Here is a 41,873-nt window from a genome sequence, read left to right on the forward strand (position 1 = left end):
CGCCCGATTTTGTCGGGTTTCACTCCGTTCTACCTGCAGGAAATACCCAATCAAAAACACCTACAAAAAGTCAAAATAATGTTGACAAACTACTAGTCGTTACCACATTTCAAGCCATTGTGTAACGGGTGTCACGGGCTGCGTTTCGCTACGGATAACCCACTTGAAATCGGGGTCCTGCCAGTAAATTGTGCCCGGATGATCCCCGTCACGGAGATAACGGATGTCAATCGCCCAACGGACGATTTCGCTTGTGGTATGCGGCAGAGATCGGTGGAGCGTCAGATTGTGGAACACTAAGGCATCTCCTAATTCCATTGGGCATGTCACGACACGAGAATTCTCGATAAGCTCATCCATCACCTCGAGAAACTTCCCTTCCCGTTCTTCTGTGTGATGGTTTACCACACCTAACCGATGCGAACCTGCAACCACTTGCAAACAACCGTTGCTCTCATCTACTGGCACCAACGGTATCCATGCAGTCGGAATGAGCGAAGTTTCACTCACAGTGCCGAAATAGCCACTGTCTTGATGCCACGGGACAACAGTCAATTGCTGACCGGGTAGTTTCGGACGGGCATTGAAGACGGGATGTCCGATCACATCCGTGCCTGTGAGTTGACCGATAGCGTCCACGAGACGCGGGGCGTGGTGCAGCTCGAAAACCTCCGGTGTCGCAACTTGGTTACGCCACGAGCGACCGAAGCGACTGGCGTGTTCACCAGCGACTTGCGTAAATCGCGTTTCAAACGGGAGGTCTGATCCTTCATCTTCAATAATCCCGTCCGCTTTCAATTCACGAATTATGCCGTCTACCACGCCAGCAAAACTGTCCCGCACACCATTGATGGCAGATTCTGGGACAACGTCTTTTAGGAGTAAATATCCGTCGTTTTCCCACTGATCCATCTGTTCAGATGATAGCGGGGTCGGCTGTTTTTGATTGATATTCATTTTTTTCACGTTAATTTATCTATTCTAAAGTTCGGGCAATTTTGAGAATTAAAATGACATAGCAGAAAAAAGATCGTAGAAATCATAGCACACCTGACGAAAAAAGTCAAATAAGGGAACTATAGTAGATTAGGTTGAATGTGTGAAATCCAACACGTAACTGACAACTATGGTAAACTTCAGAATTAATTGTACACTCTGCACCGGCGAGATGAGAAACCTCGCCTACCAAGGGAGGGGAGAATGTCTGCTTATTTTCCTGATTTACCATAAAAATTGACATTTCGTCTGGAAAATGCTACGCTACACACCAAAGGAGGACGCAGAATGGCAACTTTAACGCAAACCGAGAACCAAATCAGACCGCTGTATATTGACGGATACACCCACCAACTGAGTTACGCCCCCGGTGAAGAAATCGCTTTCCACATCTCAACGAGTGCGGAGAACTATTCACTTGAGATCGCTCGTATCGGTGCAACACGCGAAGTCGTCTGGCGTCAAGCAGAACTCCCCGGTAAAGCACAGCCAATCCCCGCAGATGCGTCATCGCAGGGATGTGGGTGGTCGCCCATTTTTACGCTCGAAGTGCCTGACACGTGGCAAAGTGGATATTACGAAGGCATCCTCCGTGCGACTGATGGCGGTGGCGCACAGGTCTATAGAAATCATCGCACGGCTGAAAGCACACTCTTCTTTATTGTCCGTCCTGCGAAACCCGGAGCGAATACGCCTATCCTGCTTCAACTCTCTACGAACACTTATAACGCCTACAACAACTGGGCTGGCTTTAGTCTTTACGGGTTTCACGGGGCGAGCAAGATACAGGGGAATCGCGTCTCGTTCGATCGACCCACCCGCGGGATCTTCAGTAACTGGGAAGCGGCTTTTATCGTCTGGGCGGAACAGAACGGGTATACGTTTGATTACGCTGCGAATTCCGATCTGGAATTCCACCCTGAAATGTTGGAGCATTACAGACTTGTGTTGAGTGTCGGACACGATGAATACTGGTCTGCACCGATGCGTGATAACCTTGAGGCATTTATTGCGAATGGCGGGAATGCCGCGTTTTTCAGTGGGAATTCTGTCTGTTGGCAGGTCCGCTCCGAGGATAACGGCAGAGCCCTCGTCTGCTGGAAGCAAACCTACAACCAAGACCCGGTTTATAAGACCGATGACCACAGTAATCTCAGCACGCTCTGGAGTCACTATCTGGTAGGTCGTCCTGAGAACGAGTTGACCGGCGTTGGCTTTCTGCAAGGCGGTTATCACCTGAGTCACGGACAGTTTATGGACGGTCCGGGGGAATACACCGTCCATCGTCCAGAGCATTGGATATTTGAGGGGACAAATCTTTCGCGAGATGATACTTTCGGTGGCGAAAACACGATTGTCGGCTACGAATGCGATGGATGCGAGTGGAGCCTTATAGACGGTTTACCAGTCCCGACCTATCAAGACGGCACGCCTGAAGGTTTCACGATCCTCGCGACGGCTCCTGTCCGTTGGCATCCAGACGATTGTGAGTGGTATGAACGCTGGGAAAGAGGAAGAACCGGTGCTGCGACGATGGGCATCTATACAAAAGGCGGGACTGTCTTTACTGCCGCCACAACTGACTGGTCGCACGGATTGGCGGGTGGCGATGCGATGGTTGAACGCATTACACACAATATCCTTCAACGGCTTGCAGAATAAGCACGCATGTTATTGTTGCGGTTATATCTCTTTGCGCTGAAATGAGACGTGCGCCGCTGCAAATAACACTGTAAAAAAGAGCAATAACAGCATCATGTCCAGAATCGCACCCTTGAAGGCATCCTCTAAACGCACCCGGTCCTGAAATTTAGGAATGCTTTCAAAGGGAACAGGCTTATCGGACATGCCTTCTCTAACAAAGAGGACGTGTAGGCTGTCTGGATCCGATCGGTCAGCTGAGATAAGGAAATCGTTGAATTCATCGGCATAACGCTCGGCATTTTTCAAGAAATTCAGATGTCTTTGGAACCCGGTTCCAGCGAGAGATTCAATTGCGTACTGGGCAATCGCAGTCGGTGAGATTCGATTGAATTCTCTTGCAATCTGAATTTGGTTTATTTGTGCATTTAGGTACGCTTTATTTAACTTTGTCCCTTCTCTCGCCTCCTCACTTAGAAACTCTGCCCAGAGCAATGTTGCTGGTGTCGGTGGATGGACGCGAGTTGGGGCTTCGGCATCTAACCCACGCGCTTTGTAGCGTCCTAAGAGTCCATCATGTATGAAATACGCTGGACTGGGGTCGCCGCGGACCGACGGCCGGTTCAATCCACCCATGATTGTGCCAAGCATTGATGGGACGAGGATAACCCAAATCACCCATACAAGCAACAGAATTACGAGGCTTGTTGAGGCGTTGTTAACGAGCGTGGATATGAAGATCCCTAAGGCAATAAAGACAGAGATATATACCAAACCTACAACGAAAATACTGCCGATTCTGCTCCATTCTTGGACACTGAGTTGAAGCACTCCAGAGAGATATAGTAGTAGGACATTAACCAAGACACCACTTGTAAACACGGTACCGAGACTGATAAAACTGCTTAAGAATTTACCGGTGAGTACTGTCCGACGCGCAACAGAATTGGATAACGTCAATCGAAGCGTTCCATGCGCCACTTCACCCGAAATCGCGTCGAATGTAAAAACAAGCGCGAGGAAACTGAGGACATTGGAAATGATGAGGATCCAGTCGATTTTTAAAAACGTTGGGAAAATGTCTGTCGCCTTCATTGGTGGAAACCCACCATATTTCAATCTCCATATACCAGAGACGCTATAAGATTTTCCATCAATAACAGGATTTCTTCCCCATCCTGCGCGCTTCCCTGATGCAAGCCTTGGCAGATTATTTTCGCTACCGTGTGCACAGAAAGAGAGCGGTGAAGGTTTCTTGTGAAGTTCGCCGGGACCATCTACAACGAGTTTATAGAGATTGCCGCTATTCTGTTCCAGTTTTGCCAAGTACACTGAAACCTCACGTCCATACTCTGCTTGTTGAGTTTTAGAATCGTCAATGTGGCCCAAGGCGTTGACAATCATCAGAAAGACAGTGAGGAACATCGCGAATGCGAAGCGGAGACTGCTCATCTGTTCAAATAATTCCCGTTTCACAATATGCCAGAGCATCTTATATCTCCTGCCTGCTGAAAACAGTGAAGGCTATCATAAATAGCAACGGGTTAAGGATGAAAAGCATTAGCAAATCGGGTAAGGCACGGTTGGCATTGCCCAAAGCATTCGGTGGACGATAAGAAAACCTTGGTACATCATCCCAACTGGCATTGCCTTTGTCGCTGGCAAACCACAACCGTGAACTGAACGCCTTTTTTCCGTAAAAATAGTCTAACACCGCTTGACGGTACTGTCTGGCTTGCTTGAAGAAATCCTCCGCCCGGAACAATCCGGTACCTGCCCAAGCCTCTGTTGTGAGTTGATACAGTCCGGTAGGTGAAAACCTCAGAGTATTCCGTGCTACGGCGTATTTTCGGAGGTAAGTCTCGGCAAACGCGTGCTTTCTCACCGACCAGATTTTTTCTCCTGTACGAATACGGAGCGGCACTAAAAACTGGTAATAGGCTTTAGCAGCAGAGATTGCCGGTTCAAACTCTGGTGCAATGTAGGAGCAGTCTCTGGAACGGTTAGTCCGGCCATGCGACCCGGTGGCCGGGACCTTTTCAAGCGGGTCGCGCTGTTGCTCTACCTCCCGATAGAATTGTTCCCAAATTTGGTCAATTTCGCGATTCGTCTGCTCCAGTTTTTCTTCTATATCAACGAAGCGATTTACCATGAAGAGGCTTACATTCGGGTAAATGAACGTAAAGGCTATCCACACGAAGATTGAAAGGATCAGCGATGTCGCTATATGACGTGTCACGCTTGAGATGAGTAAGCCGATCAAGTAGAAAGTTGAGACATAGACAAGGGAAGCCACAAAGATGCCGCCGATTCGGATAAAGTCATCAAACTTGTAATGCGTAACCCCAGATAGGAGTTGGAATACCAGGGCAAATAAGAAACTGAGAAGAAACGGCAGGAGAAGACACACCATCGCTCCCATATATTTTGAGAAAAGAATTAAACCACGACTTACTGAATTTGCGAGCATAAGACGCAAGGTGCCAGCCTCACGCTCGCCTGCTATTGCATCGTAGGCGAAAACGAGTGCGAGTAGACTCAAAAGAATCTGGAAGATGGAGACAATATCCAGTTCTGCAAGAAGGCGTTGAAATGGGTTATCATAATCCGAGTCGCGATGGGATTTCCAGAGGTATGGCACCTCACCACGGAGAATCCGAACGGAACTTGCTGCGCGCTTTTCAAGTCCTTGGTTGAAAATACTCAACGGATTGGGAGGTTTATCCAATTCTGGTCTAAAGTACGAATAAGTTTTGGCACTGAAGTTACTCTGATGGTGTTTTATGACATCCGCGTTATAGCGAGCCAATCGCCGAGCGTAATCGTTTGTTAAGACGATGGTACTCGCCAGTACCAACAAAAGGCATGCGATAACCGCCACACAGAAGCGAAATGTCATAAGATTGGTCAAAATTTCGCGTCGAGTCAGCGTCCAAAGCATTATGAGGTGTAGCCTCCTTTGATACAATTTCCACTTATACATCTGTTTGGATGCACTTTTCAAGCGTTTATCAGCATTATAGCATACTGCTACAACTCGCCTCAATTAGGATTACTTAGCCTTTCATGCTTCAAGTCTGTTTATAGCAGGGAAACCATTTATTGCCACGTCAACACACATTGAGAACGTGCGATGAATCGCACTACTACAAACATGCACACTCGTAGTTGGGAAATATTTTTTCGCGCATTTACCTAAGCAATCTAATAAATTTTTTAATCCGAATGTCGGTAGTCTCAATTGAAATGTGTTGCCAATTCTATGATGACGTGCTATTCTATTTAGTATGGAAACGCAAGCGCGAACCTCCTCAGTGATACAGGACCCCGGTGCAGTCCTCCTAATCTCCTGCTACGAACTCGGACACCGACCGATCGGGCTCTCTCGTCCGCTTCGTGCCCTTGAATCGGCAGGATTCGCTCCAGAGGTAATTGATATTGCTGTCGAACCACTGGATATCGAAAAGGTCGAGCGCGCACGTTTCATCGGTATCTCCGTCCCGATGCATACTGCCTTGCGATTAGGGGTTCATCTCTTGCACCGGATACGAGAAATCAATTCGGATGCCTCTATTTGCATGTACGGACTCTACGCAACGCTTAACGCCGATTATCTGCTTTCACACGGTGTCGATTTTTGCATCGCGGGTACAGATCCAACGCAACTCATCGCGCTGGTGGAATCTCTGGCGAAAGAAGAACAGTCTGAGGAGCCGGCATTCGATTTCCTTGCGGAATTACAACCGCTGGAAACATACGCGCATTTTGAGGACGAAGATGAGATCCGAACTGTCGGTTATACCGAGACGACACACGGGTGTAAGCACCTCTGTACGCATTGCCCGATTCCGCCAGTCTACAACGGCAAGTTTCTCGCTGTGCGACGCGACATTGTACTCGCTGAAATACAGGAACAGGTCGTGGAAGGTGCGACACACATCACCTTTGGCGACCCAGATTTTCTCAACGGTCCAACGCACGGACTCCGCATTCTCCGCGCGATGCACGAGGCTTTTCCAAGCCTCACCTTCGACTTTACAACCAAGATCGAGCACATTCTGAAAAACAGAGAACACTTTTCAGAATTCGCGCACCTTGGATGCCGGTTCGTCATCTCCGCGGTTGAAACGCTAAACGAACAGGTGCTGACGATCTTAGAGAAGCATCACACGCACCCGGATGTAGCGGAAGCGGTTGACATCGTTCACGGAGCAGGCATCGCGTTGCGTCCGACATGGGTGCCGTTCACGCCGTGGACGACCTTAGATGATTACCTCGAAATCTTTGAGTTTATTGATACACATGGTCTTGTGTATCACGTAGATCCGGTGCAGTTCGCCGTTCGATTGTTAATCCCGCCCGGTTCATACCTGCTCAAGCGTTCCGAAACGAAAGAACTTTCACTCACACTTGACGAAGCCGCCTTTAGTTATACGTGGGCACACCCCGATGCTCGAATGGACGAACTTCATAAAACGGTTAATGCCCTCGTTGAAAGCGACGCGCGAGCCGGTGTTGACGCGCTGAAGACCTTTTATCGGATATGGACACTCGCCGCCGATATGCAAGGGCAGTCTCCACCAACACAGAGAAAAGAAGCGCATTTACCCGCGCCACGTCTCACCGAAGCATGGTTCTGCTGAGCAGAACCTACCGATGGGCAGTTTGCCCCAATGCATGTTTAGAAATGGATGTCCCAGTTATCTATTAGCCAAAATGCGTAAGTCCAACCAACGGGCGGACTGGCTATACGGCGAACGACCTTCATACTAAACACCACTCAACCGAACCGCAAGGAAAATTAAAAATATGTCAGAACAAATTCAACAATTGCTTAATTTGGAAACAGTCCCTGTTGCCGTAACATTTCACGATGCCCAACCAGATGGCGTTTCCCGTGTGGAAAAGGTTGAAGCCTCCGGTTGCACCTATTGGCGACGCGCAGCAGAAGGCAAAACTTTCTATACGGAAGCCTCCGACCATTACAACTGTCCGATCGGGTGCTATACACACAACGTTGAGTTACCCCCTAAGCAAATGGAGGAACTCGAAAACACGCTCGGACTGATGGGCGAACTCGGCTACATCGCTATGGAAGAAGTCCCCGGTATCCCAAAACGGGAAACGCCTTTCAAAAGTGCGGTCTATGCCCCGCTATCAGATGCGACTGACACGCCTGATGTCGTCATCATCTCTGGCACGCCAAGACAGATGATGCTTTTGGCGGAAGCCGCAACCGCTGCGGGTATTGGTACAGAAGATAGCATCATGGGACGCCCGACGTGTGCAGCGGTTCCTGCTGTCATACAAGGCGGACGGAGTGTAAGTAGTTTGGGGTGTATCGGCAACCGCGTCTACACTGCTCTCTCTGACGACGACTTCTATTTCGCCTTTCCCGGCAAACACATCGACGCGCTCATTGAAAAGTTGGAAACGATTGTGAACGCGAATCAAGCGTTAGAGGAATATCATCAGCAACGCCAATCAGATTTTTAAACTTACCTTGCGGATTTTTAAACTTACCTTGCGGAGGAACAACGTGGGTTAAGACTATTGAGTGCGTTTCTTAAACCCGCCCTCCACTACGTTACGGGCTACGGTTTCGTTGCTAATTTAATGTGGAGATTTGAACGTTATGCAAAAGGTTGCTGTTATTACGGGTGCAGCGAGCGGTATCGGGAGAGGATTGGCGGAACGGTTCGCGGCAGAGGGTATGAAAGTCGCCCTCGCCGACATTGATGAGGAATCGTTAGCCAAGCTTGAAGCGGACTTAAAGGCTAAAAGTGCGACAGTTTTCACCGTTAGAACGGATGTCTCAAACGCGACAGAGGTCGAAAATCTTGTCACACGAACGCTGGATGCTTTCGGCGCGGTGCATATCCTCTGCAACAACGCGGGTGTCGTCTGCAGCCGTCCCGTCTGGGAGCATACCCTCGCCGACTGGGAGTGGGTGTTAGGCGTTAACCTGTGGGGCGTGATCCACGGCATCCGAGCGTTTGTCCCGCGTATGCTCGCACAAGGGGATGAATGTCATATTGTTAACACTGCTTCTATCTTGGGTTTAGTGGGAGGCAGTGGCGAAGGTATCTACAAGGTGAGCAAACACGGTGTCGTCGTGCTTTCCGAAACCCTCGCTGATGAACTGGCACAGAAAGGGTCTAATATTCAGGTACATGTGCTGTGTCCTGGATGGGTTCGCACGGGGATTCTGGACGCCGCCCGAAACCGTCCAGACGCATTGCGAAATCCAGCAGAGAAGAAGCAATCACAGGAAACCGTTATTGGAGGTTCACGGGACACCCGTGCCGAGATGGAGGCGGGATTGTCACCTTCGGAGGTGGCAGCGCATGTCTATAACGCTATCCAGAACGGCACCTTCTACATCCACACACATCCTGAGCACAAGGCATGGATTCGCGAGCGTATGGAGCGTATTCTCGAATAGGGCACCTTTTCTACACCCCATTTCATCAAGTCAAATCAAGGACGCTTCGTGCAACTTCGCCTCTTGCCAAAGCCTCGAATGCATCGTTGATCCCTTCCAAGGGATAGGTGCGCGTGACGAGTTCGTCGAGTTTAAGCTGTCCTGCTTTATAGAGCGAAACCAACCGCGGGAAATCCACATGCGGGCGCGCAGTTCCATACATCGAACCGATAACCATCTTCTCTGGCATTAGCATCCGTGCATCGAATTCGACAGGTGTGTTCTCCGGGGCATGTCCGACAAACACCGTCACGCCTCTACTCCGGGTACAGAGGATCGCCTGTCGGAACGTTTTACCTATCAACCCGATTGCCTCAAAAGCATAGTGGACACCGCGTCCATCGGTAATTTCCTTAATCCGTTCCACAGGATCTACCTCGGAAGCGTTAACCGTGTGCGTCGCGCCAAACTGCTTACCGAGTTCAAGTTTGTTGTCGAGCACATCAACAGCGATAATCGGTTCACCACCAGAGATCGCGGCACCTTGTATACAATTGAGTCCGACGCCTCCACATCCAAAGACGGCTACTGAACTGCCGGGTGCCACCTCTGCTGTATTGATAGCCGCGCCGACCCCTGTCATCACGCCACACCCGATGAGCGCGGCTTGCGCAAACGGCATCTCCTTATCAATAGGAACAACCGCGTCCTGTGGGACGAGCGTCTCAGTGCCGAATGTTCCTAATCCGGACATCTGGTCAATCTCTCGTCCACTCGATTTTATAGCAGGTTTACCTGACCCGTCGGCGGGAAGCGCGCACAAATTCGGATACCCTTTCTGACACATTTCGCAGTATCCACAGTTCCGTTTCCACGAAAGGATAACATGGTCGCCGACTTGAACTTGTGTCACGTCGCTTCCGATATCTTCCACGACACCAGCACCCTCATGCCCAAGGATAACAGGTAACCTGACGAAGGGCCAATCGCCCTTAACGACGTGCCAATCGGAATGACAAACGCCACTGGCGACCAATCGCACTCGGACCTGATTCGCATTTGGTCGCGGTAAATCGAACTCTTCAATCTTTAAGTGTGTGTCCGTTTCATACAATACTGCGGCTTTCATGGGACTCCTCCGAACTTGGGATGGCGAGATCCAGCATTCTCTGAACCGATTAAGACTTTAGTAGTTGTCATGGTTATTATTATATCACTTTTGGGAAAAGAGACAAGGTAGGATTTTCAGTGCCATTCAGTGATTGGTTAGCAGTTATATGATGTTCTTGGCATCATCAGAATCCTCTTTAACCGATGACTGATCACTGACAACCGATAACTTTTAGATTGACATCTGCCTCTTAAAACACTATAATAAATTGAAATGGACTTCTATGGGAAGCCTGCAAGCTGCCCTTAAAAACACAATAGAGGAGGATTGATGTGTTTTGTTTTAATTTACCCCGCAAACTTATATTAAAGAGCCGAGGCATCGTGCTGGTCGGCATCTGCGTTTTCGTCACGCTTTCGTGTGGGAGCGGGGTAATTCAGAATTTTGAGGGCATCCGGCTCCAATCAGATCCACGTGTTGATAGGATTGATCTACGGATTTATCTGGTGGATAGAAACGGCATACCCCTGATATGGAATCAGAGTATTCTCAGTCCGAATGTCGGCGTGAGCACCGTTTCTGAGGCGGATTTCACCACCAATGTCAAGGTTTACTCTATGCGCAACGGGAAGCAACATAAGAAAGTCTATGACGGACGACTCATCGATCTCCGTTGGTCGCAAGAACTCAATAGATTGGATCGACTCATGACTGCGGAAATCCCGCGCGCCTTCATTGACGAAGATCCGGAACGCGACACGCATTTGGGTGTTATCACCGTTGAACTCCAAACTGAGAAACAGGGTCCCTTCTCGGACACCTTAGAGAGAACCGCCATTTATAAGTATTAAGATGGTTGTCAGATATCGGTTATCAATTATCGGTCACAAGAGGGTTTTGTTAGACCAAAACCTCTCAACTGAAAACTGACCACTGAAGACTGATAACTATAAAACTGACAACGACAAAAAATATGCCTATTCACACACAAGATTACCGACATTGGGAAGGCACACTGAACCCTCGCCCTTATACACGGTGGTGGATCATTGCAAAAGCAGAGTTAAAACTGCTGGCACAACGCAAAATTGTCCGATTAATTGTTGCCGTTCCTCCCTTAATCTACATCTTGGTTCACGCAACCCTTATTTTCATCCTTAATCAGGTGCCGGGAGTGGCGTTTCCGTTTAGCATTGACAACGAGTTTTTTCAGAAATTTCTATTCCGAAACCCCGGTACAGGTCCCCCTTCCTCATTTTTCATCGCGCTGATTGCTATTTTCGGAGGTTCTGGATTAATCGCCACCGATCTGAAGAACAACGCGCTCTCCCTTTATCTCTCCAAACCGATTTCATGGATAGACTACTTGATCGGAAAATTTGCTGTCATCGGTATCTTGCTCGGTTGCCTGACGTTGGTTCCCGGACTCCTGTTGTTTCTTGAACACGTACTGCTGACCGATACACCCTTTTTCAAAGAAAACTACTGGCTCCCGCTTTCGATCATTGCCTACTCGGTCCTTATTACGCTCTCTTCCAGCCTATTGATGTTATTGTTCTCATCGCTCACCTCAAACCCGCGCTATGCCATCATCGGTTTTTGCGCCGTGTGGTTCGGCTCACACGTTATCTACGAAATACTCAAAGCGATTACCCGCACCAGCAAAACAGCGTTAGTCTCTATTTGGGCACAGTACGACATCCTCGGCACAGTCCTATTTGCCAGTTCACACGACTATGCCGTGCATTGGGCGTGGGCACTCCTCGTCCAAATTGCCTTGATAGCCCTCTGCCTCTTCGGACTCCATCGTCGGATTCGCGCAGTCGAAATCGTCAAGTAACTATTGCGTCGCGGATGGGAGATCGTTCCTACTGGTTAGCGTAGCCTTGCGCCATTCGCATCCCACATCTCAGATTCAGAATAGACCTGTGGAGGCATTATTGAGGTCAATGTCGGTGTCCAGTCTGCACGGAATTGTTGTACTAACCGCACGGCGTTCTGGTAGGCAATTCGTTCCTTTGTTTCATCGTCAAGCTGAGCGGATTCAATCTGCGCCTGCACCAGCCGGAAATCGTAATACGGCAGATCACTCCCGAACATAATCCTGTCGTTACCGAGATGATTGACGAGATGTACGAGGTCCCAACTCGCATCCGCCCCCTCCGGTTTCTGTGCCACATCAAACCAAACATTTTCATATTTCCCGCAGTGCGTAATCGCATCAAGATGCCCGGCTTTGTTCATCGAAACATGCCCGATAATAAACGTTATCGACGGAAATCGTTGTGCGTAAGCGGCAATATTCTGGGTGGAGCCTGCCTGATGTAGTAGACACAACCCGTTGTGCATCGCTACGACCTCTAAGAATGTGTACAACTCACCGCCGAGCGAATGTCCAGAGAGTCCAGGATGGCACATAAATCCGACCAAATCGTCTTCCTGCATGGCTCTGTCTAATTCATCAGCACCTGCTTGTTCGTGTCGGACCTCCGCGATCCCAAGCCCCATCGGAAAGCGTTCTGGATAGAGCTTGCATGCGTTGGCAACCGTCTCGTGCTGTGCGCGCGTGTCCAAAACACCACGTGCCTGTGGACTCCCACCGGTCGGACACGGAATCGCACCGATAACATCTGCCGAAGCCATCCGTGCGAGACATCGTCCGACACTCTGCCCCACAGTCGGTGCACGTGATACCGTCATACCAATGTGGCAATGGACATCGAAATAGGGACGCATTTTTTAATTATTCCTTGCGGTTCGGTGAGGCAAGTTTAGTAATTGCGTGCTTTTCCGTAGAGCCGGCCTCCATTTCACTACGGGCTTACGCGTTCTGGCTAATATTCTTTTTATACTAAAGTTTAGAATTAATTAGACACTCTAAAGAGGCGAGGATACAATCCTCGCCAGCGGCGGAGAGCGGTGTTCGCTGCGCAACCGTCTACATATTTTTCGACTTTACTATAGTCTCCGCGGGCATAATTCCGCTATCAGAATTCCGGCACAGGCGTGTAAGTGTTAAAGCCATCGGTCCTATCTTCGCCCTGCAGCAGATAAATATGGTGCTTGCGACGCCACTCTGCACCAGGGTAGCGGACACTCGCAGGCATGTAGCGCATTGTGTAACCGCAGCGCCGTTTCTGCGAGACGTTCGGACTGGAGTTATGGATTGTCCAAGCATCGTGAAAATGGCACTCGCCTACCTCCAGTTCCAAATTAACCACTTTTGATGTATCTAAATCTGCCTCCACAACTTCGCTTCCGAAGAGATTATTTGTGCGATCCACCTCTTCATAGCGTCGATCACGCGTTTTGTGGCTGCCAGCGATAACACGCATACAGCCGTTTTCGACCTTCGATTCATCCACTGCCAGCCACATTGTAATAACGTCCATCGGTTCAAGAGATTTTCCCCAATAGACCCCATCTTGATGCCACGGGACCGCCATGCCATCGTGTTCGCGCTTGCTAATAAAGTGGCTCGACCAGAGCACAATATCCGGTCCGATAAACCGTTCTATAACCTTCAACACCTGTGGATGTGTTAGATATTTAAACAAAAAAGGGTGCTCAAAATGCGGGACATCCATCTGTTCAGGACGCCTACCTTCCGGTAGATTCTCAATCATCTCGTCCACATAGTCTCGGAGTGTATCCAACTCCGATTCCGTGAAGATCCGTCCAAACGTGAGATACCCGTTTTCTTTGTAAAATTCGACCTGCTCATCCGAGACAGCCGTTTCCAATTGCCAGTCCATGTCCTCCTCCTTTCAGTGCTTTTATTATACCCGTGCCTCACAGAAAGATCAAGTTAGAAAAAGTAGGGATTCGGTTTTTAAATTTACCTTCCGGAAGAACAATGTAAATGTAGACTCTGACACACATTGCTTAAATCCGCCTGCGTAGCCCTGGCCATAGTGATAATCTGAACTTGACAATTCGCGGTGCTTGTGATAAATTATCAACTCGGTTGGGAAGTCTGCCCACTTTTAAGAGAAGATAGTCTTAATCCAATTTTTCACAATTGTAGTCCGTAATGAAATGAAGGACGGATAAGTGAAAGGCACGCAACAGCCCAAACATCCTTCATTCCTCCGCAAGGTAAAATTAAAATATGAAAATTGTAGTTGCACCCGATTCATTTAAAGGGAGTGTCAGCGCGCTCGAAGCTGCAAATGCGATGGAGCAGGGACTCCGCCGAGTGTTTCCTGACGCCGCCATTGAGAAAATACCGATGGCGGATGGTGGTGAAGGAACAGTGCAATCGCTCGTTGATGCCACCGGCGGACACCTTCAAACACACCGTGTGCTTGCCCCCCTCGAAAACGAGGTTGAGGCACAATTCGGTATCCTCTCCGACAGGGAGACCGCTGTTATTGAGATGGCATCCGCCTCCGGTCTCACACTCGTCGAACCGCACGAACGGAACCCACTTCGGACCACCACTTATGGGACGGGACAACTGATTCACGCCGCTCTGGAAGCGGGGTGCAGACGCTTAATCATTGGTATCGGTGGGAGTGCGACGAACGATGGCGGTGCCGGAATGGCGGAGGCACTCGGTATCCGATTGCTGGATCCGAACGGCAAACAGATTCAGCGTGGCGGTGGGAACCTTCGACAATTAGCGTCAATAGATGTAACCGGCTTACATCCGGCTATCGCCGAAACCGAAACCGTTGTCGCCTGTGATGTTAACAACCCTTTGACGGGACCAGACGGGGCATCACACGTCTATGGACCACAGAAGGGGGCAACCCCTGAAATGATTGAAACGTTAGATGGGTATCTCGCGCATTTTGACGATATCTTGACGCAGACCCTCGGAAAATCCTTTAATGATATTCCCGGGTCGGGCGCTGCTGGTGGATTAGGCGCAGGCTTGATGGCATTCCTTGATGCCGAATTGCGCCTCGGTGTCGATATTATGATTGATGCTGTTAACCTCAAAGAACGGGTAAAAGGTGCTACCGTCGTTTTCACCGGTGAGGGACAACTGGACTTTCAGACGGCGTTTGGGAAAACGCCTGTCGGCGTTGCGAAAGTCGCGAAAGCGCATGGCATTCCAGTCATAGCGATTGCTGGTGGTATCGCTGAGGGAGCTGAAGCCGTTTACGATGCCGGTATTGATGCAATGTTGGGCATCGCACAAGAGCCAATGTCCCTTGAAAATGCCGTTACAGACGCGCAGCGGTTGATCGCTGACACAGCGGAGCAAGCTGCACGATTGGTGGTTATTGGTCAGCGTGAATTCCATAGGCGGGTTAGGACTCAGGTAAAAGAAAAATAGGAAAGGCGGAAGGACGGAAGGAGGATAGAAGGGAGAAGGAACGGAAGGAGGGTAGAACGGAACGGTAGAAGAACGGAGAATGAACGGAAGGATGGAAGAGCGGAAGAATGGGGAATCCAACCTTCCAGTTTCTTTCCAATCTTCCAGTCTTCCTATCAACATTCGGTTTTACAACGGCAATACTGGGACATCTTTCATGAAATCATTCGTCTCAGTTTGCCACATTTTCATATCCGCAGCGAGCGATCGAATACGGTCATCATGTTCAGGCAGATCGGCAAGGTTTGTCGTCTCCCAAGGATCCTGCTCTAAATCGAAAAGTTGGATGCAATTCGTGCCAGCACCCGTCTCTTCAGAGACATAGTAACGAATCAATTTCCAACGTCCATCACTGATTGTGCGGTGAATATCTCTATACGCCGCGAAGACTGTAGCCCGCACCCGTTCTACATGACCCTTCATCAATGGCACTAAACTGCACCCTTCAGTCGTATCTGGACAGGCAACATCGGTGAGATCGCAGACAGTGGGAAACACATCATATAGATAGGTTAGCGCATCAACCGTTTCTCCTTCAGGGATCCCCGGTCCAGCAAATATGGAAGGCACGTGGATGCTATGGTTATAGAGATTCTGTTTCCCCAACAGCCCGTGTTGCCCGACGGCGAGTCCGTGATCAGCAGTGTAGATGATGATTGTGTTGTCAAGGTGTCCGGTTGCTTCCAATGTGCTTAGCACGCGTCCCATTTCGGCATCCATGTGCGTAATCATCCCGTAATAGTCGGCGATGTGTTGTTGAACGACTTCTGGCGTGCGGGGGAAGGGTGCCAACACTTCGTCCCGAATGCGCATTTCACCGTTGTCGAACGGATGTTCAGGGAGGAAATTTTCGGGGACAGGTATATCCTCTGGTGGATACATCGTCGCGTATTCTCCCGGTGCTGTTCTCGGGTCGTGCGGTGAAGTAAAGGAGAGATAAAGAAAAAATGGATCCGTTTCATCGTAACTTTCTATAAATTGCACAGCGGCATCTGTAAACAGTTCCGTAGAAAACTTTTCTCCTATGTACTTGGCATCATCAGGGTATTTTCCTGTTGGATCGAAATCGAAGACGGGTACTTTATATTGATCGCTCATTCCACCAAAGAAAATCTTGGCACCGGCATCGAAACTGTCGGTAAACGTTTGGCGGTCATTGTGCCATTTGCCAGAAAAAAATGTGTGATACCCTGACTCGCGCATTACCTGTGGCCACACTGCCAAGTCTCGGTTAATCTGGTTTCCACCGCTACGGAAAAGATTCGCACTCGTGAGGACAGCGGCTCGGCTTGGCACACAGACGGCTCCGACAAGCGATCCCATAATGTGAGTTTGTCGGAAATTTGTTCCGCGTGCTATGAGTGAATCCATCGTTGGTGTATGGACGGTTGGGTCGCCCATGCCACGAATGGCGTCCCATCGATGGTCGTCGGCGATCATAAAAAGAACGTTGGGTCGTGACATATTTTTAATTTTCCTTTTTTAAATTTACCTTGCGGGAGAACGACGGGCGTTCAATCCTTGACGGACGTTCCTTAAACCCGCGCTCCACTTCGTTACGCGCTACGGTTTTTGATGCTACAAAGAATGGGAAAAAAACTGTACATATCCTTATTTCAGTCGCGACTTAACCAGAAACCTGCTCGTAATGTAATGGAGAGCAGTCCAGGAGGCCATAATTAAAAAGATGAAAATTGCTAAGATTGAACAATTCTACCCACGTCGCCGGATGCGTCTCGTGAAAATAACAACGGATACCGGTATCGTCGGATGGGGAGAAACCACGCTTGAAGGTAAACCCAAGAGTACTTGGGCGGCTGTCGAAGAACTCTCCGATTATTTTATCGGCAAAGATCCGCTCCGTATTGAACACCACTGGCAACATGTCTACCGCTCTGCCTTTTTCCGAGGCGGAAATATTCTGATGTCCGCTTTGTCCGGTATTGATCAGGCGTTGTGGGACATCGCCGGTAAATATCACGGGTTACCTGCCTATCAACTCTTAGGCGGTGCGGTGCGCGATCGCATCCGCGTTTATGCCCACTGGGGCATCGGAAGTTTGACAGATGAAGGAAAAGCAGCTGCCAAAGAACGCCTTGAATTCTTACAGCAAAAAGGTGGTTACACAGCGTTTAAAAGCGGTCCTGGCGGCAAATGGCGTGGACATGAACCCCCTGCGGTGATTGATGAATTTGTGGAGCGTGCCTACCTCATGCGTGAATGGGTGGGACCCGATGTCGAACTCGCCTTCGACTTTCACGGTAAGATGACCCCCGCCCTTGCAATCGAGATCTGTCACGAACTTAAAGGGATGCGCCCCATGTTCGTCGAGGAACCCATCCCACAAGAGAATGTCGACGCGCTCAAACAGGTGTCCGACCATGTTCCGTTCCCAATTGCGACTGGGGAACGTCTGCTCACACGCTGGGGCTTCCGAGAAGTATTTGAGAAACAGGCGGTCGCTTACTTACAACCCGATACCTCACACGCTGGCGGTATTACTGAACTGAAAAAGATTGCGAACATGGCGGAGGTCTACTACATGCACATCGCCCCGCATTGCGCGATTGGACCCGTCGCTTTTTCCGCTTCTCTTCACGTTGATGCCGTTGTCCCGAACTTCCTTATTCAGGAACAGATCGATGACGGTCTCGGAGCAGGACTGTTGACTGAAGAGTGGCACGTCACAGACGGCCATATTGCGTTGCCGACAAAGCCGGGACTCGGTTTTGAGATTGATGAAAAGGAAGCGGAACGGATACTTGATACCTATCCAGAAGAACTCGGTGGCGAATTTTATTATGATACCGATGGCAGCGTTGCAGATTGGTAGAGATTGGTTATCAGTTGTCAGGAGGCGAGGTTTGCCTACCTCGCCTTCAAACAAGCGTAGCACGCTCGCCATTCAATCTAACGATCTAACCTTTAAACTACGGGTTTCCGGTTTGCAACGTAAGGCGGTTCAAGCATCAACTTCTGGTCCTCGTCTGACATGAGATTGCGAAGCTCATCGTCGTATCTGCCTTGCCCCCACGAGGCATGCCCGGGTGAGTATTTGAAAAGAATGGAGCGTCGTTCGTGTGTGGCAGTCCAAGGGAGGGTGCCGTGCGTCAACGCTTCTGTGAAGATGACGACATCCCCTGCCTTCTGATGCACGGGTGCCATACACGTTTTGTTGTCCTTCACGGGTCGGAACTCCGCCGGACACGGATAGTTGCTCTTATGGCTACCGGGGATACAACAGAAGCCCCCGTGTCCCGGAAGCATATCCGTTAAAGCCCATGACACAACGGTTAACCCGTTGTACATCCGATCGTTTCGGAAGACGTAATACTGCGCTGGGTCATAAGGTGTCCCGCCCCCATGAAGTGTTCCACCCGGATTCCCCTCTATCATTAAGATACCGTAAACATGATCAAGCCGGAATTTAGGACCGACGATCTCTGCTAAAAACGGCAGGATACGGGGATGATTCAGGAGTTTGCGGAACGCATCGTTCTCCCAGTTCAAGAATCCCCCGAATCTCTGTGAATGGACATCATCATCCACCGGACCTGGGTAATCTTGTGCATCGATAAGGGCATTGAGTTCTGCAAGATCGTCTGTTCCTAAAACGCTTTCGATGTTCACATACCCCCAAAGGTCGAACAGATATTTTTCTTCAGGGCTCATTTTTTTAATTTTCCTTGCGGTTCGGTCAGGTGCGTTATTGATGTGCCGAGCGCGAGGTGGGTTCCAGTCGCGTGACAACGATCTGCTCTCTGTCAATGAGTTCACCGACGCGCGATGAAATTTCATTCACCCACCGGTCGTCTTCATAAACCGCTGCGTAAAGCTGTTCTCGTTGTGCTTCACTCTCAAAACGGCGAATCCAGACGTAGAGATCGTCCTCTTCTTCACCGATGAAACTACCAATCACAACCATTCCTTTAGAAATCTGGAACGGAAGGACTGTTTCTTCCATGTATTTCACCCAATTCTCGCGTTGACCAGGTTTCGTTCTATACTGTCGTAGTTCAAAAAAAGCCATAAAAATCTCCTTTTTTAGTGGCTGTCGGCTTTCAGCCATCAGCCGTCAGTATATTAGCTGCCGGCTTTCGGTTTTTCTCCTGACAACTGATTGCCGATTGTTATTTATAATCGGTTGTAACCGTAGCCTTTACCTGTAATTTCAAAGAGTGCTGCTGCCGCTTGGAAGTGAATCTCAGCGTCTTGGTCTTGGAGAATCAATTCAAGCAGCGTCACTGCTTTCGCATTTTTAGCTTCTCCAAGTGCCTTGATAGCATCAAGCCGGAAACCTCTCGTAATTTGCGCCTCATGGAGTGCCGTTAGTTTTTCCACTAACGCTGTTACCGCCTTGTCCGTCGCGATTTTCCCCAACGCCCGCGATGCGTCACGTCGAATCTCGACGTGGTTTTCATCGTTGTTCATCACTTCGATAAGCGCGTCGGTCGTTGTTTCATCAGCCAACTCACCGAGTCCCTGCGTTGCGGCTCGGCGGACATCCTTTTCGACTTCGTTTTCACCTTTCATTATCTGAATGAGTTCCGGTATGAGTTCGCTCATCCCGGCTTGTCCAACGCTCAGTGCTGTGGCTTTCCGAGTGTCCACATCTGGATCAACTAACCGCTGTTTGAGTTGCGAAGTGTCCAAAGTGACATCAGCTGTTTTGCATCTACCTAATGCAACCATTGCAGCATTTCTGACTTGGTGATTTTCCCATTCATCCTCAGCACGGGCTAACATTTTGGGGGCAACGTATGCCGGTAAGTCTAATTTTTTGGCAGCGTTGACGAAGACTTCCCAACTCCAATTCCGTTTCAGATCATCAGCGCCGATGGCTTTTCTGTTTGCGGCATCTTCAAGTGCAACGATATATTCGGTATTGTCAACAAGCCGTTCCGCTATTGCTTCTGCGGCACGCGCGCCTCCAATTTCACCAAGTGCTGTTGCGGCTTTTGTCCGAGAAGAAGCCTTAGCCAACGCGTCGGTACTCGCGTCCAAGGCGATTCGCTTGTCTTCCAAGATAGCGATTAATTTCGGAATCGCTGCTTCACTTTTAAGTTTGCCCAAAGCAACGACAGCATTCTTTGAGATATTTCCGATCCGGACATCTAACGCGCGAATCAGGACGGCTTCAGCTGCCATGTTACCGATATTGCCGAGTGCCGCCACGGCAGCATTACGGACAGCATCCGGCTCTAACGGGTCTTCCACGATCTTGCTAAGTCGTGCAATCGCTTCGGCATCCTTGAGATTTCCCAAAGCAGCAGCGGCTCGCCATCGGATCTCGGCATTTTCATCGGAAAGTGCGGTGAGCAGCGACGCGGCCGCACGTTCATCTTTAAGCGCGCCAAGCGAGACCACCGCCGCCGCACGAACGGACTTCATCTCATCCATATTTTCGAGAACAGCGATCAATGGTTCAACGACGCGGCGTTCTTTGAACCCACCGAGCGATTCTGCGGCACGCCTGCGAACGACATAACTCGGATGTTTCAGTTCTTCGACCATTGCATCTACGGCAACTTTTTTCGCAGACGCTCCGATCACATGAACAAGTGCCCAGCGGACCCACTCATCATCCGCAGATTTCAGAGCCTCAAGGGCGAATTCGGCTGTTGGAATGTTGTTATCTTTGATTAATGCGCCAATTACTTCGTCTTGAACAGATTGGACTTCGTATCCATCATCAAAACTCCCCAATCCCTTCTGGACGATATCAACAAGCCCCTTATCCCCAGCTTGAATCTCTCGGAGTGCTACTGCGGCTTGGAAGCGGGTTGTTTCATACTTATCGTTTTTCAGCACATCTACCAGCGGATCAACAACCTTTTGACCTTTTATTTTCCCGAGTGCGATCGCTGCTTCTTGTCGGACAGCCCCCTGTTTATCCTTTTTCAACGCAGTAACCAGTGGCGGGATGGCATTATCACCTTTGACTTCACCGAGTGCCCATGCTGCGCTTTGTCGCACGGTTGCGCGTCCATCGTCCCGAAGTGCGTTTGCCAGAGACTCTACGACAGTGTCCCCTTTGAGGATACCGAGTGCTCGAGCGACCTCACTCCGAACAAGACTTGGAATGGGTTTGAGTTCACCCCACGTCCGATAGTTTGCGCGTGGATAATCAGGGGTCCATTGAATCTGAAAGGAGTCAACCTGTGTTCGAAGTGTGTCCAGTGTTTTGTATTCCCGTTTCATGTGCCGTTGAAAATCTGAAATTTCGTCATATTGTGTGGAAAGGACCCAGAGTAACACAGGAATCGTTTCAGGGGCTTGGATTCGGCTCAACACCTTGACAGCATTCGCGCGTAGGGTCGGACTGGTCTCGTCACTGAACATCAGAAGTAGCATGGATTGTGTTGCTTCTTGAGGCTTGAGCCGCCAGAGGGCGGTAAGCGCGGCAATGCGTAAGGTCTCACGCATATTTTTGTCCATCGCGATGAGAACCAATTTTTGAACGGCATCCTCTGTGGATACATCGATTTTTCCGAGTGCCTCTGCCGCATTTGTTGCAGTGGTATCGTCATAGGAGAGGGCGTTCGTGAGAGCAAGGACTGCCCTGTTATTCTCACCACGGGCCCGCATATTACCAAGTCCGACCGCTGCGAATGCCTTTACCTCTTTATATGGATCACTATCCAATGCTTCAATGAGCGGAACGACTGCACGCCGGTCCCCGATTTGTCCGAGAGCGTCTGCGACCTTCACGCGGATTTCGTCTGTGCCGTTTTTAAGAGCGTCGATCATCGGTAGCACAGCAACGCCGCGCATTTCGACGAGTGCTGCCAACGCTGCATCTTGCAAATCCTCGTTTCCCAATTCGTTTATAAGCGGCTCTACGCCATCTCCTGATTTGAGCAATCCGAGTGCTTGGATCGCGGCTGATAAGGTTCCGATCCTATATTTTTTCATCCATAAACTATCAATATAAGCACTCGCGATGTACCGGTATTCTGTGGCAAAGCCGATGTCCTCATCGGGAATGAGGCTTCGCGCGCCGGTGTCCAACACCTCAAGTAGTGGGGCAACGGCGGGTTCTCCTATACGATTCAGCGCATCTATGGCGGTATCTTTGACGTAACTGTTGGGATCCGCGAGAAGTCGGACAAGGTCAGACACGGTTGTTTCCGCTTGGAGGCTCCCGAGGAGTTTCGCGGCGTGCATTCGGACCTGCGCGCTGTTGTTTCTGAGGGCAAGTTGGAGTCCCGGCACAATGGCTGCACTCTCAGCAGCTGAACCCATTGATTGCTCAAGCGCGACAATCGCTCTATAGGCAACTTCAGGTGCGTTTTTCGCATCCGCAAGAACTTCTTCAAAAATTGGGATGAGTTCCGGGTTTCGCATTGCCCCGAGATAACGAACGGCCTCTTTTTGTATGGCTGTATCCTTATGGTGCATCGCCTGCCGCAAAAGTTCAACAACCGCATCTCCATCTCCGAGTTTTGTCATGAGTTCCGAGACCGCTGCGAGCGCGTTCGGTTGATAGCATTTCTCTGCGGCTAAAAGCCCTATAACGACAGCAGCATCCGAATGTCCTACGAGTTCAGAGAGCAATTCTGGACGTTTTTCGACCGCTTCAGCAAGCGACACAGCGAAGAGTCCAGAGATAGCGTTCTGCGAACGGACAAGTCTCTCTTGTCGATCCAATTCATCAGAATCCGGATCCTCCTGCAACGCGATAGTAAGGATGTCTGCCGCGAGCGTTTCAAGATAAGCGTTCGATTGCGCAATGGCTTGGTGCCAACCTTCTGTCTCAGCGCGCGTTCGGTTTTGCAGGAAAGCCTTGAGATGTCGGGCCTCCTGATTTCCAGCCTCTGTCCTCTGGACCGCCGTTTGTGCAGCAGCATAATCTCCGCGAAGAATAGCGGCTCGCGCTTCAATAATGTCCCTATTCTCTTTCTCACCACACCCTATCACGAGGACAATAGCCACAATGAGTGAGCAATGGATATAGACTTTCAATATCTTACATAAAAGGTGATGCTTCATTTTTTAATTTTTCCTTGCGGTTCGGTCAAGCATGTTGAATGAAGAAAGATTCTCGATGTATACCTGAAGAAACATCCAAGCAAAAACCCTGCGCCGATGTTGCAGGCTTTCTAATTTTTCCTTGCGGTTCGGTCAGGTAGGTTTAGAAAAATAACGTGCCTTCCCGTATACCCGCCTGCGCCGATGTTGCAGGCTACAGGAACTTTTTAATTTCCAGCAATTACGAGTTTCGTCAGGTCCGCGACAGCGTAGATATTCCGTCCGATCTGGTTCAATAATGCCAATCGATTCGCGCGCAGTGTTGGCTCCTCCGCCATAACCAAAACATCGTCAAAAAATGTGTCTATTGCGGGTTGTAAAGCAGCGAGTTGCGTCAGCAGTTTCGCGTAATCGCGTTCCTGAATGCTTTGCTGGAAACCGAGTTCTGCTTCGGTGATACAGGCAAACAACTGCTTCTCAGCATTGTCGTGCAGGAGCGCGGCATCTACAGTTTCTGGCGCGTCCGGCGGTAAAATTCTCAGTACCCGATTGAGTGCATTATACACTTCCTCAAAATTTGGTGTCAAGCGAAATTCGGCAAGCGTGCTGGCGCGTTTGAGAATATCAATGATGTCAACGGCACCAACCGCCAAGACAGCATCGGCGAGATCTGGCGCATATTGATGGGTCTGTAGCAAAATAACGCGTAGGCGTTCTTTGATGAAGTTAAGGACACTCGTTCGTGTATCATCGGCTAATTCAACGGTATAGAGGGAGATCACTTTATCAACAACGATATCTAAAGACAACAGCAGCCCCCGATCTCGGAGGATTCGGATTGTGCCAAGGGCATGGCGTCTTAAGGAGTAAGGGTCTTGCGAACCTGTCGGACGTTCCTCTATACCGAAGTATCCGACAATCGTGTCAAGCTTATCGGCGATTGCAACAAGCGCACCGACTTCGGTTTCAGGTAGCGGCGTATCAGCACCGAGCGGTTGGTAATGCTCAGCAATAGCCGTTGCAATAGGTTCCGCTTCTCCACTGTTATGTGCGTAATATTTTCCGGTAATCCCCTGCAATGACGGGAATTCGATAACCATTTGCGTCGTCAAATCTGCTTTACAGAGCCACGCTGCGCGTTCTGCATGACCGATGGTTGTTTCCGAGATTCGCAATTCTGTACCAATGAACTGAACTAACGCTTTAAGCCGATCGGCTTTATCCAAGAGTGAACCGAGCTTCGCGTGGAAGATAACCGCGCCTAAACGTTCAACCTTATCGGCGAGACTGGTTTTCTGGTCCTCGCTGTAGAAGAACTCTGCATCGTTGAGTCTGGCGTGAAGGACGCGCTCATTCCCGTGCCGAACGCCGTCAATATTGCCGTCCGTCCCGTTGGAAATCGTAATAAACTTCGCGGCGAGGACGGACTCACTTTTCCACATCGGAAAATAGCGTTGATGCTTCTTCATCGCGGTAATCAGCACCTCAGACGGTATTTCCAAATGCGACTCACTAAAATTGCCGACGATCGGTTGCGGATTCTCCACGAGATAGTTCACCGTATCCAACAATTCTTCATCGAGTATTGGAAGGCATCCCTCAACCTCGAAAACGTCCCTCACCTGCTTCTCAATTGTGTTTCTGCGCTCCATCGGACAGACAACAACATCAACAGCTCGCAATTTTTCAATATACGTGTCTAAGTCGGCAGAAGTTAAAGTTATCGGTTCAGGATGCAAGGAACGATGCCCATAAGTTAACCGTCCTGCGTGTGCGGCACCGTAAGTGTAGTCAATAACTGCATCTCCGAGTAACGCCACGAGCCATCGAATCGGACGCGCAAAGCGCGCGAACGCACGCGGTTCTTCGGAGTTGGTCTCCCAACGCATGGTTTTGGGAAAACGGAGTGCTTCGATCCATTCCGTTAACAGTGTTTGTAAGATCTCTTGTGTTGGGACTCCCGTTTCGAGTTTGGAGGCAGCGACATATTCGCCTCGTTCCGTTTCAACAATGCGGAGTGCTGTCAAGTCAACACCCTGTGTTTTTGCGAAACCGATTGCGGCTTTTGTTGGTTCGCCGTTTTCATCGTAGGCGATACGTCTTGGGGGTCCCACGACCTCTGTCTCTTGGCTTTCCTGAAGCGTCTTCACGTCCTTGATACTGAGCGTGATACGGCGCGGTGTGCCGAGCGTTTGAACTTCGCCAAACGGGATTCTGTGGTTCGTAAGGGATTCAGTGGCGATCTCACGTAGTTGTTCAAGGACAGGTGGAACATAACTCGCAGGTATCTCTTCCGTCCCGATTTCAAATAGGAGGTCAGCGGTGTCTTGTTCTTTGTCAGATTCAGTGCGGTTAGAAACCGCACCTACCGCGGTGGAGGTTGTCTCTGTGTTAAAACGTCCTATGAGGGGGTGTTCCATCTCTTCACGCTGTTTGACATACGCGCGCGCTATCCGCTGTGCAAGTCGTCGGACGCGCTCAATGTAACTCACCCGCTCTGTGACACTGATGACCCCACGTGCGTCCAACATGTTGAAGGTATGCGAGCATTTCAAGACATGATCGGTTGCCGGTAGCACTAACCCCGCATCTAAGCACGCGTGGGTCTCTTTCTCATAGGTGCTAAATAACTCAAAAAGCATGTCTACATCCGCACGCTCAAAGTTGTAGATCGAGTACTCCACCTCACTCTGGCGGTGGACATCACCGTAATTAAGATGTTCGTTCCAACGGATGTCAAAAAAATTATCAACATCCTGTAAGTAGAGTGCGATGCGCTCAAGTCCGTAGGTAATCTCAGCACATATTGGATCGAGATCAATGCTCCCCATCTGTTGGAAGTAAGTAAACTGTGTGACCTCTGCGCCGTTCCACCAGACCTCCCAGCCGAGTCCAGAGGCACCGAGCGTCGGTGATTCCCAATCGTCTTCCACAAATCGGATGTCGTTCTTTTGGGGTGAAATGCCAAGACTATAAAGGCTCTCAAGGTAGAGCGGAAGCACATTCTCAGGCGCTGGTTTGAGTATCACCTGATATTGGTAATATGCCCCGAGACGGAAAGGATTTTCTGCGTATCTGCCGTCAGTCGGACGGCGCACAGGCTCTACATACGCCACTCGCCACGGCTCTGGACCGAGACATCGCAAAAATGTTGCGGCGTTAAATGTGCCTGCGCCGACCTCTATATCGCAGGGTTGCTGGATGATGCACCCGTGATCTGCCCAAAATTTCTCTAACGCTAAAATTATTTCTTGAAGAGTCATATCTGTTTTTCTTAGCACGCTCCGTTTGGATTGATTAATTCAAGTAGTTATTGTATCACAATAGATATTTTTAATTCAACGGATTTTCAGCGCGTTAGGACATTTGGTTGTCTGAATCGGGGTTGTCACAGATGACATGGATTACGCGAATTGTTGCGTCGATGAAACTACGGAGAAGTGAGTGTTTTCAGAGTATTCAGAGTAAAATGGGAAAAATTGGGACAGGTAAAACAGCCAAGAACCAACGCTACCCATGCTGCTATGGCGTTTCAGAGCAAAATGCTACTCTGAAAAGAATAGTTGGATTTCAGAGTTGGACGGTAGGAAATGATTACCCGAAGGAGTTCATTGACGTTATGTTTAATCTATAATAACACAATTATATTTTGTAAATTATGAATGTTATAAATATACCGACACTATGGGCTTTTCAATTGGGGTATTATTTTCTACAAAGATGCTGAAGAAACACCCAAGCAAATAAACCCTACGGGACTAAAGAGGAATTTTTTAAGTAATAACGAGGCTTCTGCAAAGGGGATAAGTTATGAAATTGATAGGTTACGAAATTTATACGTACTACACTATTACTCGGAACAGGATTTCCACATCGCTACTTTGAGGTTGGTAATCTCCAATTGGTATTTTAAAGGATCTGGAATCCTGCCTGTGTAGCGTATTGCCGCGCCACCTTTATATTTCGCTGATGCCTTGTTAATAACATCACGCGAGGGGCTGTGAACGGCAACTATCCCTGATATGAGTTCGGTACTCGCACTATGTTCGCAGTCAACAATAAACAGCCATTCATCAGGATATTTTTTCGCCATTTCCTCAAAGGTCATACGTTCGTTAGACATTGATCTCTCCTCTTTTTTAAGGGAACACCCATACCACAGTATTTGTTAAAGTCAATAAGATTATATCCGATTCCGAAGGCTATTTCAAATCATTTTAAAAGCGACCAATCGGGTTCGTCTTCTGGGTCGCCGAGGGGACCGTGGGCGTTACGCACAATACGACGTTGTAGGTCGTACCAATCCGTGTAACTCGTCGCGGGCTGGAGTTTGTCGTTCCGAGCATCCATCAGGTTTGTAAGGGTGTTCTCCATTTCGTCGGCTAACGATCTCGCTTCGGGTGTGTCAATCAGATTGTTCATCTGAAGCGGGTCCGCCGCCACGTCATACAGCATCCGTTTACCATTCAGCCAGCGTGCATAACTATGCGTTTTTGTGCGGATGCCGCGCCACTCGTTACCATCAATGAGGTAATCGTAGGTCGATCCGAAGTTCATCGTCAAAACGGCATCCTGTTCAAAGGCATTAGTTTCAGCACACCAGGAGGCGGATAAGTCGTAGCCTTCAACGGTTCGGGGAGGTTGAATGCCACATAACCCACAAAGCGATGGAAACAGATCAACGGGGGAGGTAAGTGTGTCACAGGTTCGATTTCCCTCGAAAACACCGGGCAGACGCATCATCAGTGGCACCTTGATGGATTCTTCGTAAGGCTCCCGCTTCGCCCAGAAATTAATGCCCTGTCCGCCGCCCTGCGTTCCATGGTCGGATCCGAAGACGAGCAGTGTGTTTTCGACACGTCCCGTTCTTTCAAGATACGCCATCAGTTCGCCGAGCATATCGTCGACCGTTAGCGTCATGGCGAGATAATGCCGATAAATTTCTAACGATTGTTCTTTGAGCGAATCGGGAACATTTTCCGGGAGTTGGAGTTCTGTAGGTAGTCGGTCATAGTATTCCTGCGGTGCAAATTCGTAAGGTGTAGAGTGTGCTTGATGTGGAGAGATAAACAGACAGAACGGCGTATCGTCTTCCATATCATCCATGAACTGGAAGGCGTATCGGTTCAGCGCATCGGTTTCGTAGCCTTCCCATCTTTCGTTCCGCCAATCGTCAAGGTTCACCGTTCCATTGAAATAGTCGGTGTGGAAGTTGTAGCCGCGCCAGTGTTGGAATCCGAGACGATCACGTCCTTCGGGGACGTAATCACGTCCGCCGATTTCGGGGAATGAACCCGTGTGGAGATGCCATTTACCGACCCACGCCGTCCGATAACCGTTTCTGCCGAAAACGTCACCGAGTCCGATTTCGTCGTGCCGGGTTCTGACGAAATTAATGAGATGCCCAGTTGTCTGTGGATGCCGTCCGGTGAGCATCATAGAACGGTAGGGGGTGCAGACGGGCGCGGTAGCGATTGCGTTTGAAAAAACGGTGCCTTCCTGCGCGAGTCGGTCGATGTGCGGTGTCTCGATCTGCGTATCGCCATATACTGGCAACGAGCACGCACGGATCTGGTCAGCCAGGAGATAAACAATATTCGGTGTGTTTGTCATATTTTTCGTCTGGTTTGCCAGTTTCCAAAATCTTCTATTGGAAGTGATGTTCCTTCTAGACCGGATTAGTGTGGGCGGAGTTCAATAGTTCCTGTCGAGAATGAAATATTGAGATCAAAACGCCTCAGAAAATTCAGACATAACAGTCCTGCTATTATTGAACCCTCTGGCAAATCTTGACACACAACATCAATATTCTCAACTGTTTCTCCAATTGCTGTCAGTTTAGGTACAGTGATACGTTTTATCAAGACAACCCCGCTGGCGGTGATCATCTGTTCATTTGGGTTTGAGAGGTCATATCCCAAGTCCGTGGCTACTTCCGGCGGAATCATGGTAATTGAGGCACCTGTATCCAGCGCTACAAGGATATCGCGAGTGGCATCGGCATTGATGCTGTTGATTCTGAGGCGAAGAAAAATTGACTTAGCTGTAGGGTTAAAAGAGATATGTCCCATTACAGTAGGTACCCCATACCTTCCGGTAATTTGCCTGTACAATGTATCGCTGCGCTACCTTTGTAACGCGATGAGGCATCGTAAATATCAGCACGGGAAGGACTATGGACAAGGACACACCCCGATAAAAGTTCGGTATTTTCGCTGTATTCGCAATCTACGATGAAGAGCCATTCATCAGGGTATTTCTGCTCCATCTCTTCAAGTGTGAGGCGCTCGTTTGTCATTTCTATTCACTCCTTCTCAAAGGGTGTCAATGAACTGATTTATATTTATTATAGCACAACACCTCTGTATTGGCAACGGGTTCTTTGAAGCAAATTTAGGACTATTCAACCCTCTATATCATCGCGTTCTAAAATTGGAGTCCCATACTCACTCGGTGTACCTGTTGTAGGCGTCCGAAGTCAGCGTAGGCATAATCGAGGGAAAGGACTCTCCTACCAAGGTTCAAATGGATGCCCAAACCGAGTGTAAGCCCCTCTTCATCGTCCACGCGGTTTTCTCCCAATCGAAATTTGTAACCCCCACGAATTGCCGCCATTTTTCTGTACCAGTACTCCATGCCGATGTTCACCCGCTCACTGTTGTCGTTGGGATGGTTGGCATCGAGTGCGAGGGTGAGGAGATTGCTACCAGAATCAACAATGTCATAGGCGAGTCCGAGTCGAAAATTGGACGGTAGCGGGAACTCAATCGTCTCTAATTCTGCTTTCCTTGCCGGATTCGTCGTGTCTGGAAACGGACGGTAACTCCCTATCCTTGGGTCCCCTGCAACTTCTGCTCCGCTTTCCAAATCAGGACCGCCGAAGCGCATCTCCGGTCCAAAGTTCGAGAAACACATTCCGATCCGTAAACTCCGCCAGCCGGTATGGTACAAAGTGCCGACATCAATGGCAACACCTTTGGCACTCTCACGGTGGATCTGCTGATGGATGTATTTCGCATTAATACCGAAAGATAATTTAACGCCGGATTCCTGTTCGTAAAGTTGTCGTGCATACGCCAAGGAGACGGCTGTATCCCATGCGGAATACCAGAGTCCTGTGCCATCAGGCTTCGCCAGCGTGGTAATCTCCGTATCAGGGACATTGAGGAATGTGACACTCGCGCCCAAGGTACCGATATTTTTTATCGGCGTTGCGAAGGCGAGATAGTTATAACGGACATCGGCAAGCCAGACGGTATGTGTGTCCGAGAAACTGGTTTTTTCGAGTTGACTTATCCCAGCTGGGTTCCAGTAGATACTGGTTACGTCGTTAGCGAGTGCGCCAAACGCACCCCCAAGACTGTCTACCCGTGCGCCAGGACCGATCTTCAGAAACTGGGCACCCGCCGTGCCAACATTGGTTGTGGCATGACTGGAAACAGCCAACAGTAAAAGAGGTATGAATAATAACTTATAAATTATACGTCGCATGTATGTCTCCCGTTATCGGATAATAGCGAATCTGCCGATCTTGTTACCGACGACTTCATCACTCTCGTCTCTGGCTTCAACATGATAGATATAAACGCCACTTGCGAGTGCTTGATTGTAGCGATTGAGGAGTTCAAATGACGCTGTTCCGCCCTTATCGCCTTGTGTCCGTTCACCCGGATTAAAAAGGGCAGTGCTCTCGTGTTCAAGGGTTCGGACTAATTCACCCGCTAACGTGTAAATCCGTATCGTACACCGTGGTGGCAGGTGTGTGAAGAAAATCTTGTCCGTTCCTTCGGAAAGGACGGCTCTATTTGTAACGAAATAAGGGTTTGGGACAACCCGAATTTTTCCAAGATCGGCTTCAATATCTTCAGCTGAAAGGGACTCCCCTTTTGTATTCAGGAGAAATTGATCTCCATCCTGTGGTGCGCTAATACCACCCATTTCAACAGTAAAGACATCTCCAGAGGAGATTTCGCCGTTCGGATCCTTTATAAAGACGTAGCCGCCTCGGATGTAAATACGGAAGAATCCTGGGGTCTCCGCTGGATTATATGTATCACGCCAACCCGTGGCTGTCAGGATCGCGTATCCAGCGGCGCGCTGGTCATTGAACTGAATTTCTTCACTTGTATTTTCGTCTACCACCTTGACGTGTGTATCATCAACAAACGTGATCGAATACGTATGTGGACGATAGTAGGTTGCCCAAAAGATGTTCGGCCAAGTGTTCTCACCAAAGCCGGGGGATTGGATATCTACTGACCAATCTGTTACTGTGCCTGCCGTCAGTTTAACGTCGTTAATCGGATTTTCCATGGGCGTACCGTAGGATACATCAACCCCTGTTATTCTCAGAACAATACCGTCAAACATCGGTGAAAGGACTTCAACGGCTTCTTGATGTTCGGGGTCATACCAATCAAAGGATTGTAGTTCAACGACAGTCTGGTCGGTTGTCATATCGACGATTTCATAAGCGGGTGGCTGATATCCGGGACCGGTGATATATGCCGCGGGACCCGTTTGCTTTGCACCGTACCAGACGATCTTGTATTGATGCCCCGTTACCTTGTTTGGTGCGAGCACCATCGGTTCAACGGTAACGGTTCCCTGTCCCTGCTGTTCTATATCGGCAGTAGGGCCTCGGTATCCTGCAGGCTGGGCGCGCGGAACAACGTGAACCATCGTCTCGATCTGGCTACTCTCCATCGAGATGAGTCCGGTTTTCGGGTTGCCTGTATCAAACGAGGTCACCGCATACGTGTATTCAAGTCCGTTGGTTAATCCAGCGTCGGTGTAGAAATTTTTGATACCCGCATCCTCACCGAGTGCCTGCGAAGGGGTCGAGACGACTTGGAAAATGTCGCCAGCGACAGGGGTTCCTGAAGGTCCGTCGGTAATTTTCACGTAGAGTCCACCAAAATACATTAGCGCGTCGGAACGATATGCCCCGTCCGGATACGGCTCAAATGTATTTGGATCTTTGATAATAGCGTATCCACCACCACTTGCTGGAAATTCCGGATTATACGCCATAACTTCCCACAGCGTCGTGTTAACGACTTCAAAATCTGTGCTGGAGTTGAATTTGATTATGTAGATGGCGTTTTTAAAGAAATCGGCAAAGAAAGGTTCATCCCCCTCACTTTCAATGGTAGCATCCGACTGCTTACCGACATGCGAGACCGTAAAGAAATTACCGGTAGCACTCGGCTTGTCGAACTCCATCAGCATTGTCCAGTCTTCAACTGGGTTACCGGTGGATTCATCATAAGAGACATCGCGCCGATACACCCGATATCCTTCAAAGATCTTCTCTGGATCGGTCACATCAACATATTCTTCGATGCGCTTACCGACACCCGAATCAACCCAGCGCCCTTCGCTTTCCCAGACGAGTGTCACCTGTTTATCGGCAGGATAAACACTTACCAATGGAGAAGGCGGCGGTGCCGGTGCGACGTAGGCATCGTCATATAACTTCTGTGCCCAGTCCGAAGAGGCTTGTAAACCCGCAAGTCCTTCACCGATTGCTACTGCAATGATGACGTTGAAAGACTCACCGGGAGCGAGGGACTCAACAGGTCCGTAGGATTGGATAAAACGTTGATCGTCGTAGTTAGCCGGAAGTGGTTCAACACCCGGGGTGCTGATAAGCGCGTACATCTCCGCATCCGTCGTTGGGTCGGTGGCGATTGTAATCCGTTTGTGTGCAGTGAAAGGGATTTTTGCCGCTGGATCCTCAGCATTCTCCCCCATATACGCATCCAATACCCGTAAGCCGATATACCCCGGCGCGGAGGCGTTGGAGAATCCGTAAGAGAGGTAACGGTTGGGGTGATCTACAGGATTGAGAGCATCCGGTGTTTGATCCAAGGCAACGAAGTCATCTGCGGAGTAACTCGCTGTCCCCGTTTCGTTACTGGAGATGTCTACATCGTATCGGAACGCCATAAATACATCTTCAAGCGTGTCGCTACCGACATTTGTGACGTTATACTCGAGAATAAAGAAGTCGTAGAGCGGTGCGTAACTCCATTGAAACCCGTTAACTTCAAGTTCTAAACCCAGAATCAAATCCTTATTTGCCTCGGGGTTTGTATCGGAGCATTTGAACATGATCGCTTGGTTTGTCGGCGTTCCTTTTGTCGTTACACCGGGTTTGTTTGAGATAACCTCTGGCACATCGTCAGTGGGCCAAATTTCGCTTTGCCTGCCATCCGACTCAGCAACGCCTACCTCACCGTTTTTCTTGGCACCGATCCAGATGTCTCCTTCATAGATGTAGGAGTCGTTTGTTCCTGCGGGCCACCAGCCTGACGGGTTCGCGGTAGGGTTACTCGGAAACCCAACGACTGCGGTATTATAGATAGCAGAGGTGAGGTTGCCCACATCCAATGCTTTCCAATCCACGTCTGCACTCGCCGATACCGCGACGAGTGCAAAAATTGTAGATATACATATAAATCGTAATAATTTCATTTTTTTAATTTTCCTTGCGGATAAGTAATAGTTTCTGGTACGTGAAGGTTTTCGTGTTCGAGTCGCCCTCCACTTCGTTTCGGGCTTGGCACTTTGGGATATTTGTCAGAATTATCAGTTTTCAGTAGAATCGGATAATGCCTATCTTCATAATTTTCTACCAATGTAACAAGTACATCAAGCTTATCCCCTTCTGGTGAACCGTAATTTGATCCCAAAGCTATTCTATTTCCTTCAGTGCGGCCTCATAGTCTGCTTCGGTCTTAATTGGTTTAATTTCCATTGTTAGTCGGTCTCCGTAATCTCAAAAACTCGATACCATTGTATTTTTCCATTCCCGATGTCCACCTCACTTTCAATGAACAGCGGATAATCGTAAACCGTCTCTTTGACAGAGAAAAGATAAGGAATTGCCCCTGCTTTACGTGCTATCCCGGCTTGGCTTTTGAAATCGCGAGGTGCCTTCATGTGTTTATTGTAAATCTGATACGTTGATCGGTCAGCGTAATACATCAAATCGAAATGCGCGCCGACGCGTTCATCGTCAAGAAAGAAACAAGCGTTCTCTGGCATTTCACGCTGGAGACGTGGTCCACTTGCTTCATACAAGGGGACTTGGCTATTCCGTTCTGTAACCCTGTAAGCGGCGTGCACATAGCGCCCAGCATAGAATAACGCAATTATCAGTGCCACCGTGCGGAGTCCAAGCCATATCCATCTTTGCACACTGCGATGGCGAACCAGCATATACATACCCGCGAAAATCGCGAGTAATACTCCGAACGCGATCAACTGCTCAACAATCCAGAAATTCGTCTGGATAAACGGGGCAATCTCCTTGAGTCCATCGAACTGGTCCCGACTCTTAACGCGGGTGCGTCCGCCAGAAATAATAGTAATCGCGAGCATCCCCGCCATCCAAATAGCGGTATAAATCCAGTCCCGCCGTTGCCACGCCCGACTGATGACCGCTGCGAGACACATTAGTAGTGGTGGCACAGCAATCATTGTTGCCGATGGCGTTTTCGTCTGTGCAAGCGTGTGCGGAACAATCACACCGATACCCCACGCTAACACAAAAAGTTCCGCTAACTGCCAACGTTTGAACATGACCACGATTAGACACAACACCGCCGCAACGAGGACGGCATAGAAGACCGGATAAAACAGCGGCATATAATCAAACAGTGGTCGATCCCAACTTGTCCCCCAACTCTCGACATCAGTGTTGAGGTGATCAAGCACGCGTTTGTGTTCCCAAAGAAATTCCTTGCGATAGTAAATCAGGCAATAGATGACCCACGGTGCTACTGTCGCAATAGCGGCTAAAAGTTGTAATCCAATGTCGCTGAGACGAATACGAATCTTTGCGTCCGTTGCCTCGCTTTGCCCATCGTTATCCGATACCCGTCTCTCGTGATAGATGTGTTTGCCCCGCTTAACACACCAAATGGCAAGCGCGATACCAAAGGTGATGAGTGCGAGATAACTTTTCGACAGATACGCAATCCCCATCGCAACGCCGGATAAGATGTAATTTTTCCGTTTTCCCGTCCGAATGGCGCGGAGCAGGAACCAACACGAAACCTGTACCCAGAGCAATAAAGCAATGTCAATATGATCCGAATAGCGATAGCCGTGAACGGACTCAAAGAGAAACGGGTTAAACGCTTGAAGAAATGCCGCAATGAGTCCTGCCCGTTTGTCAAAGAGATCCGATGCGATCCGATATGTCAACCATGTTGTCACAACTAAACTGATTGCCGACGGCAACCGGAGTGCGAACGTATTGATGCCAAAAATAAGGTGTGAGAGCCAGATCGTCCACATCGCCACAGGGGGTTTATGTAGCCAGATGTGGTTCTCACCCCACCCTTTGTAGTCGTAAGGGAGCCACGGTTGATCGTAGAGCGTGAATTTGAGCGGATGCTTCGTCAAATTCCGGGCAACGACGGCGTGGAACCCTTCGTCCCAATAGGTAATGCCACTGTGTCCAAGGTTCCGTAGCACCAAAACACCGGAGGCGATTAGAATACAGAATAGGACAATTTTTACGAGTGTAAATTCGCTGTTTAAGCGGATTCCTCCAAAATTCATTGCTATGTTATGAATTCGTCTGAAACGCTTCTATCCCTTCTACGACTTGAGATTGTACACGTGCAGTGCCTGACAACCCGTAGGTAAAACCTTCACCAATCCCATTTCTTTGACGTCCGTGGAAACTGGTAAATCAATTTGTCGACAAACGGTTACCGCTTCAACAATCTGGTCCTCTGATAAACCGAAAGCAAGTGTGCAGTGCGGCACCCACTGTCCAACAGTGTAATATTCCCGTTGTTCCTTTGCATGTTTTTTGAAGATTTCATGAAATGCTGTGTGTACATTCAGCAACTGCGCGGTGACTGTCGCTCCTAAGTAAACAACCCCTTCCGATGTAGAAAAGATGCCTATGTTGGGAAACAACAATCGAAATGGTGTAACACCTTCCGCAAAGATTGAAAGCTCCTGTGCGAGTGAATCTGTCTCAAGATGGTCGCAAACCCCAAGCGATACATGCGGACGGTAGCCACCTTTGGGCATAGAATCACTAATCCCTGCTTCATCAAGGGCTTTCCATGCATCGCGAATGCGTTTCTCGGTTGAGGGATCGAAATACAGTTCAGCAACAAACGGCATACTTCACCTCTTTAAAGTTTGTCAAACTCGTTTGGCGTTAATCCTGCTTGGCGCAAAATGCTTCGCAGCAGACCAACCGAAATTTCGCGATGATATGGGACAATCGCTGTCTGAACCCCATCGCTGTTGTATCGGACAAATTTTATATGACTGCCCCGCTGACTCGCTATTGTGAATCCTGCCTTCTCCAGTTTACGTTTGACTTGACGATACGAGAGTGGTCTAAGCGGCACTGATTTTTGCCTCAAATCTCCGGATTACTGGTTTCAAACTCGGTTGAGGTGACTCGAAGTAAAGTTCCAATGCTTCTGTTAGATTGTCCAAAGCCGCTTCTTCACTTTCACCTTGACTTGCAATATCAACCTCTAAACATTGGGCAATAAACCAGTTATCTTCTCGCCAGATACTCGCTGTAAACGTTTGAGTTTTCATTTTTCGATTTTTCCTTTCTCCCAGTTCGTGGAACTTACAACGGCACGTGTACCTTCATACACATCGCTCGGTATTTCCGATGTATTGACTCACCAAAAGGCCTTTCCAGTCTATTCCCCACCGCGTAGGGGTAATAGATCTATAGAAAATCGTTCTTTCAAGGCACTGCAAGCCGAAGAAGGTGCCATGTCCATAAATGGTGGCAACCTGGGTTACTATAGGTCAGACTCTTTGATTTTATTATAGATGTCGGTACCCATAGCGACTAATTTCTTGCGCATTTCAGGCCAATCATCTCGGTCATTTTTGCCTTTGTTAAGGACAGAAAACTTAACTCTTGTGTCTGTGGATGTGTCTGTATTTTTGCAATCGTAACCTGATTGTGAAAATAACGCCATTACCTCGTTTCCACTTTTAGAAGGGTTTTCCCCGTAGAAGTACAATTGGATATAACACGCTCGGTTAGTCACCCTCATCCACATTTCTATATCGCAGTGGACGGTTTTACCCAACCAACCTTCGTTCATCCAACCTTTTTTATTGATAGACTCAGGTTTTCCGGCAAACAGTTCACCAAGTTCACCCTTGCAGATCGGTGTCCAAAATTCGCTGCAATCAGTAAGATCCGTCTCAGTATCTCGTTGTCCTCCAGCACGCAAATCCCAGATGAACCTGTCAACATCACGAACGGGAAGTCCCTCGCGCTTCGAGGCTTCTTCCAAGAGACAACGCGCTTCAGGAGGTGAAACATCCCGACCTAAGAGTTCGAATAGAAATCTGATAATGTGTCTGTCAGGTTTGCGGTTTGCACGCCAAAGAGCATTCGTAGGTACTGAAAACTCGCATAGCTAAAACCTGTGATATTCAACTTCTGATAATCTTGAGGTTTGGACCTGATCGCCCATTGCTTGAGAACTTCTTCTTCCTCTTCAACAGTCTTTGCCTCATCAACAATTGTGCAAACACGTTTTACGAGACACTGAAGGATCCTAGCACGATCTTCATGATTGTAGTTAAGTTCCTCTTTCACAAACGCATGAGGCGTTAGGTAGTTATCTATAAGCTGAGCTAATTCGGCTACCCGTTGTATCTTAGGATGTTTCCTCTCAAAAACTTTCAGGCGAGGACACACCATTTTTTTGTAATTTCTGTTAATCTGAAGAACAGAATCGATAATCTTAATAGCAGGGGGCGATAATCAGAAACACTAGGGATATCAGATGAGTGCTCATGTAACCAAGCCGCTACAGTGACCACATCAGCCTCTGCAATATTGATTTTCTTCATTAAGAATTTCCCTTCCTAAAAATCCAAACTTACACCCATCATAATTAAGCGCGGTGAACTCCATGACAGCGGATGTGCATGCTTCTGGCTGTCGAGTGGGATACCGTATCGGTCATACGTCACTGCATCAAGGAGATCGTCGAGATTCTTCGTGTTGAAGATGTTCCGAATGTCCGCAAAGAAGGTGTAGGTTAACCCACCAATCCGACTCCGTTTACTGATAAGCGCGTCAACATTATAGGTCGGCGGATACCGCTTCGAGTTGATGTCGGGTTTGACGGGTGCTCTTGGATTTGGTGTGTAGGGCAAACCACTGCCATATCTGCCAATAAGATTGACAGCAGAATCAAACGGCAATTGGATGTCCAAAAGTCCAGACAAGATATGACGTTGATCCCATGCCAGTGGATGGCTTTCCGTTACGTCAGGCTGCTGCCGGTAGTAGGTGAGGTATCCGAGATTTCGGCTGGAACCTTTTCCCTTCGCGACGGAATAGGTGTAACTGAGCATCCCAGAGACCGGACTGCCGCCTGCGCGCCACTTGCGAATCGTGAGTTCAAAACCTTGAACCCGTCCATAGATGCCGTGGATCATACCCTCGAATTCATCATTGAGGAAGTAGCTGTAATCGTTGGTAATGTCAACGTGCACACTATTGACGAGTTTGTCAATATCCTTGGTGAACCCGGTGAGGTCAATCGTCAAATCATCGGTGAATTGTCGTATGATCCCGACTTCATAGGCAATCGTTCTCTCTGGATCTAAGTCAGGATTCCCTCTTCTTCGGATTGCGCCCCGCATATCAAAACTGAGATTTTCGTAGAGATCATCACCCCGTGGAATCTGGTAGTAATGCCCGTACGTGAAGTGTAACTTTGATCGGTCGGTAACCGGGAAGGAGATGCCGAGACGTGGCGCAATCATGTGTTTGGTGGAAGCCTCAACCGGATCTTTGATGATCGGGAGTCCAACTTTATAGGTGCTTTTATCGAGTTTGATTGTGCCATCGTCGTTCAATTCGAGTGGATCAAACGGGTCTGCGGGTGAAATACCAGACGGATTATACAGGTCATATCGTAAACCGGCGTTGACGATCATGCCTTCATACTCCATCTTGTCTTGGAGATACATACTCAAGGATTGCGGCTGGACATCGTAGTACTCCATATAGAGATTGGAGCTTCCGTAATTCGTTGTGCTGAGATTATAGAGATCATATCCCAAGAACTCAATCCCTGTCTGAATCAGGTGATTTGACGTAACTTGGCTGGCAAAATCCGCTCTTACGATTGAGGTCGTTGCCTCACTGGAACCCCAAGAATTACTGTCACCTGCAACGAAATAGGTTGTATCGTTATACGCCTGTTGGGGCGGGTTCCGGATCCTGCCTTCTTCCTGATTCTGCTCAAAGGATTTATCGGGATCCCATGCGTTTTCATCAAACGCCTTTTCCAATGGATCCCACATCTTTCCGGGTTGATGCGACTCACCAGCACGATGAAATTGTCCAACTGTCAACGTATAGAAAGTACCAGAGTTGATATTATGTGAGAGTCGCACGGACGTATTCCGCGCACTTGAATTTGCCACCGGAACGGCACTGGGCCAAAAGCGGAGCGAACCCCCATAGGAATGACTTTCGCCGCGATTGAAAAGCCCACTTGCGGTGAGTTTGATGCTCGGCGTTACTTCAAACTTCAGTTTCCCTTGGAAGATATATGATGTCCCGTTGCTATTCGGGAAAAAACTGTGATTTCGTGAAAGCTGACTGGAGGCAGCGAATGTCAACCGATTCCCCCATATCGGTCCGCTAAGCGCGAATTCACCGATATGACTTGGAGATAGATCGTACTCCTTCGTGTCGTTGTACAATCCCTGATACTGTTCGAGATCGACGACGTAACCGTCTAACAAAGTAACCTGTTTCTTCTCATAGTCAATAACAGTGCCATCGGCATCCCGATAAGGTTGGCGTGTCATAATCGGTTCACCTGTATCGGGGTTAACCTGCGGTTCACCCGTTTCCGGATCCATCACGGGCTGGAGCGGGTTTTCTGTCCTGTCTGCATACACACCGGGGAAAATCTCCGTAAAGACTACCTGTTCGTCGTCCTCGCGTTCCGCTAACTCCGCAACCGTGACATCCTGTCCACGGTATGGCTTCTGATAATCGTAGGGTTGACCGAAGAAAATACCTCTGAAGGGTTCAATCGCAACGGGTCGAAATCGGTTATCAGGATCGAGCCACGGACCGTATAACGGATCACCGTGGTGTGTCCCCCACTGTCCGACTCGGTAGCGGATTCTACCAGAGAATTTATTTGTTCCGACCTTCGTGATGAGATTAACGATACCGGATTGCGCATCACCGTGTTCGGCATTGAACCCACCGGTGATGACTTCCATTTGCTCAAGGGAATTTGTGCCGATACTTAAACCCAAACTTCTGCTGATCGGATTATTAATTGGGATACCGTCAATGAGATACCGAATCTCCATCGACCTGCCACCCCGAACATGGGTTGAACCGGTTGAGTTTAGCACGGCAACGCCAGGTAAAGTCTGTAAAATGCCATTCACGGTGTCGCGGGGCATCGCCTCAATATCATCTGATTCAATGATTCTTGTCGACTGCGTGACATCTTTCTTAATCAGCGGCTTAACAGCCGTTACCTTTATACCTTCAAGTTGCACCGCAGCACTCTTCAATGAAAAATCTAATGCCGTCGTAAGACCGGCGAGTACTTTCGTTTCCGCGACAGTCTCCGCCGCATAACCGGTAATCTCAACCTTTACATCATAACTCCCCGGTGGGATGTTGGTCATAACGTAGTAGCCAGCAGCGTTGGTTGTTGCAGTGGTACTCGTTCCGACGAGTGTTACCGTGACAGTCGCCAGCGGTTCATTCGTCGCTTCAGCAGTGATGACACCAGAAATTTTTCCAGTGATCGCAGCAGAGGCATTGAAGTTGATTCCTACCGCCATATATGCTGTAACGAGTAAGAGAAGTGTTACTTTAGCGAAACTTGCAAATTTTTGAAACCTGCCGCTAAAAGTTTTTAAGATACTATTTTTCTTCATTTTTAGCGTATTTCGGTGTCAAAACCCCTGAATTCATTCAGAGGATGTAGACACCGCCTTGGTTAATTAGACCAAACCGTTGAAAAATAAATTTGACTTTCGGTCTAAAATGTTGTATAATTAAGAGTATCACAGTGGCAGACAGTTCAAGCGTAACCGCAAGGTTACGTGTCTGCCTACCCACTTGAACGGGGTTAAACCTGTGGTCTGTGAAAGTCCATGCGAAACACGACACATAAACTTTTCAAGGATAAAACGTTACGTCATTTGCGCGACGCGTGTAATATCTGTGGCGTTGTGCGGAATCACTTCCTTGCCCTCTGTATGCGATATTACCGAAGATATGGCAAGGGAGTGTCCTATCGCAAAATGTCTGCCCATTTGACGAAACTCAAGAAACTTGAGAAATACAAGCATTGGAATATCCCTTACGCGTGGTCATTACAAAA

The 41,873-nt window shown here is 48.9% G+C and carries 33 protein-coding genes; 9 read left to right on the forward strand and 24 right to left on the reverse strand.

Annotation, left to right across the window (positions count from 1 at the left end; all coding sequences use genetic code 11):
* Positions 1 to 99 precede the first annotated feature (99 nt).
* Positions 100 to 957, reverse strand: a complete 858-nt coding sequence (locus J4G07_05870) for a phytanoyl-CoA dioxygenase family protein (protein ID MCE2413513.1) — start codon at positions 955 to 957, stop codon at positions 100 to 102.
* Positions 958 to 1,284: 327 nt separating this feature from the next.
* On the opposite strand from J4G07_05870, the gene J4G07_05875 reads away from it, so the two are divergent.
* Positions 1,285 to 2,658, forward strand: a complete 1,374-nt coding sequence (locus J4G07_05875) for a hypothetical protein (protein ID MCE2413514.1) — start codon at positions 1,285 to 1,287, stop codon at positions 2,656 to 2,658.
* Between the two features lie 21 nt (positions 2,659 to 2,679).
* On the opposite strand, the gene J4G07_05880 is transcribed toward J4G07_05875, so the two are convergent.
* Entirely contained in the window at positions 2,680 to 4,128 is a 1,449-nt protein-coding gene (locus J4G07_05880) for an ABC transporter permease subunit (GenBank protein ID MCE2413515.1), read from the reverse strand.
* Between the two features lies 1 nt (position 4,129).
* Positions 4,130 to 5,578, reverse strand: coding sequence for an ABC transporter permease subunit (locus J4G07_05885; GenBank protein ID MCE2413516.1), 1,449 nt, complete (start codon positions 5,576 to 5,578; stop codon positions 4,130 to 4,132).
* 346 nt (positions 5,579 to 5,924) lie between these two features.
* On the opposite strand from J4G07_05885, the gene J4G07_05890 reads away from it, so the two are divergent.
* The 3 genes from J4G07_05890 (at position 5,925) to J4G07_05900 (ending at position 9,082) form a co-directional block, all read left to right on the forward strand.
* Entirely contained in the window at positions 5,925 to 7,280 is a 1,356-nt protein-coding gene (locus J4G07_05890; protein MCE2413517.1) for a radical SAM protein, read from the forward strand.
* Positions 7,281 to 7,446: 166 nt separating this feature from the next.
* Entirely contained in the window at positions 7,447 to 8,133 is a 687-nt protein-coding gene (locus J4G07_05895) for a DUF169 domain-containing protein (GenBank protein MCE2413518.1), read from the forward strand.
* A 130-nt stretch (positions 8,134 to 8,263) separates the two neighbouring features.
* A complete protein-coding gene (locus J4G07_05900) occupies positions 8,264 to 9,082 on the forward strand; it encodes an SDR family NAD(P)-dependent oxidoreductase (GenBank protein ID MCE2413519.1) in 819 nt (272 codons plus the stop codon).
* A gap of 25 nt (positions 9,083 to 9,107) precedes the next feature.
* Here the strand turns inward: J4G07_05900 and J4G07_05905 are convergent, their stop codons facing one another.
* On the reverse strand, positions 9,108 to 10,190 hold the full coding sequence (locus J4G07_05905) for a Zn-dependent alcohol dehydrogenase (protein ID MCE2413520.1): 1,083 nt from the start codon (positions 10,188 to 10,190) through the stop codon (positions 9,108 to 9,110).
* 314 nt (positions 10,191 to 10,504) lie between these two features.
* On the opposite strand from J4G07_05905, the gene J4G07_05910 reads away from it, so the two are divergent.
* Together J4G07_05910 and J4G07_05915 are read left to right on the forward strand one after the other, a co-directional pair.
* On the forward strand, positions 10,505 to 11,023 hold the full coding sequence (locus J4G07_05910) for a hypothetical protein (protein MCE2413521.1): 519 nt from the start codon (positions 10,505 to 10,507) through the stop codon (positions 11,021 to 11,023).
* Between the two features lie 122 nt (positions 11,024 to 11,145).
* A complete protein-coding gene (locus J4G07_05915) occupies positions 11,146 to 12,012 on the forward strand; it encodes a hypothetical protein (protein ID MCE2413522.1) in 867 nt (288 codons plus the stop codon).
* Positions 12,013 to 12,047: 35 nt separating this feature from the next.
* On the opposite strand, the gene J4G07_05920 is transcribed toward J4G07_05915, so the two are convergent.
* Both J4G07_05920 and J4G07_05925 read right to left on the reverse strand, forming a co-directional pair.
* On the reverse strand, positions 12,048 to 12,908 hold the full coding sequence (locus J4G07_05920) for an amidohydrolase family protein (GenBank protein ID MCE2413523.1): 861 nt from the start codon (positions 12,906 to 12,908) through the stop codon (positions 12,048 to 12,050).
* 251 nt (positions 12,909 to 13,159) lie between these two features.
* A complete protein-coding gene (locus tag J4G07_05925) occupies positions 13,160 to 13,927 on the reverse strand; it encodes a phytanoyl-CoA dioxygenase family protein (protein ID MCE2413524.1) in 768 nt (255 codons plus the stop codon).
* Positions 13,928 to 14,283: 356 nt separating this feature from the next.
* Here J4G07_05925 and J4G07_05930 point away from each other — a divergent pair, with 356 nt between their 5' ends.
* Positions 14,284 to 15,459 (forward strand): glycerate kinase, encoded by a 1,176-nt coding sequence (locus J4G07_05930; GenBank protein MCE2413525.1) that lies wholly within the window; start codon positions 14,284 to 14,286, stop codon positions 15,457 to 15,459.
* A gap of 168 nt (positions 15,460 to 15,627) precedes the next feature.
* On the opposite strand, the gene J4G07_05935 is transcribed toward J4G07_05930, so the two are convergent.
* Entirely contained in the window at positions 15,628 to 16,962 is a 1,335-nt protein-coding gene (locus J4G07_05935; protein ID MCE2413526.1) for a sulfatase-like hydrolase/transferase, read from the reverse strand.
* Between the two features lie 223 nt (positions 16,963 to 17,185).
* On the opposite strand from J4G07_05935, the gene dgoD reads away from it, so the two are divergent.
* Entirely contained in the window at positions 17,186 to 18,331 is a 1,146-nt protein-coding gene (dgoD, locus tag J4G07_05940) for a galactonate dehydratase (GenBank protein ID MCE2413527.1), read from the forward strand.
* 92 nt (positions 18,332 to 18,423) lie between these two features.
* Here the strand turns inward: dgoD and J4G07_05945 are convergent, their stop codons facing one another.
* The 17 genes from J4G07_05945 to J4G07_06025 form a co-directional block, all read right to left on the reverse strand.
* A complete protein-coding gene (locus tag J4G07_05945) occupies positions 18,424 to 19,170 on the reverse strand; it encodes a phytanoyl-CoA dioxygenase family protein (protein MCE2413528.1) in 747 nt (248 codons plus the stop codon).
* 34 nt (positions 19,171 to 19,204) lie between these two features.
* Entirely contained in the window at positions 19,205 to 19,528 is a 324-nt protein-coding gene (locus tag J4G07_05950) for an NIPSNAP family protein (GenBank protein MCE2413529.1), read from the reverse strand.
* 104 nt (positions 19,529 to 19,632) lie between these two features.
* Complete coding sequence (locus J4G07_05955) at positions 19,633 to 23,490, reverse strand: HEAT repeat domain-containing protein (protein ID MCE2413530.1); 3,858 nt, start codon at positions 23,488 to 23,490, stop codon at positions 19,633 to 19,635.
* 206 nt (positions 23,491 to 23,696) lie between these two features.
* A complete protein-coding gene (gene glyS / locus J4G07_05960; protein MCE2413531.1) occupies positions 23,697 to 26,732 on the reverse strand; it encodes a glycine--tRNA ligase subunit beta in 3,036 nt (1,011 codons plus the stop codon).
* A 587-nt stretch (positions 26,733 to 27,319) separates the two neighbouring features.
* Entirely contained in the window at positions 27,320 to 27,592 is a 273-nt protein-coding gene (locus tag J4G07_05965; protein ID MCE2413532.1) for a hypothetical protein, read from the reverse strand.
* Positions 27,593 to 27,681: 89 nt separating this feature from the next.
* A complete protein-coding gene (locus J4G07_05970) occupies positions 27,682 to 29,082 on the reverse strand; it encodes a sulfatase (GenBank protein MCE2413533.1) in 1,401 nt (466 codons plus the stop codon).
* A 65-nt stretch (positions 29,083 to 29,147) separates the two neighbouring features.
* Positions 29,148 to 29,540 (reverse strand): retroviral-like aspartic protease family protein, encoded by a 393-nt coding sequence (locus J4G07_05975; protein ID MCE2413534.1) that lies wholly within the window; start codon positions 29,538 to 29,540, stop codon positions 29,148 to 29,150.
* Positions 29,540 to 29,767 (reverse strand): hypothetical protein, encoded by a 228-nt coding sequence (locus J4G07_05980; GenBank protein MCE2413535.1) that lies wholly within the window; start codon positions 29,765 to 29,767, stop codon positions 29,540 to 29,542. The genes J4G07_05975 and J4G07_05980 overlap by 1 nt, the downstream gene beginning before the upstream one ends.
* A gap of 128 nt (positions 29,768 to 29,895) precedes the next feature.
* Positions 29,896 to 30,960 (reverse strand): PorV/PorQ family protein, encoded by a 1,065-nt coding sequence (locus J4G07_05985; GenBank protein ID MCE2413536.1) that lies wholly within the window; start codon positions 30,958 to 30,960, stop codon positions 29,896 to 29,898.
* Positions 30,961 to 30,972: 12 nt separating this feature from the next.
* The gene (locus J4G07_05990; protein MCE2413537.1) at positions 30,973 to 33,948 is read right to left on the reverse strand and encodes a hypothetical protein; all 2,976 of its coding nucleotides are present in this window, start codon (positions 33,946 to 33,948) and stop codon (positions 30,973 to 30,975) included.
* On the reverse strand, positions 33,945 to 34,166 hold the full coding sequence (locus tag J4G07_05995) for a hypothetical protein (protein ID MCE2413538.1): 222 nt from the start codon (positions 34,164 to 34,166) through the stop codon (positions 33,945 to 33,947). Before J4G07_05995 ends, J4G07_05990 begins: the two co-directional genes overlap by 4 nt.
* A gap of 67 nt (positions 34,167 to 34,233) precedes the next feature.
* A complete protein-coding gene (locus tag J4G07_06000) occupies positions 34,234 to 36,045 on the reverse strand; it encodes a glycosyltransferase family 39 protein (protein MCE2413539.1) in 1,812 nt (603 codons plus the stop codon).
* 39 nt (positions 36,046 to 36,084) lie between these two features.
* The gene (locus J4G07_06005; GenBank protein MCE2413540.1) at positions 36,085 to 36,624 is read right to left on the reverse strand and encodes a 2'-5' RNA ligase family protein; all 540 of its coding nucleotides are present in this window, start codon (positions 36,622 to 36,624) and stop codon (positions 36,085 to 36,087) included.
* Between the two features lie 11 nt (positions 36,625 to 36,635).
* Positions 36,636 to 36,857, reverse strand: a complete 222-nt coding sequence (locus J4G07_06010) for a type II toxin-antitoxin system HicA family toxin (protein ID MCE2413541.1) — start codon at positions 36,855 to 36,857, stop codon at positions 36,636 to 36,638.
* Positions 36,847 to 37,056 carry a type II toxin-antitoxin system HicB family antitoxin gene (locus J4G07_06015; protein ID MCE2413542.1) on the reverse strand — a complete coding sequence of 70 codons (210 nt, stop codon included), beginning with the start codon at positions 37,054 to 37,056 and terminating at the stop codon, positions 36,847 to 36,849. The genes J4G07_06010 and J4G07_06015 overlap by 11 nt, the downstream gene beginning before the upstream one ends.
* 215 nt (positions 37,057 to 37,271) lie before the next feature.
* Entirely contained in the window at positions 37,272 to 37,778 is a 507-nt protein-coding gene (locus J4G07_06020) for a hypothetical protein (protein MCE2413543.1), read from the reverse strand.
* A 580-nt stretch (positions 37,779 to 38,358) separates the two neighbouring features.
* Positions 38,359 to 41,424 (reverse strand): TonB-dependent receptor, encoded by a 3,066-nt coding sequence (locus J4G07_06025; GenBank protein MCE2413544.1) that lies wholly within the window; start codon positions 41,422 to 41,424, stop codon positions 38,359 to 38,361.
* 219 nt (positions 41,425 to 41,643) lie between these two features.
* Between J4G07_06025 and J4G07_06030 the strand changes: the two genes are divergently transcribed.
* Positions 41,644 to 41,873, forward strand: a 230-nt coding sequence (locus J4G07_06030) for a transposase (protein ID MCE2413545.1), incomplete at its 3' end; no start/stop codon positions are given.

Source organism: Candidatus Poribacteria bacterium (assembly GCA_021295715.1).
GTDB lineage: Bacteria > Poribacteria > WGA-4E > WGA-4E > WGA-3G > WGA-3G.

Coding starts and splice junctions, on each gene's coding strand:
- J4G07_05975 (MCE2413534.1), bottom strand. CDS start 29,540: ATGGGACATATCTCTTTTAACCCTACAGCTAAGTCAATTTTTCTTCGC.
- J4G07_05980 (MCE2413535.1), bottom strand. CDS start 29,767: ATGACAAACGAGCGCCTCACACTTGAAGAGATGGAGCAGAAATACCCT.
- glyS (MCE2413531.1), bottom strand. CDS start 26,732: ATGACTCTTCAAGAAATAATTTTAGCGTTAGAGAAATTTTGGGCAGAT.
- J4G07_05985 (MCE2413536.1), bottom strand. CDS start 30,960: ATGCGACGTATAATTTATAAGTTATTATTCATACCTCTTTTACTGTTG.
- J4G07_05880 (MCE2413515.1), bottom strand. CDS start 4,128: ATGCTCTGGCATATTGTGAAACGGGAATTATTTGAACAGATGAGCAGT.
- J4G07_05950 (MCE2413529.1), bottom strand. CDS start 19,528: ATGGCTTTTTTTGAACTACGACAGTATAGAACGAAACCTGGTCAACGC.
- J4G07_05990 (MCE2413537.1), bottom strand. CDS start 33,948: ATGAAATTATTACGATTTATATGTATATCTACAATTTTTGCACTCGTC.
- J4G07_05970 (MCE2413533.1), bottom strand. CDS start 29,082: ATGACAAACACACCGAATATTGTTTATCTCCTGGCTGACCAGATCCGT.
- J4G07_05905 (MCE2413520.1), bottom strand. CDS start 10,190: ATGAAAGCCGCAGTATTGTATGAAACGGACACACACTTAAAGATTGAA.
- J4G07_05890 (MCE2413517.1), top strand. CDS start 5,925: ATGGAAACGCAAGCGCGAACCTCCTCAGTGATACAGGACCCCGGTGCA.
- J4G07_06005 (MCE2413540.1), bottom strand. CDS start 36,624: ATGCCGTTTGTTGCTGAACTGTATTTCGATCCCTCAACCGAGAAACGC.
- J4G07_05895 (MCE2413518.1), top strand. CDS start 7,447: ATGTCAGAACAAATTCAACAATTGCTTAATTTGGAAACAGTCCCTGTT.
- J4G07_05945 (MCE2413528.1), bottom strand. CDS start 19,170: ATGAGCCCTGAAGAAAAATATCTGTTCGACCTTTGGGGGTATGTGAAC.
- J4G07_05935 (MCE2413526.1), bottom strand. CDS start 16,962: ATGTCACGACCCAACGTTCTTTTTATGATCGCCGACGACCATCGATGG.
- J4G07_05965 (MCE2413532.1), bottom strand. CDS start 27,592: ATGTCTAACGAACGTATGACCTTTGAGGAAATGGCGAAAAAATATCCT.
- J4G07_05870 (MCE2413513.1), bottom strand. CDS start 957: ATGAATATCAATCAAAAACAGCCGACCCCGCTATCATCTGAACAGATG.
- J4G07_05885 (MCE2413516.1), bottom strand. CDS start 5,578: ATGCTTTGGACGCTGACTCGACGCGAAATTTTGACCAATCTTATGACA.
- J4G07_06000 (MCE2413539.1), bottom strand. CDS start 36,045: ATGAATTTTGGAGGAATCCGCTTAAACAGCGAATTTACACTCGTAAAA.
- J4G07_05875 (MCE2413514.1), top strand. CDS start 1,285: ATGGCAACTTTAACGCAAACCGAGAACCAAATCAGACCGCTGTATATT.
- J4G07_05930 (MCE2413525.1), top strand. CDS start 14,284: ATGAAAATTGTAGTTGCACCCGATTCATTTAAAGGGAGTGTCAGCGCG.
- J4G07_05925 (MCE2413524.1), bottom strand. CDS start 13,927: ATGGACTGGCAATTGGAAACGGCTGTCTCGGATGAGCAGGTCGAATTT.
- J4G07_05920 (MCE2413523.1), bottom strand. CDS start 12,908: ATGCGTCCCTATTTCGATGTCCATTGCCACATTGGTATGACGGTATCA.
- J4G07_06015 (MCE2413542.1), bottom strand. CDS start 37,056: ATGAAAACTCAAACGTTTACAGCGAGTATCTGGCGAGAAGATAACTGG.
- J4G07_05915 (MCE2413522.1), top strand. CDS start 11,146: ATGCCTATTCACACACAAGATTACCGACATTGGGAAGGCACACTGAAC.
- J4G07_05955 (MCE2413530.1), bottom strand. CDS start 23,490: ATGAAGCATCACCTTTTATGTAAGATATTGAAAGTCTATATCCATTGC.
- J4G07_06025 (MCE2413544.1), bottom strand. CDS start 41,424: ATGAAGAAAAATAGTATCTTAAAAACTTTTAGCGGCAGGTTTCAAAAA.
- dgoD (MCE2413527.1), top strand. CDS start 17,186: ATGAAAATTGCTAAGATTGAACAATTCTACCCACGTCGCCGGATGCGT.